Consider the following 56,863-nt stretch of genomic DNA (forward strand, 5'->3'; position numbering starts at 1 on the left):
GACGTCGACGTTGTCGACCGCTTTGAAGGCGCCGAATTCGACAGTCACGCTGCTGAGTTGGACATCTTCGCTCATCGCGCATCCTAACGGATCGGGTTGCCGATCCTCCGCCGCTGAGGATGGCCGCAGCTTATGCCGGGTTCAGCCGCAGGTCCGGCAGCGGTTCAGCTCCGTCACTGCCTTCACAGGCCGTGACCGCCGGACCTCCTCAGGCGGCCTTGTACTTGTCGACGTACTCGCCGCGCAGCTTCAGGAACCAGGAGTCCTGCGCGGGCAGCCACCAGATCTTGTTCAGCGCATCGCCGGGATAGGCCGCCTTGTAGAAGGCGGCGACCTTCGGATCGAGCAGGTCCGCCGCGCCTTTGCCGGTCGGATTGGCCGAGAACGCCGTCGCGTTCAGGGCTGAGCCCTGGGCCGTCGAAACGAAGTTGGCGAACGCCGTCGCCTGCTCGACGTTGGTCGCGTTCTTCATGAGGAAGTAGCCCTGCATCCAGCCGAATGCCCCCTCCCTGGGCGCGACATAGGCGAAGGGAAGACCCTCCTTGCCGAGATTGTAGCCCGTCGAGTCCCAGCACAGGCCCAGGGTGCACCCGTTATCGCGAAAAGCGGACTGCGCATCGTTCTCGCCGGTCCAGAACTGAACGATATTAGGCTTGGCCGCGACGGCCGCGGCCAGCACCAGATCCCATGCCTGCCGCATCGTGGCCTCGTCCTTGAAACTATCCAGGAACGGCTTCGGGAGCTTACCTTGCTGCTCGAGAACGCGCCCCATCGACATCAATGCCAAATGGGCGAGGACCGTGACCTTGCCCTTGAACTTGGGGTCGAACAGCGAGGCGAGCGTCGTTTCGGGGTACTCCATGGGAGCGTCGACGGTCGAATGGATGAGGGCCTCTGTGCCCCAGACGCTCGGGAGATAGTAGCGCTTGCCGCCGATCGTGGCTGCGTCGCCGACTGCGCCGGACACGAACGCGGGATCGTAGTTGTCGAGCTTAACCTTCGTCATGTCCCAGGGCTGCACGAGGCCGTTCGACACCCAGGCCGGCAAATGATCGATGGACGGTTCGGCGAAGTCGATGCCGCCGGTCTGCAACGCGACCTTGCACCGCGCATACATCGTGTCCTGGTCGGGCTGGTCGAGCAGGTTGACCTTGATGCCGGTCTGCTTGGTGAATGCCGCGAACAGGTCATCATACTTATAACCTGACCAGCCCATGAAGTTAACCTCGCCCGACGAGGCCCGCGCCTTCGCCGATATTATTGCGGGCGCGGCGAGGCCCCCAATGGCCGCGACGGCTGACTTCATCACCGATCGACGGTTCAGCCATCCCAACTTTAAATCATCAAGCATCGACAACTCCCATCATGATTGCCTCGGGACGGCTGACTACGGTCCATCGGTTCAGCCTCGGTGCCACACGCAGCGGCGCCGGATTTATCCCCGATCGCTCCGCCGATGCGCGACACCTCACCCGACTACGCAAAAACTTCCGTCTGGTGGTAATCAACACCAATTGGTGGTAGCAAGTCAACCGCATTGCTGCGGTCATATCTCAGCTTCAAATCAGGCCGCATACACGTCTCTGCCTGAAAAATTCTCGTCCCTTCTGGCGCATTGCAGTCTTAGTAGCATCTGCTTGACAGACAGCGTCACAGCGGCGGAATATAGTCCCGCAGGATGGCAGTCGAGCTTGGCATTGCCCTGGGGTAGCTTGGGTCATTGAGATTTGGACGGCCGCACGGTCGTCGGGCTGGACCGCGAGCCTCCTACGTCGGTCCGACGAGGATTGATCACGCGGAGCCGAAAAGGCCGTCGCGGGAGTCGCAGGCGCGGGGATTTTTGATGTCGGAAGTAGACGCTTCCAGTGACGAAATGGAACCGAAGGCGCAGGACCGCACGACGGTTCGTGCCGTGGAGAGGGCGTTCGAGTTGCTGGGCTGCTTCAGTGGGGATCAAAGAACTATGACGTTGAGCGAGGCGGCGCGTGCGGTCAGCCTCCCGTTGAGCACCGTTTCTCGTCTGCTCGGCACGCTGGAGTCGAGCGACTTCGTCCGCCGGCTCTCGGACGGGCGCTACGTGCCCGGTGGTCGATTACTCAAGGTCGGCGTCCTGGCCCTCCATGGCCTCGACCTTTACGACATGTCTGCACCTTACCTCGAGCAACTCGCGGATCAGACAGGCGAAACCGCCAACCTTGGTATCCCGACTGCGGACGACCAGGTCCTCTACATCAGGCAGTCGCTCAGCAAGCATTCCATCAGACACGCCGCCTGGATCGGTCGGTCCGTGCCGATCGAGGGGACGGCCATCGGCGCCGCGATTAGCGGCCGCTTCGGGCGAAATGGGGTGAGCCTTGCACGGGTCACCCTCGAGCCGGACGTCACTGCTCTTGCTGCGCCCATCTTCGGAGCGGACGACCTCATCGTGGGGGCCTTGAGCGTCACGGGCCCGAGCTATCGGATGGATGACGCCTTGATCGATCGCGCCAAAATTGCGCTACTACAAGCAGTGCACTCGCTTTCATTGTCCCTTGGAGCTTCGGAGGCCAAGCCGAGCGACGGCCGACGGCGCGTCCAGTCGAAAATCGAACTGCCAACTATCGAGGGCCTGACATGAGGCGCAATTTGACGCGAGTCGACGTGAAGCCCGCGATGATCGGCGGGCTGCTCCTGTCGGCGGGTGGGAGCGGGGTCGAGCGGTCGCTCGAGCGACACGACCTGGCCGCCGACGTAGCCTTGGGGCTCGGCCCAGTCGCTTTCGTGTCACTCGACGAGCTGCCCCAGGACGGCATCATTCTCGCTTCCACTTCAGTCGGGGCACCCGGCCATGCTCAGCCGGAACTCGTCCTGCGGGACCATGTCGACGCCGCACAGGCTGTGATCGCGAGAATGGGCGCAAAGCCGTGCGGGATCATCTGCGGGCACGTACCCGGCTTCAATGCTTGGCTTGTCGCCGCCGCCCTCGGCATCCCGTTGGTGGATGCCGCAGCAAACGGCCGAGGACATCCGACCGTCAAGATGGGTGGGATGGGCCTCGCCTCCCGACCAGAGGTCTCCATCGTGCAGGCCGCTAAGTGCGGCTACGCCGAATCTGGCACTCGGCTTGCGATCGTAGCGGAGGGCAACCTCATCCGCACCTCCCAGGTGATGCGTCACGCCGCGATCGTGGGCGGCGGTCTGGTTGCCTCGGCGCGTGGCCCGTACTCGGTCGGGTTCGTGGCAAAGAACGGTGCTGTGGGGGCGATCTCATATCAGATGGACCTCGGCCGGGCGATGCTGGCGAAGGAGCCGGGTTACGCCCGCGTCGCCGCTGCTGCCAAGTTCATGGGTGGCGAAACCCTCATCACCGGGACAGTCACCGAGAACTCGGTTGGGTACCGTGACGGCTTCGACGTCGGTCGACTCGTCGTCTCAGACGAGACGTCGCAGCTGACGATCGGCGTCTTCAACGAGTTCATGACGGCGGATCAGGACGACAAGCGGGTCGCGACGTTCCCGGACATGATCGGATCCCTCGACCCCACCTCGGGCGATCCGATCGCGATCGCCCAACTCCACCCTGGCTCGGTGGTGTCGATCGTGGCCGCTCACCACACCGGGTTCCCACTCGGGAAAGGAGCGCTCGACCCCGCGCTCTTTGTCGAGGTGGAGGAAGCTCTAGGCCTCGACATCCGTTCCTACCTGCCGGCCGCAACAGCGTTGAAGCCATGATCAGACTTCATGACAGTAAACTCTCCGGCAACTCCTGGAAGATCCGGTTGTGCCTACGGCACCTCGGCATCCCGTTTGAGAGGGTCACCCTCAATCTCGCCGAAGGCGCGCACAAAGCCGACTCATTCACTGGCCGGAACCGCTTCAAGCGCGTGCCAGTCCTCGAGTTGGAGGATGGCCGAAATCTCGCGGAGTCGAATGCCATCCTGCTGTATCTCACGGAAGGGACATCGCTCTTGCCGGCGGATGCGGTCGAACGCGCGAAGGTGGTGGCCTGGCTGTTCTACGAGCAAGCCGACCTGATGCGCTTCCTCGCTTTCCCACGCTTTTACGCGAACACGGGGCAGAGCGAGGCCTTCGCCGATGTGATTGCGCACTACCGGTCCCTGGGCGAAGCAGGGCTCGATGTCATCGAGCACGCATTGGAAGGGGCACCTTGGCTAAACGGCGATCTCCCGAGCGTTGCCGATTTCTCGGTGTATCCATACATTCGGCTCAGCCCAGAGGGCGGCTACGCGCTTGCGGGCAGGCCTGCCATCAACAATTGGATGGCTCACTTCGAGGCACTGCCCGGCTTCGAGCCGATCGTACCGGCTCCCCGACATTGACCGATCAGCCGGAAGACACGTCGAGACGATCCAACAGCGGCCGCGGAAACAGGCACGTCAATGCGGATCGTCTATGGCGAGACGTGATGGGGCTCGGGGCAATCACGGATCCCGGCCGGCCCTACACGCGGCGATGTTTCACTGATCGGTTTCTCGACGGGCGCCGCTGGCTCGCTGGGCGGTTCGCGGAAGCGGGCCTGGAGGTCCACCTCGATGCCGCCGCCAACATGATCGGACGGTTGGAGGGCAACGAGCACGGGCTGCCGGTCCTGGCCATAGGCTCGCACTCGGATACCGTGCCCAGCGGAGGTCGCTTCGACGGTTGCCTGGGCATACTCGCCGGCCTCGAGGCCGTTCGCACGCTGCGCGACCGCGGCATTCGCCTTCGGCATGGAATCGAGATCATCGACTTTCTAAGCGAGGAGCCGAGCGACTACGGCCTCTCGTGCATCGGTAGCCGCGCCATGTCCGGGTGCCTCGAGTCAGGGATGATGGCCTTCGCGAACCGGGGTGGCGAGTCCCTGCAAGCGGCGATGCGGCGCATGGGCGCCGACGGCTCGCCGCACGAGGCGCCCCCGCGCGAGGACATTGCGGCTTTCTTGGAGTTGCACATCGAGCAGGGACGCATCCTGGAGACCTCATCAACAGACATCGGCGTGGTGACCGGGATTGTCGGCATTTTGCGCCTCGAGATCGTCTTCCTTGGCACGGCCGACCATGCTGGGACAACTCCGTTCGACCTTCGCGGCGATGCTCTGGTCGCAGCCGCACGGACCGTCATGGAGGTGCGGCGAATCGGACAGCGCTTCGCGTCCGCCGAAGACGGCTACTTTATCGCGACGACGGGATGCTTCGATGTCGAACCGAACGCCGCTAACGTCGTGCCCGGACGGGTTCGGCTCATCGTCGAGGCGCGAGCGGAGGCGAGGCAGCATATGGACGCCTTCCGCGACGAGCTCGACGCCGCCACTCTTGAAGCGGCGGCCGCCGCCAACGTTGGGCGCGAGGTCTACGGTCAAATATCGCGATCGGAGCCGGTGCGCCTGTCGCCGCCCCTGCAAAGGCATCTTTCTAAGGCTGCCAACGTGCTTGGGCTCTCGTCGGTGGCGATGGCGAGCGGCGCAGGTCACGACGCGGCGTTCGTCGCCCGCATCGCCCCCAGCGCCATGATCTTCGTGCCGAGCCGGATGGGTCGCAGTCATTCCCCGGACGAATGGACGGAAAAGGACCAGTGCGCCGATGGCGCGGCCGTGCTGCTCCAAGCGCTACTGCAGATCGATTGCGATAACGCCTTCGGCGACCATGCGTCGCGATCCGCTTCGGCTAACCCCGAGAGGCCCGCCGCGATGCGCGGCAAAGGAGTGGACCTGTGATGGATCGTCAGATAGTTGCGGCCCGTGGAAGCGATCTTCGCTGCAAGGGATGGCGTCAGGAAACGATCCTGCGCCTGCTCGAAAATAATTTAGAAAATGCGGAGAACCCGGCCGACCTCGTCGTCTACATGTCCTGGGCCAAGGCCGCGCGTGACTGGAACGGTTATGATCAAGCCGTCAGAGCCCTGCAATCGCTCGAGGAGCACCAGACCCTCGTTATGCAATCCGGCAGGCCCGTCGGCCTGTTCCCCTCGCAGGGGAGCACGCCGCTTGTATTAATGGCCAACGGCAACGTCGTGGGCGGATGGGCCGGAGACGACGATTTCCGCGCCCTGGAACGCAAGGGCCTGACCATCATGCCCGGCATGACAGCGGCGGCTTGGCAATACATCGGCAGCCAAGGCATTCTGCAGGGCACCTACGAAACGTTCATGACCGCGGGACGGATGCATTTTGGCGGTTCGCTCGCCGGCCGACTGATCGTGACGGCGGGCTGCGGCGGCATGAGTGGCGCCCAGCCACTTGCCGGTCAGTTGGCCGGCGCGGCTACGCTCGTGGTCGAAGTCGACGAGCGGCGCATCAAGCGTCGCGTCGACACAGGCTACTGCCAGCGCCTGACGCATGATCTGGACGAGGCCCTGCGCTGGTGCGACGAGGCGCGCGCCGACAAGGTGGGTGTGTCGGTCGGGCTGGTGGCCAACATCGCGACTGTTCTTGCCGCGCTCATCGAACGCGGCATCACCCCGGACATCGTGACGGATCAGACCATCGCCGATCCGGTGAACGGCTACGTGCCACAGGGCCTGAGCGTCTCGCAAGCCGCGGACCTGCGTCGCGGCGACCTCGAGACCCTTAAGGCCCGCGCCCTCGAGACGCTGGCGCAGCATGTCTCCTCCATGCTGACGCTGCAGCATCGTGGCGCACTGGTCTTTGAATACGGGAACAACCTGCGGAAATATGCACGTGACGGAGGCCTGAAGGAGGCGTTCGGGTTCCGGTCGTTCATCGAGCTCTTCATCCGCCCGCTGTTCTGCGAAGGCATCGGGCCCTTTCGTTGGATCGCGCCTTCTGGCGATGCCAACGACATTCACGCAATAGACGACCTGATCCTGTCGACATTCCCGCCCGATCACCGCATCGCGAGCTGGATCCGCACGGCGCGAGACCATGTTCGGTTCACCGGCCTCCCGGCCCGAATCGGGTGGCTCGGCTATGGTGAGCGGCGACAACTCGCTCTCGCCGTCAACAAGATGGTGGCGCGCGGCGAACTGAAGGGACCGATCGCCTTCACCCGCGACCACCTCGACTCCGGATCGGCGAGTCTGCCGCACCGAGAGACGGAGAACATGGCGGATGGGTCCGACGCCATCTCCGATTGGCCCATCCTCAACGCACTTCTCAATTGCGCGTCGGGCGCGGATCTGGTCGCCGTCCACGCCCTGGGCAATTGGGGGCAGTCGGCGGGCGTGACCACGATCGCCACGGGGACGGCGGATGCTGCGGATCGACTGTCCCGTGTGATGGACAACGACACGGGGATCGGGATTCTCCGGCACGCCAGCGCCGGATACGAGACCGCGCGCAAGAAGGCGCGGTGCTCCGGCCTCGGTATACCCGAGCAACTGGTCTCGGGGCGTTGACGAAACCAATCGGCTGCAGCCCCCGGATCCACGTGTTTCGCACTCGCACCGCAAAGCGACGGACAGGACAATGACTATAATGCTTTATCCGGGAGCCGTTCCGCTATCGGTTATCGAAACGATCTACTGGACCGGCGAGCCGGCGAGGCTGGACGGGTCCTTCGATGCGGGCATGGCGCGGTCCGCCGCACGGGTTGCCGAGATCGCGGCCGGCGCGGTGCCGGTTTATGGCGTGAATACCGGCTTCGGGAAGCTGGCGTCGATCAAGATCGATAGCGGCGACGTTGAGGCATTGCAGCGCAACCTGATCGTCTCCCACTGCTGCGGCATCGGCACCGCGTTCTCCGAGCCGATCGTTCGCCTGATCATGGCGCTGAAGCTGATCTCTCTCGGTCGCGGGGCCTCAGGCGTGCGGCTCGAGGTCGTCAGGCTGATCGAGGCGATGCTGGAGCGTGGCGTCATTCCAACGATCCCGGAAAAGGGCTCTGTCGGCGCGTCTGGAGACCTGGCGCCACTCGCCCACATGGCAGCGGTGATGATGGGAGAAGGCGAGGCCTCGGTCGCGGGAGAGCAGATGGATGGCCGAACCGCCCTGAAACGGGTCGGCCTTGCGCCGATCGTGTTCGCCGCGAAGGAAGGTCTAGCGCTCATAAATGGAACCCAGGTTTCGACCGCCCTGGCTCTCGTCGGGCTTTTCCACGCTCACCGGGCAGCGCAAGCGTCCCTGATCACCGGCGCGATGTCGACCGACGCGGTGATGGGCTCGACCGCTCCGTTCGATCCCGGTATTCACGCATTGCGCGGCCACAAGGGCCAGGCCAGTGCTGGCGCGGCGCTGCTCGCGCTGCTCGAAGGCTCCGCTATCCGGCAGAGCCATTTAAAGAATGATCCGCGTGTGCAGGACCCGTACTGCATCCGTTGCCAGCCGCAGGTTGCCGGTGCTTGCCTCGACCTCCTCGCATCGGCTGCCCGGACGCTGGAGATCGAGGCGAACGCCGTCACCGACAACCCGCTCATCCTGCCCGACAACTCCGTCGTTTCCGGCGGCAACTTCCATGGTGAACCGGTGGCCTTCGCGGCGGATCAGATCGCCCTTGCGGTGTGCGAGATCGGATCGATCGCGCAACGGCGGATCGCGCTCATGGTCGATCCCACGATGTCATACGGACTGCCGGCCTTCCTCGCCAAGGCGCCGGGACTGAACTCGGGCCTCATCGTCGCGGAAGTCTGCTCCGCGGCCTTGATGTCCGAGAACAAGCAGATGTCGCATCCAGCCTCGGTCGACTCGACCCCGACCTGCGCCAACCAGGAAGACCATGTTTCGATGGCCTGCCATGGCGCAAGACGCCTGCTGCCGATGACGGAGAACCTCTTCGCCATCATCGGGATCGAAGCCGTGGCGGCGGCGCAAGGGATCGACTTCCGCGCGCCTTTGGCCACGAGCCCGGACCTGTCGAGAGCGGTATCGTTGATCCGCACCAAGGTCGCATTTCTGGATCGCGACCGCGCGATGTCGCGCGAGCTCCAAGCCGCAGGACGGCTTGTATCAAGCGGGCAGCTCACGGCCGCGGTCTCACTGGGCATCATCCCTACCCTTTTGTGATCCACGGCTCACGAGGATAACCGACCAGCGCCCGCCGAACCGGCTCGCGCGATCCTCTTGGTCCTCGGTCGCGTGAGTTCTTCAATCATCGGAGTGAACCATGTCCGACTTCGATCTCGTGCTGAGCGGTACGCTCATTCTCCCGGATCGAATCGTCCCGGGCGGCTTCGTTGCCGTGCGGGACGGCGTCGTGGCCGGTCTGGGCCAGGGCGTTGCGCCAGCAGCGCGGTCCCGGCACGCTCTCGGCGAAGCCCTAATTCTACCCGGCGCGATCGACGCGCAGGTCCACTCCCTAAGCCAGAAGAACCAGGAGGACTTCATCTGGTCGACCCGCGCCGCAGCGGCGGGCGGCATCACGACGATCGTCGACATGCCCTATGACGAGGGAAGCCTCGTTTGCTCGGCCGAGGCCGTCCGCCGCAAGGCCGCGCACGCCTCCGGCCAGGCGCGGGTGGACTTCGCGCTCTATGGCACGATCGATCCGCTGGAGGGCGCGGCGCGGATTGCAGAGCAGGCCGAGGCCGGCGTCGCCGCTTTCAAGTTCTCGACCTTCGGCACGGATCCCAAGCGCTTCCCCCGGATACCGGCCCCGCTGCTAGCCGAGTGCTTCACGGCGGTCGCGCGGACCGGCTTGGCGGCAGGGGTGCACAACGAGGACGACGAATATGTCCGAATCGCCATGGAAAAGGTCCGGGCGAGCGGCATTGCGGACTACCGCGCCCATGGCCTATCACGCCCGCCCTTGACCGAGCTTCTCGCGATGCTCCAGATCTATGAGATAGGGGTAGCGACCGGTTGCCCGGCGCATGTCGTCCACTGTTCGCTCGCGCGCGGCTATGAGATCGCTGCGAGCTACCGTGCGCAGGGGCACGCCGCCACCGTCGAATGCCTCATCCACTACCTGATGCTGGACGAGGAAAACGACGCCCGCCGCCTCGGCGGACGATCGAAGTGCAACCCGCCCTTGCGTCCTCGGGCCGAGGTGGAGTCGCTGTGGCGGCAGCTCGCGGCGGGCAACGTCACGCTCCTGTCGACCGACCATGTAAGTTGGTCCCTCGACCGCAAGAGCGACCCGGACATGCTCGCCAACGCGTCCGGCCTGCCGGGGCTTGAAACGATGGTGCCGCTGTTCGTCAAGGGTGCGCTGGAGCGTGGCATTCCGTTGACCTGGGCAGCACGCCTCATGGCCGAGAATCCGGCGCGGCATTTCCACCTCGATCATGTCAAGGGCGCGCTCGCGATGGGGAAGGACGCCGACATCACCGTTCTCACCCCCGAACCAACCATCGTCGAGGCGGCGAAAACAGGACACAGCGTTGCCGGTTGGTCGCCATTCGACGGCACGCTCCTGCCCTATCGCGTCGCCGGAACTTACGCGAGAGGCTGTCACGCCTTCGACGGAACTCGCGTCCTGGCGGAGCCCGGCTCGGGATCCTTCGTGCGTCCGTTGCCCACGATCTCTTTTTCGTAATCCTTCAGATGCTGCTAGCGCTCGGGGAGCCTGGAATGTTGATACTGAGATTGCTTGTCTTTGCTGTCTATTTGACTTGGGCACCTCTCCCCTGCTCGCCCCTGCCCCAAAGGACGATTGTTTGAATGTTGCCCGATCGTTCGCCTTCGTGAACGCAGTTTCCGCCGCCCGAACCCCGGGCGACATCGGGATTCAGCTCGTCCGGCTCGCCGCGGCGTTCGGCTTCTCGTCTGTGTTCGGCGGCCTCGTACCACGTGCCCGGACGCCGAAGAACCAGATCACGCCGCTCGTGCTGGTCCAGCACATGCCGGCAGACTGGGCGGTCCGCTACAACGAACGCGGCTACCTGTTCAAGGACCCGGTGTTCCACCGACTGCAAGCCGATCCCCAACCCTTCAGCTGGGCCGACAGTTACGCGTCATGCCCAATCCAAGCCGATCGCAGACTGGTCGGCGGGGAGGCCGCAGAGTTCGGCCTGACTGGTGGCTATGTGGTGCCGGTGATCACGCTCGACGAGCGAATCGCGGCCGTGTCCTTCGGCGGCGACCGGACGACGCTCGATCCGGACGACGCGGGGAAATTGTCGTTTGCTGCCACCTGCGCCGTCGGACGGTTTCTGCAGCTGCATGCCTCGGCTGACAGCCCGCCCACGCCGCTCACACCGCGCGAGCGTGAGTGTCTGATCTGGACCGGCGAGGGAAAGACCGAGGCCGACATCGCGGACATCCTGGGTGTCTCGACATCCACGATCAGCAAGCATATCGCTTCGGCGCGCGACAAACTCCATGCGATCAATAAGGCGCACGCCGTCGCCGTGGCCATGAAGCTCAACATGTTTTGAAGGCCGCAGAGACCTGGCCGGTGGACCACCGTGGGCATCCGCCGGCACAAGATTTCCAGGGCGCCGGCGACTACCGCCGCTACGATCTTAGCAGACCAACATTTCGGCCCCGTGCATCGATTGATAGGCAGGGGTTCGGCGGCGGCGTGGGTGTCAAGGTGCGGGGTACGGTCGCAAGGCGGTTTCATTGCCAGTTCACGGCCACAATTAAATACCTGAAAGCCTACCTTTGGTTGCATAAAGATAAGATTAGGCGTCGCCGATAGATGATCTAAACGCCGCGACATGCTTTTTTTTAATGATAACGGCATATCTGTATGTTCTTTTTCATACATTCACCCGGCCGGCATCGGGCGGGTTTTGCCAGTGGGGACTTGGACTGAGAAAAAGGAACTGGTTCCAAACACATCGATTGGGCCTTTCAGTCTTTTCAGCTTGGTGTGGGCATTGCTCCTTATCGGCCTTGCCAACTGGAATCCCGGGAGATGCAATATTCACCCGACAACGTGGTGGTCACAGGAAACAGCGCTCACTTTCGCCACTATCTGGATTTCGTGGAAGGTTTTCCTCGCTCCATCCGGCACGGTTTTCAAGAGCTATAATAGGCTCCCCGATGGCAGTCTGACCGACAACGTTCGCGTGAAGCTCTTGATTTCGTAACGGCCTACTCCGTAGTTCTATTCGACACATTCATCTGGAAGCTCACTCTCGTAGCATTTTTGACGTTCATCGCATGGCTGTTGGGCTGGCATGAAAACTCGCCTATTCCAATGGGATTGTTTCTGGCGTGGGCGCTGTCGGAGATCGGCCGCTTCGGAATGGTGACTGCAGGAGTAGCAGGCACGTTCTTCTCGAAAGGTAGACTGTGGGCCGCGTTCCTCCTGTCGATGTTATCGGTGTGTGCTTGGTCAGAGAGGGCTTTGGCGGGCTGCGGAGTGAGCGCAGGCAACCTCCCACTGGTAGGAACGTTCTTCAAGGGACATGGCCATCTGTGCCGGCGACGCCTGGATCGACAAAGGAGCCAACCTGATCCTCATCGGCGGACCGGGCGGCGGTAGAACACTTGCCGGAGGCCTCGGCGCGACCGCGATCGAGCGTCATCAGGGGTGTTCCGCCGATGAACAGGTCGAGGCGGTCGTCGTAGAGCAGGACCCGCAGCCGGTGTCCGATCAGCCGTGAGGGGACAGTATAGAAGACCTTTTTGAGCGTGAAGCCGCTCGTTGAGGTGACGGTGACGATGGTTTCCTCGTAATCGCAACTGCGCCCGCCCGGCAGGGGCTTGAGCGCCAGCCGTTCGGCTTCGATCCGCTTTGTGATGCGCGCGTTCTTGCGGCTGACGATCTCGTCGATGAAGCGCCGATAGGCGAGGAGATCGGCGAAGTCGCTGGTGCCCCGCATCAGCAGCGCGTCCACCACCGCCTTCTTGAGGTGGCCGTGCGGACTTTCGATCGCGCCGATCTCGTGAGCGATCCCGCGATTGTTGCGGGTCGGCTCCATGCCGTAATGGGCACACAGCGCATCATAACGTTGGGTGAGGTCCCCGCGGGCGTCCGTGTCGAGGTTGCGGAACGAGGCTGACAGGCTGTCGCTGCAATGCTCGCGTGGCGCACCGCCGAGCGTCCATAAGGCGTTCTGCAATCCTTCGGCCAAAGCCACATAGCTCTCGCCGCCGAGGACGACATGGACTGTCGAATCGCTTCCAAGCACGACCCCTTTTCGCTCCGAATGCTGGGTCTGACTCACTTCTGATGATGTCTGCTGATGGGCTGCGGCTGGGTCCTCAGCGAGGTCAGCGCCATGCAGCGGAAGTTTTAACTGTCGTCCGTGATCCCATCGGGTCTGGCCATTGAGGGCGTCACGCTGGATGCCGGGCTCATCCTGATCACGGCGAAGGCCATCTCGGCCACGGGCGCGTGTCCGCTCTGCGAGAGCCCCTCGCGACGCGTTCATAGCCGATACGTTCGGCGCCTCTCCGATCTGCCGTGTGCAGGCCGCGGCATCCGTCTCCACCTGGCGGCACGCCGGTTCCGCTGTGACGAGCCACTATGCCGCCAGCGGATCTTCGCGGAGCGCTTCGACCACGGCGTTGCAACATCCCGGTCTCGCCGCACGGCTCGGCTCTATTGCATCGTCCACCACCTCGGGCTCGCCCTCGGCGGCCGTCCAGGGGCGAGCTTCGCCAAGCGACTGATGCTGCCGGTGAGCAACGATACCTTGCTCCGGATCGTACGGCGCCGGTCACAGCGGCCCGCTGAGCCACTCAGGGTAGTTGGCATCGATGATTGGGCGTTCCGCCGCAACCACCGCTATGGCAGCATCGTCTGCGACCTCGAACGCCGCCGGATCGTGACGCTGTTGCCCGATCGTGAGAGAGCGACCGTCGAGGCTTGGCTCACGGCGCATCCTGGGATCGAAGTCGTGTCGCGCGACCGCGGTGGCGGGTATGGCGAGGCCGCCGCCAAGGCGCTCCCCCACGCTGTCCAGGTCGCCGACCGATGGCACCTGATGGAGAACGCCAGCGCGGCTTTCCTCGATGCGGTTCGCAAATCGATGCGGCCGATCCGTGCCGCGATCGGCGCGACAGTGATCGACCCCACGCTGCTCACCAATGCAGAACGCTTGCAATATGAAGGCTATCTGCGGCGCGAAGACACCAACGCTGCGATCCTGGCGCTCGCCAAAGACGGCGTGCCGATCAAACAGATCGTGAAACGGACAGGGCACAGCCGAGCGCTTGTCCGGCAAGTGATCCGGGGCCAGCGTACCGATGTGTTCCGCACCCGTCAGTCGTCCCTGGAGGCTCATCTGCCGCTGCTCGATGCACAGTGGGCAGCTGGGTGCCACAACGGCACGGAGCTATGGCGTCGCCTGAAGACGCATGGCTTCCAAGGATCCCTTCGTGTGGTAAGTGAGTGGAGGACCCGGCGCCGGCGAGCCGAGACGGTGACGGACCAGCAACTCCAACGGGTTCCCTCCGCCAGGATCATCGCGCGACTGATGACCATCGGACGAGACCATCTCAGCAAGGCCGACACAGTGACGATGGCGGCCATCGAAGGCGGCGTGCCGACCCTGGTAGAGGCCCGAAGCCTTTTGGACCGGTTCCATGCCATGATCCGACGCAAAAGCCCCGGCCTGGACGGCTGGCTCACCGATGCCACGACCAGCCTGATGGCCTCCTTCGCCGCCGGAATCCGCAAGGACAGGGCTGCTGTCGTGGCCGCTATCGCGAACCCATGGTCTAACGGCCAGACCAAGGGACAGATCACCAAACTCAAGCTGGTGAAGCGGCAAATGTACAGGCGGGCCAAGATCGACCTGCTCGAGGCTCGGCTTCTCAACAACCCATGAACGTCATCACAATTGCGTCAGACCCACTATTGCGGGTGATTTTACATCCATTATCGCCTGGGACACGCGCTACGCCAAGAGCCAGGACTACAGCCGGATGGCGCGCCCGCATGGGCGAGCGATCGACGGGCGCTCTGGACGAAGGTCGAGGAGCGGGAGGACGAGTCGAACCGCAGTTACCGGTGCCAGCACTGCGGATCGAGGCGGATCCGCGTGTCGCCGGACTGGAGCGACCATGTGGCTCAGGGAAACGGGCGGACGCGCCCGCCTGGTAACAACGAAAACTGAAACGCAACGTTGCTCTGGCGAAGCTGGTTTTCCCGCCAGATCGCTTTCGCGTCGCTTACGACATGCATTGTGGCCTGGCCGACTCAGCTTCCCCAGCCTCAGCCTCGATCTCCCGGACGACGCGCTGCTGCTCGGCACGAAGCTTGGCGAGAGCATCCGTCTGGCCGAGGTCCGCTGGCAGCGGCCGCTCGGGATGCGCTGCAAGGGCCCGAACAGCCTCCGATGCTGCCACAGCCTCGCGGCTCTCGCGCGCGGCCGCCTGTTCAGAGGTCGACACCATCGCCCGCTCGGCCCGGAGTTCGCGGACCGCATCCGGGTCGGCTCCTGCCCTGGCCTCTTGTCGGCGCTCGGCCTCGACGGTCCGGTCGGCAAGCCGCTCCGCTGTCGCCGCCTCGCGGGTCTCCCGACCCAGGATCTGCTGCGCATGGGCGATGAGCCGGTCGGCGTTCGGGCCGGCGATCGCCTCAATCTCCGCGCGCGTCATCGTTTCCACACCGCTCTCATGCACCCGCTGCAGGTCGATCCGATTGGCCAAGGTCTCAAGATATCGGGCGGACGCCTCCTGGAATTGCTGCTTCGTCTGCCCCTCCAGCAGGTCGCTGGTCCGGGACACCGCCTCGTTCATCAGGTTGAGGTCCTTCACCATCTTCTCCGACGTGATGGCCATGTCGTCGTGCTCCTTCGTGAGGTGATCCACCCTCGTTTCGATCGTGTGCAAGATGGTGCCGAACGTCTGCGCCATGGTCAGACGGGCCAGCATGCCCTGGGCGAGGTCGTTGGTCGGTTGTTCTCGTGCCACCGTGCGCCACGCCGCGGCGCTGTCGTCGACCGCCTGCCGCGCCGGCTCCGAGGTGGGCAGCCGGATCGGATTGCTCCGGGCGGTGCCGATGCGATGCCGGGCGTTCTCGATCAGGCGCTGGTTGTCGGGGTGCGAGGCATAACCTCGGTCGCGGGCCTCCCGGGCTGGGCGCGGCCGCTCCGCGACATCGACGATCGCCTTATCGCGTGGCCCGTAGCTTTGCGAGGAGGCCCGCTCCCGTGCAGAGGTTGCGACGATCTTGAGCCCCTGCGCCTGGGCGTGTTCGGCATAGGCCTCTCGCCAATCCTGGAAGGTGTCCCGGCCGGGGTGGATCTTCTGACCCGCTTCGTTCTTCACGGTGATGACCGCATGGGCGTGGACGTGCCCGTCGGCTTCCTTGTCGGTGTGGACACCGAACATGAATTTATGGTCGGCAAAGCGGTCGTGAAGGAACGCCCGCGCGGCCTCGATCAGGGCACCGACATCTGTTCCCGCCTTTGCCGAAAGGATGAGGTGCATGGTGTCACGCGAGGACTGCGACCGCAGCGACCGCCCCCATTCCCGCGCGGCGGATCGCGTGTCGGCGACATTCGCCACCGACTTCCCGCGATCGTCGATCGCCGGCCCTGCCTCGATCAGCTTGTTCAGCCGATAGGTCACGCCATCGCGGCCGTGGCTCGTCCCGGCCGGCATGAGGACGACGGCATCAGCCCCCTGCCCCGTCGCCGCCTCGATCCGAGCCTTGATGATCGCTTCCGACGCCGTGTCGAACCGACGGCGCGTGATGCTCGTTTCGCCTTCCCCACCCCGTTCTTCACGAACCCGCAACCGTTCCTTGGCGCAGCCCGCCAAGGCGACGACAGCTCGCGCTTCGAGGTCGCCTGACGGCGTGCCATCGATGCGCGCCGCATAGCGATGCCCACTGAATCCCGCCGAGAAAGCCGTGCCCATCTTCTCGCGACCTTCCGGCGTGTCGCGAACCCCCGCGAGTCTGAGCCGCAACGCGACGACGTCCTGGCTCTCGGCACGTTTGGCGAAGCCGGTCGACCAGCCCTTCATCTCCACGGCCACAGCCTCCCGGTCCTCGAGAATCCGTCCGTCATGGGTCTCCAGCGCGACCTCCTCGCGCTGGATGTACTGGCCCGTCGCGGTCACCCGTGCGACGCCGCGGGCATAGGACACGACCTTGATCACCGCGGGCTGATAACCCGCCGCGAGCTTGCGGGCTCGGCCCAGCGCTCCGCCCTGCCCTGCTCCGCCGGAAGACCCACCTTCTACGGGCAGATCGCGACGCGTCGGACTGAAGCGCCCTGCCCCGACCGCTCCGCCGCCGCCTCTCGACATCGGCAGCGCACGACGTCGCTCTTCATCGACCCCGCCCGTGATGGTCGAGCCGCGCCGAATGCGTTGCGAAGAGACCGGGGACGGCGCGGCCTCGACCCGCCCTGCCCTTGATCGAGGCACCTCTTCCAACCCAATCGGGCGCCGACGCATGGCGCGCGCCGCCTCGACGGTCCGCAAGGTCGACTGGGTCTGCGCCAGCCACCATTCAATCCGATCCGAACGGCTCATGAGGCGAGGCTCTCTTCGTCCCGCTCGGTCGGTATGGAAAGGCTCGCGGCACGGCGCAGCTTGGACCCGTAGGCGACCGTCATTTCGGTCAGATCGGCGTCGATCGCCGCTACCATCTGGTGGAGCCCGAGCCACACCGGTTCCGTATCCTCGATGCGCACGGCCTGCCCACGGTGGATCGCTTTCAGCACCTGCAAGAGGTTGCGGCCGACCATCCGAACTTGGCCGGCGAGCAGGATGACGGCCTGCGTATTCTGCGCCGAGAGCGCGGGTCCGGCTTGCACCGACGCGCGGATGAGACGCCGGACCACCTCGGCCTTCGGTAGACCGAACAGGGCCGCGGCTTGCTGCAGACGCTGCTCATCCGCGTCGGAAAGCTCGGTGCGAAGCCGTGCCTTGCGTCGAGGGTTGCCGGCCGTGCGTGCCACCTCGCCCTCCCCCTTCTCGGCCACCAATCCGACCGGGGTCGGACCTCTCGGCGCGAAGGCGCCCCGGCTGCGTCCAGCAGCCACCCCGGTTGTGGCCCACAAACCGGTATCTTGTCAACTAATATACACTATAATAAACCTACATGAAGCCTGGGTCGCAGAGGCCCTGAGCCCGCGGCACCGGACCAATCAAAAGCCACGGCCGCATCGCGTGAGCGCTTCACCGCACCGCAATCGAACACTCCGGCAACGCCGGAATACCGCATTCCGGCACTTGCTCATTCCTTGCTTCGCGACCTCCGGCATTCTCAAATCCACTCATTCGCACGGTCCACACATCACGCATGATCGAACCACTTCATCAGCGAAACCCCGCATCGTTGGATTGCGCCACTCCGCTACTGTCGACCCTGGGCACTGCCGTTCTCCCGCACACCTGCGCTGCGGCAAAACATGATCGTGGGAAAGCCGCAAAGCCAGCCTGCCGAATTGCATTACATCTAATATAATGTATGTACGAGATCTACGGCTCGCCGAGCCCGGCATTCACATGAGGACCCTCCATGCCGAGTATCTTCGCCGTCGCCAATCCGAAGGGCGGGAGCGGCAAGACCACCGTGGCCATCATCCTCTCCGGAGAGTTTGCCAAGCACGGCTACTCCGTCGCCATCGTCGATGCCGACCCGCAGGGTTCCTCCTACCAGTGGCACGCCTCCTCGGTCGCCCGCGGCCTCAGTCCTAACGGCATCGACCTCATCCGGGCTCCCGACGAGAAAGCGCTGGACAAAGCCATAGAGCAGCTCGATGCCTACGACGTCGTCGTCATCGACACCCCCGGCTATTACGGCGAGGCCCTGATCCAATCGGCCCTTCGGGCCGACCTCCTGGTCCTGCCCTGCAAAGTTCACACCTTCGACGCATCGCAGGTGGTCCGCACCATCCGGAACCTCGAGCGGCATGCCGATGATGCGAAGCTACCCATGATCCAGCACCGCGTCCTCTTCAACGAGTATGACAGCCTCGACCGCAACACGCGTCCATTGCGAGAGGTCGTCGCCTACCTCGACGGCGAACGCGTGCCGGTCTGTGCCAACGCGCTCTACCGCCGCGTGACCTACCGCACCATGACGAGCGGACACGGGACGCTCTACCAAATGAGCGACAAGGACGAGTCGGTGCGCAAGGCGCGCTACAACGCCGACCAGGTCGTTCGCGAACTCCTCGCGGCCAGCCAGAGCACGACCACGGCCGAGGCCACACCATGAGCGACGCGGCAGAAGTTCCGAAGGCAGAGCGCCCTGCCCTGCCCCGCGACACCTTTCGGCATCAGCGAACCGCATCGACGTCGCCAATGCCGGTCGTGGTCACGCCGGATTACAGCGAGCTCAAGGGTAGCACGCCTGTCGTGGGGCCGGATCGGCTCGGGTCGGAACGCGAGCAAGCCGTCGCCCCGAGACTGCGGCCCAAGGCGAAGTCCGTGTCTCCCAGAAACCCATTCGCAGGCTATGGCGAGCGGACATCGTCGCGCCCCTATGCCCTCCGCCTGCCCGATGCCATCGACCTGGTGCTGCGCCAGATGGCGGCCGAGGAGCGGACGCAACCGCTCCGCGTCATCGATCGCATCCTCTATGAACACCTGAAACGATCCGGGCGCCTGCCACCTCTAGACCGCACCTGACCACAGCCCCTCCGCCGTCCCTACAGCGCTATTGGGGGAGCGCGGGACGGCTCCGGCGCTGCTCCGCTTCGCTGCGGTCGCTCCCGCGACTGGACAGCTGCCGGAAGGCTTAACGGGGAGATCAGACATTCAATATACAAGACGTCGGCGCCGGCGTACGATCGCGCGCCACGCCGAGGCCCGCGCCCCAGATGCCGCCCGTTCGCAAGCCCAAGGTCATCGACAATTCCATTCTCAACGAAATGCTCGCCATTAGGCTGCAGCAGCTCGAGATCGAGAATGGTGGGATGGAGGCGTTCCTGCCGAAAACCGGACTGGCGCGAGGCACTTACTATCAGGTGCTCCGCGGCATCGGGAACCCGACCCTCAAGACGCTTGATCGCATTGCGTCCAGCCTGAATTTGAGTGTCCTCGAGCTGCTGGGGTTCGATATCGACGATGCCCGGCGCGCCCTCAAGAAGAGCGGTGTCAGCTACGACGATCTCGCCTCGGCGCTCGTGAAGAGGAATGAGGCCGACCGGCGCGTCGCGCGTCAGACGCGTTCGAGGAAGCTGCCCGGCTAACTTTGAATCGCCCATACCGCTTCGTGGCTCCGACGTGACCGTTAACGTACTTTGTCTCGGTCGAAGCTTCGAAGCTGCCTTTCGTTTCGGCCAGGATGCGCCAGCAGCAGGATGGCTGAGTGGTTGCGCCCCGCTCTGTTCGGAGCGGGGCCTGGTGTCGAGGTGTCAGCTGGCGGGGTTCCAGATGATGACCTTCTTGGTGGGGTCGTCGCCGGGCGCCGGGGCGACATTGCCGTAGATGGTGCCGAACTCGGGAGCCGAGAGCGACACCGAGATGTACTCCTCGCCGGTGTTCTTCGAGATCCGGTTCCAGCCCGCGCCCACCTCGAAGCCGTTCTTGCGGGACACGATCCGGTAGTCCGGCTCGTTCTCCTTCGCCTTGCGGCTGTTGGGCACCAGCGCAATCGGCGCCGTGACGTTGAGGGTGGTCAGCGTGCCTTCGAGGTTGCCGTCCTGCTTCTGGGTGAGGGTTGCGATCGTGGCCATTGGGTTGTCCTTGAGGTTTGGTCGGGGTCCATTCCCCGATGACGACCAAAGGAAGGGGCCGGGCGCCGACGTCACCAAGCGAAAGCGCCGGGGAACCCCCTGCCCGGGGCCTCGTGGCGCTCGCGCCATGGGGTGGGTTGCGGGGTTGACGGAACAAGGCGACCGAGACCCGGACAAAGGCGTCACAAGGGAGGGGATGGGCCGCGACACGACCCATCAAGGACACCGAGACAACAAGGCCAAGCCGCCGGAAGCCAGATGCAGGCAGGACATGAACGCCCCTACCCTCGCGTGAAGCGGCGTGATGCATCCAAACTCCGGCCGAACGATGGGAAGCCTGGACCTGAAATGTCCACGCGGGTTGTCGGGGTGATATGATGATCGGCATCGTCGGACACCCGAACCAGCATCACGGTCGATCGCCCGCGAAGTTCAAACGATGTGAACCCTCATCTGAGGCGGCACGTCGACAGGGCGCTCCGTTCTGGCGAACAGCGTTCACGATGGCATCTGGACCGAACTGCCCTACCCTTCCGAAAGGAGCACCGCTCTCCACATCAGGCCCGCTTCCTTTCGCGCTGCCGGGACCCAATGAGCGCCATGAGCATGGGCCCGACCGAGAACGCCCCCTCCTCCGCTCGCCGGGTCAGATCACGTATGTAGCCCCCGGCGCTGCTGATCGTGGCGCCGCGCTGCAGGATCGCTGCGACCACGATCGCGGCCTGGGTTTCGCCCATCACGGCTTGAGCTGTATCCCACGCGCTCGGACTGATTCCCAGCATGGGCCGCACGACACCGACCGTCGCCAGGAAGTCCCGCCAGTTTGAGATGCCCCCCTTCGCGTAGTCTGAGAGGTCAGGGCATGCGTCGAGGACCATCCCGAGAGGATACACCCCAAGCGGCAGCCTCGCTTTTGCCGAAAGTGGCTCGACGCTCGCCCCCATGTCTTTTCGAGAGACAGGTTCAAGTTCAATAAGGGTGTCTGGATTTGAATTCTGTTTGTGCCGCTCAGTTTGAGACTCATTGGCGCTTATATTCTGGGTTTCTGTGTGGGATTCCAGGATGTTGAGCACCTCGTCGGCGAGCATTGACAACTCGTCGGCCAGCGGGGCGAGTTCTGCCTGGCTCGCGGTTCGCGGAACCCGCCCGACGATGCCTCGGAAAAGGGCATGGATATCGGCCCAGGTCGCCGGCCCCTCCCCAGACCCTCGGGTCGGCACTCCTTCTTCGATACCGGTCGCGATCATCTTGGCGATGTCGCGCCGGCACAGGGTGATACGTTCGCGGACGATCTTGAGCGCACGCTCCTCGGCGAGCACCTCCTCCGCCCAGGCACCAAAGCTTTCGGCTCTCACCACGATGGGGGAAAGGTCGAAGCCGAAGGCGAGTTCGACATCCCCTCCCCTGCCCTTCCGGGCATAGCGCTTGCCGTTGGGACTATCGCGTCGAACAATCAGACCCGCATCGACGAGTGCCGCAATGTGACGCCGAAGCGTCGCGGGCGCCATGCCGTGCGCCCGCAGGGCCAGCTGCTGATTCGACGGCCAGACGATGAGGTCCTCGCCGGTCAGGACCGTCTCCGGATGAAACGTCAGGAGCGCGTCGAGGACCGCCAGCGCGCGCTCGGATACGCCGATGCGCGCTTTCGCGGTGCAGATCGTCCTGAACACGCTCCACTTGTGGACGGCCTTTTCCGGGGGCCGCGTCTTCGCGAGCGCCTGGTTCGTCACGTGGGCGAGTGTAAGGGTCCGCCGCCCAAAGGGCGTCGTCGATTGGTACAGTTCCATGTCCTTGCCTCTCATGGGGCAAAGGAAATCCGCTCGCCGAAACGGCGCTACTTTAGCGTCAAAACTCTTGACGGTGAGTCCAGGAAGTGCGATTCTCTAAGTCGCCAAACCACGAGAAGGGCCTTCGGAACTCCGTTTCGGGGGCCTTTTTCTTTTGCCGGTTACAAGTCTCCAGGGTTGCGCTTCATCCCGACCAGCTTTCAGATGCCGATCAAGCTCGTCAGGCGGAAGAATTCTCCGCCTTGAATTCGTCGTACAGGGCCTGCAGCCGGCCTTTGACGTAGTCGCCGAATTTCGGCGCTGTCCGATCGTCGAACACCATCGTGAGACGCTTGCTGCCGCGAGAGATCCGAGCCGCTTGCGTACCGTCGGCGGTACTCCAGTTCTCGGATTGAACACGAGCGGGCCTTGTCTTAATATCGCTCATAAGCGCTTCAAAGCGCTTATCGGAATCCAGCGAGGCAAAGTCAGGCTGAGACACTATTCGCTCGGCACGCGATCGGTTTTCTTGCTTTTCTAAAAGCTCAGTCAGTTCCTGCCAGCGCACCCGTCCGTAAGCCGGGGCAGGTCCTATCGACTCGATGATCTCAGCTGGGACTCGTCGGGCAACGGCTATGAGCCGTGAGAGGGCCGCCTTATCGACAGCGAGCGCAGCCATGATGGTCTCGCGTGTGAACTTGCGGTCTTCGAGACGAGCAGCGAACCGGGCTCTCTCGATAAAAGTCAGGTCGGTGCGACCGCTATTCTCCTGGCCCTGCGCGATGACTAGTTGTTCATCGCTAAGTTGCCTCACGACAGCGCGAACCTTTATGCCCAGTTCGCGCGCCGCACGCAGTCTTCGGTGGCCGAACGCCACCTCGTAGCGACTCTCATTCCCAGCCTTCGGCCTGACAAGGATGGGAACGTTCTGCCCGTGCTCTCGAATGAGCTCTCGGAACGCAGTGCTTTGCTCCTCGGATGCATCCATTCTATCTGCAACGAAAGAGTTGTCGATCTGCGACGGTTCAAGCTCAATTATAACCTGACCTTCGATCAGCTTTTGCTCGATCTCGTCGGCGCGCTTCACCTTATCTGTCATGCCGCCAAGGGACTGCGAAATTGCGCCCAGCGCACTCGACTGCTTGATGCTGCGCTCCATACCCAACAACGGTCGCGACTTCGCCGACGCGGGAAGAGACGAGGCTTGGTCCGCTTCACGTTCGTGCGAAGGTGCGGGATCGAAGTTGATTTTTCGAGCCATCGTCAGCCTCTAGCCCAGGCTTGTCGCATCAGCCCCTCGATCTCGCCATTGACCAAGTCAAGTGCTTCTACAGCCCTGTCATACGTCCCGCGTGTGAACTGCTGTCGCTCAACCTCGTAGAGGGTCTGCTTGGTCAGGCCAGCATCTGCAACCGCGGTACTCTTAACCATCGGATGCGTGAGAACACGGGAGCCGAAAATTGATCGCATCAGACCTACCATCGTAGTTTGCGGACCGTCGCTGGGCTCGTAGCGAGTCACGAGATAGCGCATCCAGTCGTAATGAGTGGTGCCCCCGGCGTTCGCGACAACATCAAGAAGGCTGCCGGTCATATTCAAAAACTGCGACATTGACATCACGTCGAGCATCTGCGGATGGACCGTGATCAGAACGGCCGTAGCGGCGCACAAGGCTGAAAGCGTCAAAAATCCAAGCTGCGGCGGACAATCGATGACTACCACGTCATAAGCATCGCTGACCTGTCCGATTGCCTCCCCTAATCTCGCGAAGAACAGCGACTCGCGACCCTGCTTACTCAACAAGGCTTTTGGCGTCTCATGCTCGAACTCCATGAGTTCGAGCTGTCCTGGCACGATGTGCAGGTTGGGAATGTACGTCCCCCGCACGATCTCCGCCATTTCACGACGTTGGTTGTCGTAACGGATCGCGCCGTAGATCGTCTCGTTCTCACCGACGTCGAGCTCTGGCTGATGACCAAACAAAGTCGAGAGGCTGGCTTGTGGGTCAAGGTCAATCGCGAGCACGCGATAGCCCCGGAACGCAAGGTACTCTGCGAGGTGAGCGGCCGTGGTGGTTTTGCCGCTTCCACCTTTGAAGTTCATTACTGAGATAACCTGCAGGGACTCACCGTCGCGCCTATATGGGAGGTAGCGTTTAGTTCCCTTCCCAGAGCGATCCAGGTCGGCCCGCAAAGCTTCGATGTCTTCGATTGAATAGGTGCGCCGATTGTTTGCTTGAGCCGGAGGGCCCTTCCCTTCCGCCACAAGCTGCCTGAGGTAGCCTTCTGCTATACCTATAAAACGCGCTGCCTCTCCAGGAGAAAAGCGACGCAAGTTCTTCTGAGCCTGCGGTGGGAAATCGCGAAGCTGCTGAGCTTGAAGCCGCGCAGAAAGCTCCGCAGCGTCTGCGTTGATCAAGCTCCGCAAATCTCCTACGGGCTGTACTTTGACGTTGGACGCCGCGGCCATTGTCTTCTCTGCATCTGCGTATATCCGTGCTGTCTGCTCGGAAAAGCGCTGATTTGCACATTGCTTCCGATTCGGCCTCTGGTGCAAGCTATTTTCAGTTAACAAAACCTTTCTAGATGGACCGGATCACGGATGCGCAGCTAGTATGTTTGGGTTGTCAGCGTACAACGCTCGGCTCCCGTTCTGGGTTTTGCTATGATGCTCATCAAACGGTTGTACGCGGACAACCGCTCTCCAAGACGATCTTGAGCGATCGACGAGATCGGTCTCCAGATCCCTGATTGTCGGTCAAAGTGGGTTGACACAGCCGCGGACGTGCCGCCTGCCTGACTGCGACTAAGAAAGCGAAATAGGCTAAGATTATAGCCGGAGCGGCAGTGTTTGCCTGAAGGTCAGGCCCCGCTCTGTGGCGAGCGGGGCCTAGTTGTCGGGGTTTCAGCTGGCGGGGTTCCAGATGATGACCTTCTTGGTGGGGTCGTCGCCGGGCGCCGGGGCGACATTGCCGTAGATGGTGCCGAACTCGGGAGCCGAGAGCGACACCGAGATGTACTCCTCGCCGGTGTTCTTCGAGATCCGGTTCCAGCCCGCGCCCACCTCGAAGCCGTTCTTGCGGGACACGATCCGGTAGTCCGGCTCGTTCTCCTTCGCCTTGCGGCTGTTGGGCACCAGCGCAATCGGCGCCGTGACGTTGAGGGTGGTCAGCGTGCCTTCGAGGTTGCCGTCCTGCTTCTGGGTGAGGGTTGCGATCGTGGCCATTGGGTTGTCCTTGAGGTTTGGTCGGGGTCCATTCCCCGATGACGACCAAAGGAAGGGGCCGGGCGCCGACGTCACCAAGCGAAAGCGCCGGGGAACCCCCTGCCCGGGGCCTCGTGGCGCTCGCGCCATGGGGTGGGTTGCGGGGTTGACGGAACAAGGCGACCGAGACCCGGACAAAGGCGTCACAAGGGAGGGGATGGGCCGCGACACGACCCATCAAGGACACCGAGACAACAAGGCCAAGCCGCCGGAAGCCAGATGCAGGCAGGACATGAACGCCCCTACCCTCGCGTGAAGCGGCGTGATCGGATCTGGTGACCTCTGCGACCCGAAGGTCGATCGGCTATTCGGATGAGGCATCGCCGCGGCCGTGTGGTTCAAGCTTCTGGCCGAAGCATCGAAGAGTTAAAGTCGGAACTCTCGCGGGCCGCCGTTACCCTCCAGAAGGCCAACTCGAGTCGCCGTCGCGCGACGGTCGCGTAATAACCCCATCCTGGAGATCCCCCTCGACGCCCGGCTACGGCCCGATCTGGCGCAGGGCAGCCTTGCCGCCCTTCACGGCCGCGAACGACAACCGGCGATCCAGAGTCGCTAACTGACCGCTGTGCGCCCTCGCCAAGGCGAGCAGGTAAGTGTCCGTCACCTGAGCCGAGGTCAAAATGCGAGACGCCTCGACGCGGTCCGACCCGACCAGACTGAGATCGTCCGGCCAGAAGCTATGCCCGGGCAGCAGGCGCAGTTTGGCGACGATCGGCGCAACGGCAGCCGGCGATCCCGGCGTGTTCGGGTAGTTGGGATGCCCGACGATCCGAATGACCCCGTTCTCGGTCAGGGGGCAGGTGGCCCAATCCATGGAGCCTGTCCGCTCGAACCAATGATGGGCCATTTCATGAGCGACGTGGGAAGCATCGATGAGCGCGATGAGCACATTCACGTCGAGCAGGAACGTCAAGGGAGATCATCACGAAGAGCGTTGACGATCTCGAGCGTCACGGGTGCGGCGTCGGGTCGGGTACTCAAGAGTTGGATGCCGTTCCGCTCCGAATGCGGCGCAGGCCGCCGAAGTGCCTTACGCGCCAGATCGGAAATGATTGCTCCCAGGCTTCTATTCTCTTGCTCAGCCATCGCCTTGGCGGCCACAAGAACGTCATCGTCGATCGAGAGAGTCGTTCTCACCTAACCGATCTTCCTATGCCGCATCAAACATCACGCATCATTCTAGCGTTCTATGTCGGTGAGAGCAAGCAGTTGGAGAAGGGGCTTAAGCCCCGCCCCCGAACCGCCAGACCGGGATGCCAAGCACCTTCGCCTTGTCGGCCAGATTGTCGGTGATCCCCGATCCGGGAAAGATCACGACCCCGATGGGGAGCTGCTTGAGGAGCTCGTCGTTGCGCTTGAAGGGCGCCGCCTTCGCATGCCGGATCCAGTCGGGCTTGAAGGAGACCTGCGGCACCTTTCGGGCGTCGGCCCACTTCGAGGCGATCAGCTCCGCACCCTTCGGTGATCCTCCGTGCAGGAGCACCATCGCGGTGTGCTTGGCGCGCACCTTGTCGAGGACGTCCCAGATCGCCTGGTAGTCGTTGCAGTCGAGCCCTCCGGCGAAGGCGACCTTCGCACCGGCCGGCATCAGAGGCTCGATATCGGCCTGGCGCTTGGCCGCGAGGAAATCCCGGCTGTCGATCATCGCCGCGGTCAGGTTGCGGTGATTGACCTTGGATCCCGTGCGGGGCAGCCAGACCGATCCGGTATGACCCTCGAAGAGCTCGCCGGCGTGGTCGCGGAAGAACTCCATCGTGTTGCGGCGCTCGACCATGGTCGTGCCCTCGGCGATCAGGCGCTCGAGTTCCACCGAGCGGACCTCCGATCCATCCTGCTCGCCCTGGCTCTTGCGCTGCGCGTCCTCGTTGCGATCGAGATCCCGCTCGACCCGGGCCGCGGCCCGGTGGAAGAGGTTCACGGTCGACCAGAGCAGGTCTTCAAGATCGGGCTCCAGGCGCGTGTCACCGAGTGTGGTGACGAGAGCGTCGAAGATATCCGCAAGAGCGCCGCGCACGCGTCCCTCGTCGGGCAGGGGCCTTGGGTCGGGCTCGTCCTGATGGGGTCTGTGGCCATAGAGCTGAAACTCCTGGAGCATGTGACCGGTCGGAGAGAAGGCGGCGGGATCGTCGTCGAAGGGCAGGTCGATGGCCATTGTGTCTGTCCCTGCGGTGGTGGCCGCGCTCATCGCGGCCTTCGCGGCGATCAGGCGGCGGTGGGGACAGGGCTGCACCGTCCCGCGCAGCGGAGCGGCCGGAGCATCGCGGAGGAGGGCAGGACGGCGGCTGTTTTGCTTCGCGATGCAAAGGACGCCCCGAGGGACCCGCGCCCCTTCGCGCGGGTCGGAGGCGTCCGGCGGAAAACAGTCGCCGACCACTCTTGCCGGCCTGGAACAGCTGACGCCCACTCGCCCCCTAGAAGGCCATGGATGCGGCCTCTTTCACTCCATGGGACAGGCGTGGCCATTCGTCAGACTATTTGTACGATCCTTTGCCAGGACCGTTCGCTCATGCTCTCCACGGCAGGAACCTGGCCACATCCTGCGGCCCGAGCTGGCTCCTGACGTGGTCGATGAGGTCGGCCGGGCCGAGCCGCCGCAGGTCTTCGTTGAAGTCTCCCAGACGCGGCACCAACGCCAGAACCTCGATGCCAGCCTGTCTCGCCCGCTCGCCCAATCGCGCCAACCCGCTCCGCCCGGCTCGATCGCCGTCGACCGCGACGTACAGCCGGCCCAGCGTCGGGGGCAGGTGGAAGGCCGCGAGGTGGTTCGCCGAGAGTGCGGCAACCGCCGGTACGGCGGGCATGATGGTGTGCAGGGACAGGATGGTCTCGATGCCCTCACCTGCGACCATGACCGGGGCAGGGGAGGGATGGTTGCCGCCGAACCGGACGCCTGAGCCAAGCAACTCACCCATCGCCCGGCGCGGTGACGGCACCGGTGCCTTCTTGCGCGGATCGTCGGGGTCGAGCCAGGTCCGATGAACGCCGGTGATGTGCCTTTCGCCGCCGGTGACGGCCGCGATCAGCGCTGGGAACGTTCGCGTCCGTGATGCAAGCTCGTCCCGGTAGTAGCAGGATGGTTGAAAGCGCAAGGACGTTGCGTCGACATCGGAGACATCGATCCCGCGGTGGCGAAGGTAGACGTCCGCTGCCGTGCCTGCGATCGGCCGAGAGAGCGCGAATAGCCGACGAGCCGCTTCCGCCGTCCTCCGCGACGTCGGCTTGAACTCCTTCGGGGCAGGGGAAGGCAGGTCCGGCTTTGGCAGGCTCAGGAAGGCCCGTGCCTCGTCCATGGCCTCGCGGGTCGATCTCAACCCGCGGTTGAGGGCGATGAGATCGAGGAGATCCCCATGTTCTCCGCTGGCGGCATCGGTCCAATGACCCGCGGCGCCCTTGCCACGATCGGGACCGCTGAGGCGAACGTAGAGGGAGCGCCCCGGCGAGCCGAGGGCATCGCCGACCAGCCAGTAGCGGCCTTCCTTGCGGCCGCAACGAAGGTAGGTGCGGCATACGTCCTCGGCATGTTGCGCGAGCCTTGCCGCGAGGTCCGAGGCGGAGAGACGGTCGGGCATCATCGCCTCCCCTCATGCCGCGCTGCGATCGATCGTGCCGACGAGCGGATGCCGCTCGACGAGCCGCGTGAAGACCGTCGGGCCGGCATCGCCGACGGGGATGAAGTACCGCAGCGTCCAGGCGATGATCTCCGAAAAGAGGCCGTCCGCCCGAAGTCTCTCCCGCATGCCTTGGGAAAACCCGACCAGCTCGATGCGATGCTCGCCCATGACGCGGACCCGGCGGACCTGCAGGCCGTCGGCCAACTGCACGGTGGCTCGCCCTTCGCTCACGATCGCCCAGGCCGCCGCAGGCTCGAGAGACGGGCCGCCCGACAATCCGAGATTCCGGTGCAGGGCCGACAGGGCCGCGTCCGAGATCAGCCGGCCGATGATCCGCTCGCCGTCATCGGTCTGCAGCCGATAGACCTTGCAGGTCTCGTCCGGGATGCGCTTCCAGATGGGCAGGAGCAGGCCGGTCACGACGTGGAACGTCGAGGTCGTGAAGGCGGGCACCTCCGACACCTCCGAAACCCAAGCGGTCGCGAAGCCCTCGCGATCCGTCTCCTTCCACTGGGTCTGCGCTAGCGCGTCCAATCCGATGGCGGTGCGTTCGATCGGGCGGAGCAATCGCACGCGGCGCTCGATCCGGCCATGGTCCAGCATGATGCTCGAGGCCGGCACCTGCACGGCGGCGCGTCCCGACCTGGCGTTGAGCAGCAGCTTCGCCCCGTGCTCGGTCGCGCGCTCCAGCGCCTCGTCCAGCGACAGCGGATGCGTGCGGTCCCGTCGCGCGATGGTGAACACGCGCGTCTCGGCTCCGGATGCCGCGTGCACATGCACGGTGCGGCGGTCCAGGATGGTCAGGCTGTCGGCCCGGAGCGTCTCGACGCCGGCATCGTAGTGGCCGGAGGCGACCGCGCCCTCGATGCGGCTGACCAGGATCGCCTCGAACGCCGCAAAGAGCCGGTTCTGCATCGCGATCGTCAGCGCGAGCAGGCGATTGAGGAAGGTGGTGATCGCCGGCAGGTCCTCGCGGATCGAGCCATCGCCATCCGTGAGCGACAGTCCGGTCGCTTGCTCGAAGTCTTGGAGCGAGCAGCCCTCGATCCGCCCGGCATAGAGCTGGACGAAGAACTGCCGGAGCGCCGCCTTGGCGTAGACGGATTCGAGATTGTCGTCGGCGCGGAACAGCCCCTGGCCGCCCGTCTGGCGCTGGCCCTTGGTGATGGCGCCGAGCGTATCGAGGCGGCGCGCGATGGTCGACAGGAACCGCTTCTCGGCCTTGACGTCGGTCGCGACCGGCCGAAACAGCGGCGGCTGGGCCTGGTTGGTGCGGTTGGTGCGCCCAAGGCCCTGGATGGCGGCGTCGGCCTTCCAACCGGCTTCCAGCAGGTAATGGACACGGAGCCGCTGGTTTCGGGCGGACAGATCGGCGTGATAGCTGCGCCCCGTGCCGCCCGCATCCGAGAAGACCAGGATTCGTTTCGTGTCGTCCATGAAGGCCTGGGTCTCGGCGAGATTGGCCGAGCCGGGGCGGTTCTCGACGACGAGGCGATCGAAACCATCCCGGCCGGATCTGCGGACAATGCGGCGGGATCGTCCCGTCACTTCGGCCACGATGTCGGTGCCGAAGCGGTGGACAATCTGATCGAGCGCGCTCTGGACGGGATCGAGCCCGGCCAGATGCTCGATCATGCGATCACGTCGCGCGATGGCCTCACGGCAGAGCACCGGTTGCCCCTCGTCGAACACGGGTCGCGAGGACAGGTTGCCGCTGTCATCGGTGAACGGCTCAAACAGCTGGACCGGGAACGAGTGCTGCAGGTAGTCGAGGACATATTCCCTGGGCGTGACGTCGACCCGGATATCCGTCCACTCCTCGGTCGGGATGTCGGCAAGCCGGCGTTCGAGCAGGGCCTCGCCGGTCGAGACGATTTGGATGACGGCCGCGTGGCCGGCGGCGAGATCCCGGTCGATGGCGGCGATCAGCGTCGGCGTCTTCATGGCCGTGATGAGATGGCCGAAGAAGCGCTGCTTCGAGCTCTCGAAAGCCGAGAGAGCCGCGGACATGGCCTGGCCATTCAGCGTGCCTTTGGCCGAGCGGATGTTGGACGCCTCCAACGCGGCGCGCAGGTTGTTGTGGATGACCTGGAACGCGCCGGCGTAGGCATCGTAGATGCGTGTCTGATCCTCTGTGAGCTTGTGTTCGATGAGTTCGTACTCGACGCCTTCGTAGGATAGCGAACGCGCCGCGTAGAGTCCGAGGGCCTTTAGGTCCCGGGCCAGCACCTCCATGGCGGCGACGCCACCCTCCTCGATGGCCGCGACGAACTCGGCGCGGGTCGCGAAGGGGAAGTCCGCGCCGCCCCAAAGGCTGAGACGCTGCGCATAGGCGAGGTTCTCGACCGTGGTCGCGCCGGTTGCAGACACATAGAGGATTCGGGCATCGGGCAGGGCATGCTGAAGCCGAAGCCCGGCTTTGCCCTGCTGCGAGGCGGCCTGATCACCACGCTCTCCCTTGCCACCGCCGGCATTGGCCATGGCGTGCGCTTCGTCGAAGACGATGACGCCATCGAAGTCCCGGCCGAGCCAGTCGACGAGCTGCTGGACGCGCGAGACTTTCCCCTCGCGTTCCTGCGAGCGGATCGTGGCGTAGGTCGTGAACAGGATGCCCACGTCCAGCCTGATCGGCGTGCCCTGCCGGAACCGCGATTGCGGGGTGACGAGCAGGCGCTCCTGGCCGAGCGCCGACCAGTCGCGCTGCGCGTCTTCGAGCAGCTTGTCCGACTTCGACACCCAGACGGCGCGACGTCGACCATGCAGCCAGTTGTCGAGGAGAACACCGGCCACCTGCCGACCCTTGCCGGCGCCCGTGCCGTCTCCGAGAAACCAACCCCGCCGAAACCGCACGGAACCTTCGGCTTCGTCGGGCGCGGCCGAGACGACGTCGTAGGTTGCATCGACGAGCCATGAACCGTCGAGCTGCCCGGCATGGGCGTCGCCGGCGTAGATGACGCTCTCGATCTGGGCGTCGGAGAGGAGACCGTCGGCGATGACGGAGGCCGGGAGTTTCGGACGATACTGCGGCTTGGGCGGGGCGACGGACGCCATGGCGGCGGACTGCACCAGCAAGGTGGGATGCGGATTTGCCGTCGGGATGCGGACGGATTGGAGCGTGTAGCCCTCGTAGATCGCCTCGGACAGGCTGCCGCGATCACCGGCCATCCAGTCGACCGTCTCGTAGACGAGCTCGACCGCCGGCTGCTCCAGGATGGGAGTGGGGGAGGGGAGGGGGCTCGTCCGCCGGACCGACCGAAGTCCTGGCCGGCTCGCGACTTTGCCCGGCAGACCAAGCACGGCGGCGACCGGACGTCGAGGCGGCAGCCGATCGAACAGCCAGGCGAGAAACGTCTTTGCATCCGGCGCCAGGCCGGGGCAGGGCGGGAAGATCGTCGCATTGTCGGCAGGCACCTTGTCGATGACGGTGAGCCGCGTCTCGATGGTCGTGCCGTGACGCGAATAGACCTGCCCGGCGATCGGAGCCGAAAAGACGATGTGCCCATGCTCCTGAAGCCGGGTGAAGGGCTCACGCCACGCGGCGGCATGCGGGTCCAGACCGCTCCCGGTGACGGCGACGAGCCGGCCGCCATCGGCGAGCCGGGCAAACGCCGAGCGGATGTGCTGAAAGGCGGCATCCCGCACCCGACCCTCGACCCCTGCGGCAACCGAGAAGGGTGGGTTCATCAGCAAGACGGTGGGACGGACGGCGGCCGGGAGCCGATCGTCGATCTGCGCCGCATCGTGGCGGGTCACGGTCTGCGACGGGAAAAGCCGATCCAGCAGGTCGGCGCGGTCGGGCGCGAGTTCATTCAACGCCAGCGTTGCGTAGCCGGCGACGTGGATCGCGAGCAGCCCGGTGCCGGCCGACGGCTCCAAGACGACGTCGCCGTCGACGACGCTGGCCGCGAAGGCTGCGACATATCCCAGGCCGAGCGGCGTCGAGAATTGCTGAAACCGCTGGCTCTCCTCGGAACGCTTCGTCTGCGTCGGCAGCAGGGTCGCCACACGATCGAGCATCGCGAGCATCGCCGCCGGGCTCGTCGCTTGACGTCGCATCGCGGCACCGTAGCGGCGCAAGAAGAGAACCTGAGCGACCTCGCAGGCCTCATAGGCGTCGCGCCAAAGCCAGGCGCCCTCCGCGTCGGAGCCGCCGAATGCTGTTTCCATGCTGCTGCGGAGGGTCTCGGCCGTGACAGGCCGCCCGCGAGCGAGGTGCGGCTGGATCAAAGCCGCGGCGGCGACGATCTGGGCCGCCTTCGATCGACCTGAAGCCGCGTGAAGGGCATCGGCCGCAGTGAGCGCCGACGAGGAGTGGAGAGGTTGATGCATGACGGAACATCCAGGAGAGCAGGGGAGAGGACCCGCCGTTCGCTCTCTCTGGTCCCGGCTGGGCCGCCCCCACCCGGCCCTCCTCTCGCTCTCGGTGTTTCACACGACCATCAAAGCCTCGAGCTGCGGCCACGAAAAAACCCGGCACTGAGGCCGGGTTCGGAAGTGTCTTGGCTCGAAGAGCGGAATACCTATCGACCGTGGCCCCGCCTATTCAGCTGCGAGGAGGTGGGAAGCGTCTCGCTCCTCGTCCTCGGATCGCTCTCCGTCGCCGGCCAGGAACTCCGGCAATGCCTCGGGCTCATCCTCGTTATGGTCGAATTCGTCTGTCACAAGTGGCTCGGAGGTCCGCAGCGGCTCGGGAAGCCAGCCACTCCCGGCAAGGAGACGTTCCGCTTCCGCTGCCATGTCGGCCTTCTTCAGGTGGTCGATCAGCTGCGCCGCGCCGTCGCCCTTTGCCTCGCGCACGGCTTCGAGAATGCGGGCCTTCGGAACCCGGCCGAGATAGGTGTCGACCGTCGGCGCCCATCCTGCCGCGGCCATATCGAGCGAGACCGCCTTGGCCAGATGATTGGCGTGCGCCTGCCGTTCCTTGTTCCGGTTCCACGGTTCGTGCACGGCGTTGATCGAGAGCGACGCACAATGCGCGAACAGGGCCTGCCGGTCGTCATCGCCCATGTCGGCCAGGGCGGACCACAGGTCGACCGAACTCGACGGAAGTCGCTCCTGCCATGCCGCATGACGCTCGGAGATCCGCTTCGCGCATGCCGTGTCCTTGAGGCCGGGCGCCTGTGCCGAGAACGCCGTGGTCTTGGCGCTGATCTCGAGGCAGGTGTCGTGCGCGAGCCGCCCGAAGGCATTGAGCGCGAGCGCGTGCAGGACGGCGAGGAAGGCCGTTTCGAAAACGCACCCGACAGCGTCTCGGAGCGCGACGGTGCGATGCGCGGTCAGCTCGATGACCAGACGTTCGGACAGCGGGCGGATCGTCTCCTCTTCGTCCTCCGCTGACGACGGTCCCTGGTGATCAGGCTCGCCGCCGATCATGATGACGGCGCGTTGCACCACGCCATAAACGCGTCCCCCGACGTCGGACGGCGCGGATCCCTCGACCGCGCTCGCTGAGGGGTGATCCACCGCGGGTTCGTCTTCGGGCCGGACGAAGCCGCGCTCGATCTCCAGCGACCCGTTGGCGTCGAGGCTGACGAACACTCCGGCACGCCCGATCTCGGCTGCGTCGAACCGCAAGGGTCGATTGTCGAAGGCCGCGATGGCGGTCTCCAACTCGCCGAGACGCTCGTCGACCTCCTCCGGCAGTTCGTCGGCGCTGTCATACTGCTCGTTCAGCGCGTCGAATTCCGCCTTCAGCACCTGATACGCCGCCTCTTCATCTGCGCTTCGATCGAGCGGCTCACCCCGCAGGCGCCGGAACCCATTGGTATGGCCGTACTTGAAGTCGAGCGCAGCCGAGACCCAGAGCCAGCCTTCACCGGCGATCGCCTGGGCCTCGATCTTCAGCTTTTCGTCGACCAGTCGCTCGAGCAGCGCCGGATCCTGCAGCCAGCCACCCCGGTCGTCGGTGAAGAGGTCGCGCATCACGATGCCGCCGGCCGCCTCATAGGCGGCGATTCCCACGAACTGGGCGCGACGGTCGTCGACCCGCACAGCGCTCTCGGTAAGCAGGCGACGGATATAGTAGGCTTCCTTGTTGTAGGAGCGGGACAGGCCCTCCCAGACCTGCTCCTGTCGGGCATGATCGCCCGAGACGCTGAAGGCTGTTAGCTGGTCGAGCGTCATGCCTTCATCCGCATAGACCGCCAGGAGCTTCTCCGACACCGTCGTCAGCCGGAGCCGCTGCTTGACGACATTGACCGACACGAAGAAGCGGGCCGCGATCTCCTCCTCTGACAGGCCCTGATCCACCAGCGTCTTGAAGCTGCGGTACTGGTCGAGAGGATGCAGCGCCTGGCGCTGCACGTTCTCGGCGAGCGAGTCCTCCTCGGCCGACACGCCGTCCCCGCCGTTTCGCACAACACACGGGACCATCGCGGTCTTGGCGAGCCGCTTCTGCTTCACCAGCAGCTCGAGCGCCCGGAACCGTCGTCCGCCGGCCGGCACCTCGAACACGCCGGTCTCGACGCCATCGGCGCCGACGATGGGCCGGACGCTGAGGCTCTGCAGCAGGGTCCGCCTCGCGATATCCTCGGCAAGTTCCTCGATCGTCACGCCGGTCTTGATGCGCCGGACGTTCGACTGGCTGAGGACGAGCTTATTGAAGGGAATGTCCCGCGCGCCGCTGAGGACAAGCTTGGGCTGGGTGGTTGGCATGTGAGCATCTCCGTGACGGATCGGCCGAGAGCCTCTCTCCCGACCTCCTTCCGTCACGCAGTGACCGGCCCCTCTCTCCCTCTCATTCCGGCGCCGATCTCCCGCGCCGAAGCTCTGGCGAGACGCCTCGCGACGCGATATCACTGCTGCGGGGCGGTACGCGCTGCCCTGGGGCGTGGAAACCTCGAGCTTACCGGTTTGGTGCCGGCCGTTACGGCACCTTTCTCCTAGACCTTCTGGTCGGGGAGCCTGCGACGTATGTCCAGGCGCCCCGGTGCTAAAGGTCGTAGGAGCCGGGTAAGCTCGGTTTTCCAACTCCCCGACTACGGGTGGTCTAGGCTTGTTTGCGGGGGCGCACCGCAGACACAAGCCTCAAGGGAAACGGGTCGATGGCCGACCCCGCCGACAAAGCGGACGCTCTCGAAGTTCGAACGATCGCGGCGCACCTTGCCTATATCGATGCGCTGACCGCATGGGAGCGCTTAGTCGAGGCGAGCGAGGCGGAGACCGGCGTCGAGCACGAGCGAGCGTGCGCCGACGCAGAAGCGCGGAAAGAAGAGCGCCGGGTCGCGTTTCGGGATCTGCTCGACGAGCTCGGATACCTGCCGAGCTTGAACGGGTCCTCGATCCCCTGAAGGGCCGCAGATGCCGAGCCAACACTACGGCAGACCCGGAATGTCCGGAGCGGCGCCGCCTTCTCAGACGGTTTAGTCCGCATATAACCCGAAACCGGGAAGGCCTTATAGCCAACCTCACTAGGGTTCGAATTGCCAAAGCTACGATCGGCGCTGCGGGCGCGGCAGCTTGAACGGAGCGTCTTAGACATATACACTCGGCATATACACAGGAGCTACAACAATGCCGGATGCAGCGCCTCGACCCCGCCAGGTCCGACTCTTTCGCAACAATCGGAGCCAGGCCATACGCATCCCTGTCGAGTTCGAGCTGCCGGGCACCGAAGCCGTCATCAGTCGCGATGGCGACCGGCTCATCATCGCGCCCGTGCACCAGAGCAAGCTCTTGGACCTTCTCGCCGGCTGGCAGCCGCTCGATGACGAATTTCCCGATGTCGATGCAGGCTTACCGCCGCTTCGCGACGTGACGCTGTGACCCTCTACATGCTGGACACCAACATCGTGTCCGACATGATGCGCAACCCTCGGGGCAAGGTCGCGGACCACATTGCCAGGGTGGGCGAAGAGAACCTCTGCATCAGCATCATCACGGCGGCGGAGCTGCGGTATGGGGCGGCGAAAAGCGGATCGAGCCGCATTCTGGAGAGGGTCGAAGCCATCCTGGCGCGGGTTCCGGTCCTGCCTCTGGCACCGCCGGCGGATGCGCATTACGGCGGCATTCGTGCCGAGCTCGAAGCCGCGGGCCGTCCGATCGGACCCAACGACCTTTTGATCGCGGCTCATGCCACCGCGCTGGGCGCCATCATGATCACGGCGAACGTCGCCGAGTTTCGGCGCGTGCGAGGCCTCGAAGTCCGGGACTGGACGGCCGATTAGCCATTGGGCTCAGCGGCCGAGGGCATCGCCAGGGTGGTCGCTCGGGATCGATACGCCCTCGCTCGATGCTTTCGATCAGATCGAGCAGATAGCTGGGATCCGCAGGGTAGGGGCAGGTGGCCCAGACCTCACGGATCCTGGTCTGTAACAAGCGGGGGAGGTCGGCGAGCCGCTTCCTCGCTCGGCGCCACGTCTGCGCCCGCGCCGATCGGGCCTGCAGCTGGGTGCGAAACCATTTGCTCGGCCCGGCGCGCCATCTCGGTGTCGGCGCTCGGCTGGGCATTGCCGATGATCGCCGCCAGCAGCGGATGCCGGTCTCGTTGATGTCGCTGGCTTCGCCGCAGGGCAGCACGCTTGCGAGGCGTATCCTCGAAGGCCGATACGCGCGGCCAGCGTCGGAAGCGCATCACTCCACCTCCCGCGTCTCGTCGACCGCTTCCTCCTCCAAGGTTTCGGTGTCCGGCAGGAACGCTAGGAGGAAGTCGGCGGCCTTGGAGGCGGCGCTGGCAGCCCGCACGATCGCGCGGTTGTCTTCGCGGACGATGTCGAGCCACGCGCCGAGGTAGTCGGCATGGCGCACGGTCGGAACGATGCCGAGCGACGCGCAGACGAACGCGGCCGAAAGCTCGGCGACGCATTCCTCCACGAAGTACGGCTTCGAGCCGAACGATCCGCTCTGGTCCCGGGCAAGGCGAGTGCTCGCGCCACTCCAGTGCGAGAGTTCGTGCGCCATCGTTCTTGCGAAATTGATGGGCACGAGGAACGCGTCCGGTCGCGGCACCTGAACATAGTCGTGCGTCACACTGTAGAATGCCTTGCCGCCGCCGATCTTCACCACGGCGCCGCTGGCCTTCACGAGAACGTCGATTGCCGGGGGACCAGATTGTCCGGCACCGGGGGGAGCGATGCGACCAGCGAATCCGGCACCCCGTCGCACTGGTCCGCATTGAAGACGGTGAAGCGTTTCAGGAAAGGAATGGCACCGCGCGGCTCGCCTTGGCTCACGGCTCCAGGCTGATGGTCGCCTGGGGTGAACCGGCTGGCGTAGACCACCGTGGTGCCGCGCTCTCCCTTCCGCACGCTGCCGCCCAAGGCCTGGGCCTGACGAAACGTGAGCCAGTTCTGCGTTCTGAACCCATGCTGGATCACGGTATCCCAGAGGATCAGGATGTTGATACCGGAATACCGCCGTCCAGTGAGGGCGTTCTTCGGCATGGCCAGGGGCGCGTTCGCTGCAGCCCAGGGCTGGACCCAAGGAACGCGGCCGGCCTCCAACTCCGCTATGATGCGGTCCGTGATCTCCTGGTACAGCGACGCCCGGCTCGGGGCAGAGCGGGTGCGTGTGGCGGCTCGGTTCATGGCGGAACTCCGCGACCGGCCGGCCGCGAGCCTCTCTCGCGATCCTCGACCCGTCACGGCCAGCCAGGCCGCCCTCTCACTCTCCTAAAGGCAGCATGCGCCCTCCGTTTCGGCGAGGAGGATCGCGCGACCGATCGTGACCGAAGGCGGAGACCTGGAGGGGCTTCGGGCAGCAGGCTGTCCTGCGGAGTAGAGCGGGGTCCGGGTACCGGACGCGCCATGAAACTCACCGCGATGGGACACCACGTTGAGAATTGGGATCAAGCCCCGGCACCCAGCGACCTCCCACAGCAGGGAACTTGCACGAACGGTTCTGTCCCGTATATTGACTGTAATCGAGGCGGGGATCAGGACATGGCGGCGATCAAGCTCAAACCCGTAAAGGGGTCGGCCATTCGATCGGATACGTTGGGCCCACCGCAAGAGCAACGTGAAGCCCACTTCGTCACGAGCTTCATGGACAAGGGGATCGTCGACGTTGATCGCGTCGCGGAGGCGTTCCGGATGTCCAAGGGCCAGCTCGCTGAAACCGCCGGGCTTGGCATCGCGTCGGTCTCGAAGGCGAACCGGCGCGTGGCGCCCAAGGCGCAGACCCGTGTCACTGAAATGCTCGAGATCATCAGCCGGGTGCGCGACTGGTCGGGTGGCGAAGCACAGGCGATGGCCTGGTACCGCTCGCAGCCCATTCCCGCGCTCGACGGCCGCACGCCCGAGGCACTGGTGAAAGCCGGCCGCGCCAGTGCCGTAAGGGAATACCTCGACCATTTCGCCCTTGGCGGATTTGCTTGAGATTTGTCGGCCGCTGCTATCGTGCCCATGATCCGGCCTGGTCGTTCTCGCCGCTTTCAGGTGCGGGTGCAGCAGCGACAGGCGGCCGGTTCAACCGCAAGGGGGAGGCCACGCTCTATCTGTCGCTGGACGTGATGACGTCGTTCGGCGAATGCACCCAGGGCTTCACCAATCGCCTCCAGCCATTGAGCATGTGCGAGTACGACGTCGACTGTGAGGGTATCGCCGATCTTCGCGACGATGCGGCGCGGGCCGCGCACGGTGTCACGCGCGATGAACTGTCCTGCTCCTGGCTCACCTTCCAGCTCGCGGGAAAGGCTGCGCCCTCCTGGCTGGCCATCGATCGTCTCAGGCCTGCGGGTCACACCGGTATTCTGGTCCCGAGCTTCGTGCCGGGAGCCACGGAGGCGAACATCAACCTCGTCCTCTGGCGCTGGGGGCCAGATCTCCCGCATAAAGTCGACGTCTTCGATCCGACCGGCCGACTGCCCAAAAACCAGATCTCCTGGCCCGCGGCAATCCGCCGATGACGCTCCGTCGCTGGGGCGACGCCGCAAAGTGGAACTGCCGGGGCTGCTACGCCGAGGGAGCAGGGGAGGGCATACGCAGAGGCGTCGACCTGCAGGGTGTCGATGATGCTCGTCGTTCGCTGAAGGCGGATGACCGCCGGTTCCATACCAGCCCCTATGCGAATCCAGGCTGGATCAGATCCATCGCAACGCGCTGAAGGCCCGGGTCTGACCCACTCCACGAGCGCCTGGTCGCCCGGCCCGACGAGCATCATCTCGGCCTGGTCACGACAGTTGCGGTGCCATGCAGATAAATTGTTCCTGCCAGCGTCATTATCGTGCATCTTCTTCTGCGTCTGCAATCAGGGTGACAGCCGTCAGGTAGCCGCAGCCTCGCCGGAAGCGGTCGGCGGCGGGACCGTCGTCCACCGGCAACGCCTGAGGAGCTGCCTCGCCACCACTGTTTGACTCTCGGTGGCGCATGATTGCGCCCGCGATCCCCATCGTCCGGATCTGGCGGACGACGGTTGACAACCACCGCAACCTTGTCGCCCGTGCGCAGGGACCCGGAGGGTGGCGAAAGCCGGTCGGCGCGTAGAGATGGTCGGCCTCGCGCACCCATTCGAGATCACCGAAACGCGTACAATCCGCTCCGAGCGGAAGTTCGAGGCCAACCACGTCTCCAGCGCGGCTAGATCGGCTGTCATCGGCACCTTTCGTCACGGAGGCCAGGTCGATCAGGATCGTCTGGCCAGTTCTGACCCGAACATTCTCACCGTCCTCAAAACCGTTCGGCAGCCTTCTTCAACACCCTGCTAGTCTTACTGCGTCATAAAACGAGCTGACGGTTTGTTTTGAGTTGATTGCAGCACGGACATCGGGAGAGACGTTGGACGAGGGCGTGGGTGAGCCGCCGCCGCATGGTCGTAATGGAGGTGGGCACGTGACGCTCGGGCCGAACCGGCGGAGCCGCGGGGTCGGCGATGACTGGGAAGGTAAGGCGTCGGGCCGCCCCTGGGGCGAGCTGAAGCTGAGGGGGGAATCGTCCCTTGAAGGGTGATGAGGAATCCATAGGCTGCGATGCAGAGGCTTGCGTGATGGTGGAAGCCGCGCCATCCGCGCCCCTCGTAATGGCCTAAGCCAAGTTCTTGCTTGAGATCCTGATAGTCGCGTTCGATCCGCCAACGCAACTTAGCTGTTTTGACCAAGTCTTCGATCGAGGTCTCTGGTGGCATGGTCGAGAGCCAATACTTGATTGGCTCGGCCGCATCCTCCGGCCATTCGATCATCAACCACTCCATAGCGCGCGGCTCGGAACGATTATAGTCCCTGGAGGCGGGTCGGAGGCGGACAGCAGCGAAGCGGGACGCGAGATCGACGTTGGTCCCTTCGCGCCACGTCATGCTCTGCCAAGCTTCGGTTGGGAGCTGTTCGGCCAACGCCCTGGCTGAGACAGGCTTGTTGTCAGGGCTGCGGCGCAGCAAGGACGGCGGTCGGCCCTTTCCGCTCCAGGGTTTGGGAGGCAGCGGCTCTTCGCCGGGGCGCCACACACTGAGCGTCGGTTGCACCCCGACCACATAGGCGAGCCCCAGGGCGGACAGGCCGGCGCGGAAGCCGCCGTCCGCGCCGTAGCCGGCATCCGCCAGGATCACGCCGGGAGCCACACGCTGGGCCTGCGCCGCCGCGATCTGGTCGAGCGCGATCTGCGGCTTGGTCTGGAACACGACATCCGGCGGAACCTTGGCCTTGCGGCGCTGCTCGGGATCGTCAGCCCAGGCTTGCGGAAGATAGAGTCGGTAGGCGATCGGCAGGCTCGCGGCCTCGTTCGCCACCGACAGGCTCACCGCCACTTGGCAGTTGTCCTGTTTGCCGAGCTGACCGCAATACTGCCGCGCCACCCCGACCGAGTGGCGCCCCTTCTTGGGGAACCCCGTATCGTCGACGATCCAGGCCTTGATCGGCCCCTGTCGCTCGATGACCGGCAGCACGTGATCGCGGACCTGGGCCATCACCGCCATGTCCGACCAAGGTGCCTCCCCGACAAGGTGCTGATGGTGCCCTGAATTGATGGACACGGGGGTTATGCCGCCAGCCTCTCGGCTTGTTCTGGCGTTTTGTAGCCGAGCGCAGAGTGGATCCGTCGTCGGTTATAATAGCCTTCGATGTAGGCGAACAGGTCGCGTCGGGCCTCGTCGCGTGTCGCCCAGTGACATTGGTGGACGAGTTCGACCTTCAGCGTGTGGAAGAAGCTCTCCATCGGGGCGTTGTCGTAACAGCAGCCCGTGCGGCTCATCGACGGCGTCGCCGCCATGACGGCCAGCTGCTTTCGGTAGACCTCGGCGGCGTATTGGCTGCCACGATCCGAATGTTGGATGAGCCCGGCCCCTGGGCGTTGACGCTGGGCGGCCATCATGAGCGCGGCGAGCGGCAGCTCGGTGCGCATATGATCGCGCATCGCCCAGCCGACGATCTTGCGCGTGGCGAGGTCGAGGACCGCAGCGAGATAGAGCCATCCCTCTCCGGTGGCGATATAGGTGATGTCCGCCAGCCAGACGGTGTTCGGAGTTGTTGCCGCGAACACCTGCTTGAGCCGGTTTGGCGCGATCGGAAGATCATGGCGGCTGTCCGTTGTGCAAGGCTTGAACCGACGCCCTGCCAGGCCGCGAATCCCGTGGTGGCGCATCAAACGGGCGACGCGTCCCCGGCTCACCGTCCGGCCTTCAGCACGAAGCGCGGCGTGCATCCTCGGTGAGCCATAGCGGCCACGATGCTCGGCCTCGAGACGCCGGACATCGCCAAGCAGATGACGGTTGGCGACGAGCCGAGCACTGTCGGGGCGATCCCGCCATGCATAGTAGCCGCTGGCAGAGACCTGCAGCACGCGGCACATGAGCCGGATCGGCCACGTGCCGACGTGATCGCGGATGAACGTGAACCTCATCTGGGCACCTCCGCGAAGATGCCGATGGCTTTTTTTAGGACGTCGCGCTCCATGCGCGTGCGATCGAGATCCCGCTTCAGCCGCGCAATCTCGGCAGCCTGGTCGGCCGGGGACGGGAGCTGCGGCACCCCGGCCGCGACCGCTCGCGAACGGGCAGCGCCGGTGTGGATGGCCGCTCGCCAGTTCCGCAGCATCGACGGCGAGATGCCGACCTCCGTGGCAACCTGCATCAACGGCCGACTGCTACTTTCAAGCAGCGCAACAGCCTCTCGTTTAAACTCGGGAGCGAACTCCCGCCTCGTTTTGGGCATCCAAACACCTTTCCCGCTCATCCGAGCGTATCAAAGGTGTCCACCAATGCGAGGGACCATCAAAGGCGGCATCGACAAAGTCGCGGACGGGGAGCTGCGTCGCGAGGCCGATCAGTCCCGCGCCGGCGAAGGCGACGGCTTGGGTGAGGCTCTCCCTGCACTTGGCCGAAAGCGGCATCGTTTCATCCGTCGGGCGAGAACAGGTGATGGGTGACGTGGTCAAGGCTTCGCGGCACCTTACTGCTTTGGTTTCCGTCTGAACAGGAGGCGGCACTTGGTGGGGACCGCGGCGACCGTGACGCGCGCAGAGGTCGCGGCTGCCGAGGGGTTGCCTACGCGGTCATCGACCGCCGCCGAGCCTTCGCAGGATCCGAGCGTTCCCGGAAGCCGGGAACGCCGGGCGAGACTACAGAAAGCTGAGGAACCTATAGTTGTCGGCGAAGAAAGACATGTCCCGTCCTGGGCGGACCGCGCGCGGCTCGATGGATGATGCTCGCGCGAAGTGGCGCAAAAGCATCAGAGGCATCAGGCGGCGCACGGGATCCTGGCGCTCCGCCGCGGTTGTGCTCAATACTGCGCGAGGAACGTTGCTTCGAAGCTTTAGCGACTTGTCTGAACAACCTGACACGACGCGAAGGCGAATGTTCGGAGTTTAGGGAGATTCTAGCTGGGCGATCAATCGTTGCGTAAACGGCCGTTCTCGCATCGATATAGCAAGTCTTTCGTAATTCTCGGCCGCCTCTCTCAGCGGATTGATGCTGAACCGTGTTGCGTAATCAGTGTGTCTCTGCGATCGTCTGACATGGGTTCCGCAACGAAACGGCCTTCGAAAAAGGATGCTGCTGCTTCAGCCTCTCTGCTGATCGGCTACGCGCGCGTGTCCACGGAAGATCAGAAGCTGGATCTGCAGAAAGATGCGCTGGTGAGCGCAGGGTGCGATCGGATTTTTGAGGACCGGGCATCGGGAGCGCGACCAGAGAGGCCCGGCCTCCGCGAGGCTCTTTCGCATCTACGACGCGGCGACACTTTGGTTGTCTGGAAGCTCGACCGACTCGGGCGGACGACCCACCAGCTCGTGGGCCTGCTCGAACAATTTGAGCAGGATGGTGTCAAACTTCGATCGCTGCAGGACGGGATCGATCCATCGACCACCATGGGAAAAGCCATGCTGCAGATCGGTGCTGTCTTTGCAGAGATGGAGCGCAACCTGATCCGCGAACGGACACGCGCCGGGCTGGCTGCAGCGCGGGCCCGCGGACGACTGGGAGGGCGAAAGCCAAAGATTGGCAAGGACGCCGTAGATACGGCCAGACGGCTGATGAAGGATCCTGATCTGACGATGTCTGAGATCGCTCAACGTCTCGGAGTCAATCGCGTCACACTCTATCGCACGTTGGAACGTGAGGCTGATTTTCGGCCTCGAGCGCCCGGACGCAAACCCGGGGGAAAACGGGTCTGACCCTCCGGCCCTCTATTAAAGGAATGCGGAAGACCCCTCTTTCGGCACTTCGCATCGACGCTATCTGGCCGTGAGCAGAATGGCCGCTTTCCGCCGTAATAATCTCAAATTTGCTGTTCGTCGGCTCCGTACTGCCAGCCATTGGAGCTCGATACTTGGGGTGGTTGTGGGCTACAGCGGTCGAGTCCTCTGGGGGTAAAGGGAGCAACTACCGACCAGACCAACTTGAATGTCTACCAGGTCACGGCGATCGTCGGAACGCGCATGGTGGAGGTCAGGGCCATCCCGCAAGCCGACGCGAGCACGGGGTGGGAGGCGTGTGTGACGGGCAAGGCGATGCCGGCCCTCGATGCCTTTACGGGCGAGCCACTACGGCGCCGCGTCGACGGTCGACGCCGGTCCGTGCGAATCGATGATTGCAGGACGGCTCTCGTTTGGGACGGGCGCCCAAAGGCCTGGACTGCCTATGCATGACGGGATCGGAAGCGAGCAAAGCGGCATCGCAGGAGGATACGGACATGCCGCGAACGGTCGATGCGGACGGGGGTCACGGCGGGATCTGTGCGTTTTGGGGGACGCTGGTAAGACCCGATTACATCACGTGCACGGGGTGCGGGGCCACATGGCGGCACCGCATCACCGCGTGGGGGCTACTGATGATCAGGGGCGCGTGGCCGTCCGGTCTGTTCCTCGGCCTAGTCTCTGTTAGTCCATTGACGTTTCGCGTAGCCAAAGTCTTCACGTCCTCGCAAGCGGTGTCAGCCCCCCGGGTGGCAAGCGGCCCCGTCGCACGGTCAGCACGATTTGGATCGCGACGACGGATCCGTAAACCGCGAGCAGGAGGTATAGGCTCATGCGGTCAACCTGCCAGTCGTGCCAGAGCAGCAGACCGAGGCTGGCGGTGGCGAGAAGTCCGCCGGCGAGCGGGATCGACGGCGACAACCCGATGCGCCCCGAAAGCCGCAAGGCGGAAAAGTTGACGGCGGCAAAGATGACGAGGAACGTCGCGCTCGCGAAGCCCGAGATCGCCGGCAGCGGGACCAGTAGCGCGAAGGCGAGCGACAGGACGGTGAGGGCGAGCAGCGAGACATAGGGAACTGGACGGATGCGCTCCTGGAGGGCAAAAACCTGGGGAAGCGCATGTTCCTCGGCCATCACCATGGCAAGCCGTGCGGCGCCGAACAACGTCGCGTTGATGGCGGACGCGGTTGAGAGCAGCGCGGCGATGCCGATCAGCACGAATCCGGCCTCGCCCAAGGTCGGCCGCGCGGCCACCGCGAGCACGTATTCCTGGTCCTGCTGGATCTGCGCCGGAGTAAGGTTGCCGAGTGCCGCGACGGCGACGACGATGTAGATGATCGTGGTAAGGACGATCGCGATGACGATGGCGCGGCGCAGGTTGTGTTCCGGATCCGCCATCTCGTCGATCGCGTTGGGAATGAGTTCAAACCCCTCATAGGCCACGAATATCAAGGCAACCGCGACCAGGGGCGAAGCGATGCCGCGATCGAAAAGCGGTACGAAATGGGCGGTTTTGATGCCGATGAAGCCGGCGGCGGCGAACACGGCGAGGATAAGCAGCTTGATGGCAACGACGCCGAGCTCGACGCTGCCCGACGTGCGCGCGCCACGGAGGTTGATGCCGAGAAACCCAACCAGCACCAGCCCCGCCAACACTGCCGTGGCCGGCCGTGCGCCGCCCAGACCGAACAGCGTCGCACCATAATCGCCGAACGCCGTCGCGTAGAGCGCGAGCGTTCCGACGTAGCCGACGACCAAGAGCCAGCCGGCGCAGCCCGCGACCAAGGGAGAGGCGAAGGCCTTATCGATGTAGGTGAAGCTGCCGCCGTCGCCGCGAAAGTGAAGGCCGAGATGGGCGTAGGAGAGGCCTGTCAGCAGGGCGATCACACCACCGCCCGCAAGCGTCAGGACAACGGCGTGTCCCGCGGTGGCGATGGCTAGGCCAAGCACCGCGAAGATACCCCCGCCGATCATGCCGCCGATGCCGATCGCGCTGACCTCGGCGAGATTCAGCTTGTCCTTGTCGACCCTTGCCATGCTTCGGTTTCCTGGCTGCGGCCGGCGACGGCGCGATCACGTCGATCGGGGAGCGACATCGATGCGCCCAGGCGGGTTTCTTGTCGACGAGGACGATCGGCGTCACGCGACCCGACGCCGCGTAATGCGAGTGAGTTCCGGCGGGCGCCCCAACCGTAGCGCGAAACCGGGCCACAGGGCGCTGCCGTTGTTGACGTAGAGCGTCATTCCGTCGACGTCGTAGCGCCCCGACACGAACCCGTCGTTCATGCGCGCGACGAGGCGGTCCAGGCCCCGGATCATGCCGCCGTGCGTATGCCCGGACAGTTGCAGCGAGACGCCACGCGCGGCGGCCTCCTTGGCCTTTCTCGGCTGATGGTCGAGCAGCACGATCGGGACGCCCTCGGGGGCTCCGGCGAGCGCGGCGGTCAGGTCGGGCTCGGGGTTGCCCGTCCCCGCCGCGGATCGGTCCGTCACCCCGGCGAGAATAAATCGCCCCTCACGCCGCTTCAGGACCACATGGTCGTTGAGGAGCATGGTCATTCCCATCCCGGCGAGGTGCCCCATCCACTCGCGGTAGCCGAAGTAATATTCGTGGTTGCCCTGGATCGCGTAGACGCCGTCCGGCGCGTGGAGACCGCGCAGCGGCTCGACGTCCGCCCGTCGCTTGGCGAGGGTGCCGTCGATGAAATCCCCGGTCACGACGATCAAGTCAACGCCCAGCGCGTTGGACCGCTCGACCAGCGTGCGGGTCCAGGACGCCGGGAACAGGCGGCTGATGTGCAGGTCGGTCAATTGGAGGATGCGATAGTCGTCGAACGCCGATGGCAGCCCGTGGATTTCGACCGTCACGTCCTTCAGGGGCGGTACCCGGACCGCCGCATGCACGCCGACCGCGGCGAGCAGCGAGGCGACGCTCGCCAGGGCGTATCTGACGCCATCCGGGACCGTCCCGTGCTCGCCCCGCACCAGCGTCATCGGCACCTTGACCGCACCGAGCGCTACGAGCAGTACGGCGAGGAACGCGATCGCGCCGAACGCCCACGTGAACAGGATCACGATGGGACGCGGGAACTCCGGCGACAGGACGGATCCCGACGAGAGACGGCTGACCAGATGATATTGCGACCCGACGAGCAGGAGCACCGCCAAGATGCCCTTGACCCATAGGGGTACCGCGAGCGGCATCACGATCCCGAACAGGACCAGCAGGAACGGCAAACCGAGGACGAGATGGAAGATGGTCCGCTCTCCGACGACGCCGTCCCAGAACCGGCGACGGAAAGCTCCAGGTACGTGGAACGAGCCGGTCCCGCAAATTCAGGGTACCCCGTAGCCGAGGCTTCCGGCTCGTCCACGGGCCCGCGCCTCACGGCCTCGTCGACCTGCTGACCTGACCACAGGACGGCTTCGCCTCGTCGCCTTGCCGCAACGGCGCCGTCCGACCTTCTTCCCCTGCGTTCCGCATTCCTCGCGAGGCAAGAACACCGGCCGACCCCGTCCTCCACTGCGTTGCGGTCCACAAGCGGATGCGGCGTCGATCGCCTCCGGTCCCTGGATTGCCATCGAGGACGCGACGGCGCGGGCCCGAACGGGAAGCAGGAGAGCAACATGGCTACCATCGGAACCTTCAAGGCCAACGGCACCGAGTTCACCGGCGATCGCTCCGGTTTCGCACTGGAGTTTCGCACAAGCTAAGCGGCTGATCCAATTAGGCCCCGCCGGGTCATGCGAAATGTATGGTTTCTGCAGAATGCGGAATGGCCGCTTTGGAGACCGGCTAGAAACGCATGGAACGTTCGGGATGGGCGCAAAGTCGAACATCCGAAATGTTCCGGTCGGCATCGACGTTCTCCGACGCATCTGTACCGGCCGGACCCCGGCGGACAAACTTCAGAGACGCGGGCGCTGTCGCGCCAGCGTCTTTGGATGGCTCACACTCCGAATGGATCGTACTCGTGAATGATCGATCCGGCATCGCCGTCGAACTCATCCGAGGGCAGCACACCGAAACCATTCTCGCCCCGGAAGAGAACGACGCAGACCATGAGCGTTTTGGCGAGGTTCCAGGCGTGGTTCTGCGCGAGGGTGAGGTTCTTCGACATCGGTTCAGCTCCCGTCTTGCGGCGGGGGCCATCCCCGCTCGACAGGCGCCCGAAGCGTCTGGGGCGTGGCCATGATCACGTCGAGGCGCAGCCGAAGAGGCCGCATGCTGGCATAGCGGACCCCTTGCGGGTTGATCGTCAGTCCGCGGCCCAGACCAAGGAGATGCGCCAACCAGAGCGAGATGGATCACGACGTTGCGAGTGTCCGAAGGACGAAGCCTTTCATCCCTCCGACCACGCAAAACCTTCGAGCTTCTCGCAATGCATCAGCACTGTGAATCCGAGCTGCCTGATTGATTCAGTCTTTGCGTTGGACGTCGACGCTGCGCGGGTGGACCATCATCGAATGCCCGCAGCACCACCGGCGTCGACCGCGTCCGTCCAGCTCCTCGTCCTCGACCGCATCGACGATGCCAGCAACATGGCGCGCTGCTACGTGCTGTCGGTCGAGCAGACGATGTTCGGCGACACCGCGCTCGTCCGCGAGTGGGGCCGCATCGGGGTGAGCTGCCGTCGCAGCCTCGACCTTTACGAGCATGATGCCACCGCGAAGGTTGCGCTCAGCGCCTGGCTCAAGCGCAAGGCCCGGCGGGGCTACGTCGTACGTCCGGACTAGCAGGCCACCCAGCCGGTTCGTTGTATTCTCCCCCAACGCGGCCCGTCAGACCGACCATCGATTGTCACAACTGGGAGTGGGCATTTCTACCCATACCGTGGCCCGCCCCTCTGTGGCTTTTTCCTCCTCAGGCAACACGTCGAGGAGGTTTCGATGCTCAAAGTCATACACGGGTCCGAGGTCAGCGCACATCAGGAGCTGATGGATCGGGTCTTCCGGTTCCGGCACGGTGTCTTCGTGGACGAGAAGGGCTGGGAGGATCTCCGCCAACCTGATGCGCGGGAGCGCGACCAGTTCGACGATGCGCATGCGATCCATCAGGTCTGCCTGCGCGACGAAGAGATCGTCGGCTATCAGCGGCTCCTACCGACGACGCGGCGACACCTCTTGACCGACGTGCTGGGAGACCTCTGCCGGACCAAGCCACCCCGAGGGCCGCGGGTCTTCGAATGGACCCGCTTCTGCGTGGCGCCAAGCCACCGCGAGGTCCGGCCACGGGCGAACGGCGCGTTCCTGGAACTGGCGCAGGGCGTCGTCGAAGGGGGAATGGCCAACCGCGTCGACACCGTCACGGTAGCCATCGATTGGCGATTGATGGTTATCGCGATGCAGCTCCGCTTCTTCGTTCGACCTCTCGGTTTCCCGAAGAAGATCGGCCGCGACGAAGTCGTCGCCCTTCGCATGTCGTTCACGGGCGAGACCCTCACGACCATCCGCCAGGCACGCGGCTGCGACGGACCGGTGTTGGAGCGCCCTGAGCGGCAGAGCTCGGCCGCCTGAGCACCCTGACAACCGGAGTTGGACCTTTGATCCGTATGAAAGACGCGAAGCTTGTCGCGCAGGAAGTGCACGCGCGCTACGAGCCGATCCGCGCCGTGGTGTTGATCAGCCGTTCGTTGCAAAAGGCTCTGTTCGCCGGCCGGTCGGACGATGTCGTCTTCTGGGCCCTCGTCTACGCATATTATCGAGGCGGCGAGCTCTGCGAGGCGACGCAGGAGCAGCTGGCCGCCTTCCGCCTGCTTATCCTGCCGGACACGGGTAACGGCGCATAGCGCCAGATGCCATTTGCACCGTGTGCCCTCGGCAGAGGATGGGGTTCGACACGATGGGCTTTCCTCGAACCCGTCGGGTCGGGGCGGCCGAGACCGCCCGACCCAACTCGCTTCAAGCGGCGAAGCGGTGGGACGATACGGTTGCCGATCGGTGTGGATCGGCGCGTATCTGCCATGTGGTTGCGGGACTGTCGTGCACAAACGCACCATGCCATATCCATGGTGCATCGCACGCGAAGCATGCCCTTCTTGGGCGTTTCCTCCCTTAGACTTGGACCGCCCGCGAAAAGTGAGGCGGCCTTTTCTTTTGCGGCGGAGAGAGGCTCGCCTCCGGTCCCTAGTCAGACCTCGGACGACGACACGATGATCGAAGCCGACGCCGCACTCGGCGGATTGGCCGCGACACCGGTCGTGGTGGGATAGTCTCCCGGTCCCGCCGGGCCGCACGTCCCCTGGCCGTTCTGGCAGTTGGGATCGGCCAGGCTTCGGGCATTCTTGGCCATGCCGCAGATCGTCGTGCCGTTGATGTCGGAGAAGCCCGAGCATTTGCCGGAAGCCACCATCTTCTGGCAGTTGCCGGTGCCGAGCTGAATGCAGGCCGCGATGAGGCTCGCGTCGACGGGCTGCCCGTCGAACGTCGACATCGAGGCGAGCTGGCGCACCGCGGACGAATTGTACCCGTCGTTGGTGAGATTCGCCCAGGCGTCGGTCTGCTGCTGCAGCGACTCGCAACCGTAGCCCGCCCGGTCCGTCCCGGCATATTTCTGGATGTTGGCGTTGTTCAGCTGAAAAATGCCGGTGCAGCAGCTGCCGTTGTAGACGCCCTTGTTGCCGCCCGACTCGAAGCGGCCAAGGCCGCCGAGGGAACACGACGTTGCTTTGAGATCGTCGCGTAGCGAGGAGTTCTGGACTGCATCGGTGATCTCTTGGGCCGAATAATTGGTCCGCTCGCAATATTGCGCACCCGCCGCGGTCACCGGGACGGTGCCGATCGGCAGAAAAGCGGACGACAGCAGGATGAGGGCGGCCGCGACGAAGCCACGGCGCCCGGCAGCGGGCCGGAGAGCGGTCACTTGATCGACACCGTCCGGTTGCAGGACGGGACGATCTTCCCGCCCACCGTTGTTCTAAGCTGCACGGTGCCGGATGCCGGATCGAAGCGCGCAAAGGTGTCGTCGCTGCGGTTCTTCGCCGGGAGGTCGGGATCGGCATGGTCGGCGTAACAGCCGGTTACGGTTTTGATCGACAGGAGCTTGGCACCGTCGAAAGTCGCGATCCGCACCGGGCAGGTGGAGGGCTCGATCCCGGCGTTCTTGTCGTTGGCGCCGCTGTCGCATTGGCGCGACAAGGCGATGCTGACCATCACGGTGCGGCCGCCGTCGTTGTAGGTGGCCGAGAGCGCCGTCACGAGGGCGTTCTTGCCGTCCAAAGGTCGCTTGAGCTCCGTCGTGACATAGGCGTTCGCCTCCCGGATCACGTCCGGCCAGACCAGCGTCTGCAGCGGATCGGTCGTCGAGGGCGTCCGGAAATCGTGGAAGGCCATCGGTTGCCAAGCGCCCGGAGAGGACTGTGCAGCGGAAATCCCGACGACGGCGAGTGGGGCGAGGGCAAAGGTCAGGAAACGAAGTCGCATGCGAGGTCCTGGTGGTGTCGTGCGGTCTGGAGGCTGCGTCGCCGATCATGACGGGGGCAGGGGGATGGCCTGGGAGCAGCCCTCGACAGGGCGGTGGTCGACGACGAAGCCGGTGCGGATGGTCCGCGTCGTGGGCTCGTACGACGCGTAGGCTGCGGCGATGTCGGCGTCCGGCGTCTCGCCCAGCGCCGCGGCCGATCGTTCGAGATAGCAGCCCCGGCCGCCATCGAGGGTATGGACGACGACACCTTCGTAGACGGCCAGCCGCATGGGGCACATCCTGATCGTTGCGTGGACGGATGCCCGCACCTCTTTCAGGGTGCACGCGGTCGCCGTGTCGAGGACACTGAGGACGATGGACTTCCGGGGGCTCCAGATCACGAAATGCGCTTCCGTCACCGGCGCATTGCCGTCAGCGAAACGCCGGTCACCGCGATCCACATAGGCGCGATTGTTTTGGTCGATCGCATCCTTCCAGATGTCGGCATAGGTGCCCGTGGCGGCTGTCGGCCATTGCAGATCGGCGTAGGACATCGGCCGCCATGCGGTCGGATCCGGCGTGGGTGTCTGCGCAATACCGCTGCCGCACGTCGCGGCGAAGAGGGCGGTTCCGACCGCGAGTCGGACGCCGCAACGCTCAACCGTGGCCGCGACGGAACTCCTCGCGTTCCGACTAACATCCATTCTGATGTACGCGCAAAACCGGCTTCGCCGAATTCGCCGGGCGCTATTCATAACGGTCCCGCCCCGGCACCCAGCTCCAGGGATCCTTGGGCGAGCCCTCCCGGCCACGCCACGGCACGGCGGTCCGCGGCGGATCGACGGGCTGCATCTGCCAGATCGCGCCGTCGTAGGCGAAGTTGATCGTCTGGCGATCGAGACGCCGGCCGGCCGGATCAAGGAGGTCCGTCGCGCAATGGACGACCGGACCACGGAACCGGACGATGCGGGCCGTCCGTTGATTCAGCGCCCCCGGCTTGCATCCGAAGAGCCATACGGATGAGGGCCCGGCGCGCACCGCAACGGTGTCGACGAGGCGCCGCCGGAAGGCGTCATTCGCCTGATCCTGCGTGGGGTAGGAGACGCGCTCCGTCAAGATCGGCGCGAAGGTCGACCCGTCCGGCGTGTATTCCAGTCGCCCCGGAATAACCCGCTGCGGGGCGTAGAGCGGCTCCTGGCTTGGAAGCGTGATGACCGCGACGGGTGTCGGGGGCGGAGGCGCACAGCCGCTTGCGGCCAGCAGAGCCGGAAGGAGCAGGACCGCGCGCTTCAATGGTCCGCCTCCGGGAGTTTGATGGCTGCAGCGTCATGAGCAATCCGCACGCGGTAGTCCCATGGCATTTCGAAACTGCTGGCCCAGAGGCCGCGATAAGCCTTGCGGGCTTCGCGCTCGGCCGAGGTGTAGGCGCGGATGGAAGGATCCTGCTCCGTCGGCGGCAGTGTGACGGCGATGCCGTCTCGGAGCATTGCGGCGATGAGGTCGGCATGGTCGGCGGAGGCGCACCGCGCCAGATGCTCGCCGGCCTCGTCGCGAAGCGTCGCGCAGGACAGCCATTTGCCGAGAGTCGCGGTGACCAGCCAGGCCGTCGCCATGGTGCCGCAAGGCCAGGGCTGACGGCCGAGGTGGGCGTCCTGGCCCGGCATGCAGGTTGCGATCCCGTAGAGACGATAGACGGCGCCGGTCTCGATCTCGCGGAGCCGCGTTCCGTCGAGGACCTCGACCCGGAGCGGCGTCGCTTGTGGGACGCTCCCTGGTTCGTAAAGGCCGCCGCGAACCGGCACGGTAGACGCTGCGGTCGCGGCCGTCCCGAGGCCAGCGATGCCGATCGAGGTCGCCAGCATCGTGATCGCCGAGCGCTCAGGCTTCCGCATCGTCCCGCGCGCCGAGATCGAGCTTGTGGAATGCGTTGGCGATGATGTCGGTCGTATAGACCGTCTCACCGTCCTTCTTGTAGGAGCCGTCGGCGACACGGCATTCGGCGTAGATGCCATCGCCCTTGCGGACGTTCGCGAGCGCCCAGGCGGCGACCTTCTCGTTCAGCAAGGTCACCGTGACCCAGTCGGTCTCCTCCTGCCGCTTGCCCTCAGTGTCGGTCCGGAAGCGATCCGTCGCGACATTGACCTTGGCCGCCTTGCCGAAAGCCTTGGGCGCCTGGCCGACCCGGCCACGGAGGATGAACAGATTCGTGGTTCGCATGGATCTTCGGCTCGCGTTTCGATGAGAGGTCAGGGTGTCGGGGTGGATGGCGTCGCCGGCGATGGGACGCCGGACCCGGCTGCGCGCTGCTTGCCAAGCGCCCGCAGGATGATCGCATTGGGGTCCGGCAGGTCGGCGAAGGCCCAGAGACCGGCATGGGTCCGCTGGGCGACGAGCTCGGCGACCAGGTAGGGCGGGTGGATCGGCTGACCGTCGGGGCCGAGGGCCGCGAAGGCAAAGCCGGTCGCGATCAGGGCGGTGCCAAGATCGATGCGAGATCCCGCTCCGGCGCCGGCGGTCGGCTGGGCGATGCAGAAGACAAGGACCGTGCTCGAGCGCGGTGTCTTGCCGGCGTCGATGCATTGCGGATGCAGGTCGCGGATCAGGGCGACCAGCATGGCGAGGGAGGTCTCGCCACAATCTCGGACCTGCCCATGCGCGTTCGTGAAGGTCGTGCCGCGCAGGCAGGATTGAACGCCGTAGAGCCGATAGGTGAGGCCATGATCCGTCCAGCTGTCGCCGGTCTGATAGGCGGCAGAAGCGGCGACGGGCGCCCAAGCCGGCGCGGCGGACTGCCCAGCGGCGGGCCACGCGACCAGGAGAGAACCAATCAAGAGACCGGCCGCGAGCCGCCAGGTCTCAGGCCACCTCCGCGGCATCTCGGTCTGTTGCGCTTCGGTCACGGTCTCGACTTGTCCTCGTCCAATTGCCCGGATGCTGGCTGAAACAGCATCGCAGGTCTGTTGCGAGATTAACAATGTCTGTTATAATGTCCATAACGGATTTGATCGGGAGGACATATGAGGGTCTGTTTGGCGGTCGGGATTGCTTTGGCGGCAACACAGGTGGTCTGTGGCGGGGATAGCGCGGCGCGTGCGGCATCGACCATCCTTGCCTCGGTCGATGCCGCCGGACATATCGTCCCCGCCCGGGCCGCGGCGACTGAAGCCGACACGCCTGCCAAGGCGCCGGGCAGACTATGCCGTGATGCCGTGTCGCTGCCCCCTGACACAGCCAAGACGCTCGTCGCCCGGATCGCCATAGAGGAAGGGTTCTTCCCCGACTTTGTGATCTCAGTCGCCAAGATCGAGAGCCACTTCAAGTCGACCGACCTGTCCGAAAAGGGCGCCTACGGTCTCATGCAACTGATGCCCGAGACGGCGCAGCGGTTCGGGGTCGACCTCTGCGATCCCGCCGGTAACATCCGGGGCGGCATCCGGCTCTTGCGCATGCTGCACGACCGCTACCGGAATCCCTTCTTTATCCTGGCCGCCTACAACGCCGGCGAAGAGGCGCTTCTCAAGAACCGAGGCGTCCCGCCGTTTCCCGAGACCGTCCGCTTCGTCGCCGACGTCATCAACGATTTTTACGCCTGGCCGGCGACCGCGCCCTCAGCGCGAGCCCGTGACGTGACGGCGGCGGCCGCCGCTCCGGGCATCGTCGAGGTCGCGCCCGAAACCGGCGCCTCCACTTCATCCGCAAAGCCAAATGCCGCTCCGCCCTGGAGCGATGGCTTCGTCATGCATGTCGATTGAAAGGTCGGATTTGATGCCATTCTTGTTTCCCCGTCTGCTGGTCCCAGTCTGCGCCCTGCTGCTCGGCATCGACGCCGCCAGTGCCCAATCGAGCGGGTCGTTGCAGCCGGTCCAATCGACCCTCACGACCCTGGTGTCGACCCTCACCGGATCCATCGCGACCGCGCTTGCCACCCTGGCCGTGATCGCCTGCGGGTTCTTCGCTTGGTCGGGCCGCCTGACCTGGGGCATCGCCGGCAGCGTCATCTTCGGCATCGTGCTGGTGTTCGGCTCTGCCCAGATCGTCCAGTTCTTCCAGTCGGCGGTCGGCCAGTGACGGAGCGCGATCTCGAAGAGCCGCTGATCACTCCGCTGGTGAAAGCGCTCACGCGGGCGCCGACCCTGATGGGCGTCCCGTACGTGTATTTCATGTTCAACGGCGTGGCGTCGTCGGTCTGCTTCCTGCTGTCTCACAACCTGTTTCTGCTGCTGGTCGCGATCCCACTGCACCTGTTCGGCTATGTGATGACGCTGCGCGACGACCGCATCTTCGAAATCCTATTCGTCAGGACCACCCGCTGCCCGCCCCGCACGCGCGGCGTCTGGGCCGCCGACAGTTACTGCGCCTGAGGTTTCGGCATGGTAGCCCGCGCCCTTCTCGATGAGCTGACCTTTGGCGCCGTGTCGCGCCGCGAACGGCCGGTCAGCACGCACATCCCCTACACAAGGCATGTCGACGACCACGTCATCCGGACGCGGGACGGGCTGGTCATGACCGTGCTGAAGCTCGAAGGCTATTCCTTCGAGACTGCCGACATGAGCGAGGTCAACGCCCGCCTGCTCGCCCGCAACGACGTCGTGCGGACCCTCGCGAACTCCCGCTTCGCCATCGCGAGCCACATCGTCCGTCGCGAGGTGCAGCCCGTCATCGCCTCGACCTTCGACAATGCGCTCTGCCGCGAGATCGACGAGCGCTACGACGCGGCGCTCTCCAAGCGGAAGATGTTCGTCAACGACCTCTACGTGACGATCGTCCGGCGGCGCCTGCAGGGACAGGCCGGCACCTTCGACACGGCACTCACCAAGCTGCTTGGCCGCAAGGATGAGGCCGGGGATTCCGTGG

The 56,863-nt window shown here is 64.7% G+C and carries 52 protein-coding genes and 3 pseudogenes (2 of these 55 only partly in view); 26 read left to right on the forward strand and 29 right to left on the reverse strand.

Annotated features, from left to right (window positions below; genetic code table 11):
• A protein-coding gene (locus EY713_RS21880) for an ABC transporter ATP-binding protein (protein WP_131120158.1) crosses the window boundary here: on the reverse strand, nt 1–75 show its beginning. 999 nt of this gene lie to the left of the window's left edge; the window shows 75 of its 1,074 coding nt (coding positions 1–75); its start codon is at nt 73–75; its stop codon lies beyond the left edge, outside the window.
• Between the two features lie 133 nt (nt 76–208).
• Nucleotides 209–1,306, reverse strand: a complete 1,098-nt coding sequence (locus tag EY713_RS21885) for an extracellular solute-binding protein (RefSeq protein ID WP_165491248.1) — start codon at nt 1,304–1,306, stop codon at nt 209–211.
• A gap of 657 nt (nt 1,307–1,963) precedes the next feature.
• Here EY713_RS21885 and EY713_RS21890 point away from each other — a divergent pair.
• The 8 genes from EY713_RS21890 to EY713_RS21925 all read left to right on the forward strand — a co-directional run bounded on the left by EY713_RS21890 (nt 1,964) and on the right by EY713_RS21925 (nt 11,247).
• Complete coding sequence (locus EY713_RS21890; protein WP_245573063.1) at nt 1,964–2,617, forward strand: IclR family transcriptional regulator; 654 nt, start codon at nt 1,964–1,966, stop codon at nt 2,615–2,617.
• Nucleotides 2,614–3,711 (forward strand): S-methyl thiohydantoin desulfurase, encoded by a 1,098-nt coding sequence (locus EY713_RS21895; RefSeq protein WP_131120164.1) that lies wholly within the window; start codon nt 2,614–2,616, stop codon nt 3,709–3,711. The genes EY713_RS21890 and EY713_RS21895 overlap by 4 nt, the downstream gene beginning before the upstream one ends.
• Complete coding sequence (locus tag EY713_RS21900; protein ID WP_131120166.1) at nt 3,708–4,319, forward strand: glutathione S-transferase family protein; 612 nt, start codon at nt 3,708–3,710, stop codon at nt 4,317–4,319. Before EY713_RS21895 ends, EY713_RS21900 begins: the two co-directional genes overlap by 4 nt.
• An 86-nt stretch (nt 4,320–4,405) precedes the next feature.
• Nucleotides 4,406–5,692, forward strand: a complete 1,287-nt coding sequence (locus EY713_RS21905; RefSeq protein ID WP_131120168.1) for a Zn-dependent hydrolase — start codon at nt 4,406–4,408, stop codon at nt 5,690–5,692.
• On the forward strand, nt 5,692–7,332 hold the full coding sequence (locus EY713_RS21910; protein ID WP_131120170.1) for an S-methyl thiourocanate hydratase: 1,641 nt from the start codon (nt 5,692–5,694) through the stop codon (nt 7,330–7,332). The genes EY713_RS21905 and EY713_RS21910 overlap by 1 nt, the downstream gene beginning before the upstream one ends.
• Nucleotides 7,333–7,402: 70 nt before the next feature.
• Nucleotides 7,403–8,935: a histidine ammonia-lyase gene (gene hutH, locus EY713_RS21915; RefSeq protein ID WP_131120172.1), complete on the forward strand. Its 1,533-nt coding sequence runs from the start codon at nt 7,403–7,405 to the stop codon at nt 8,933–8,935.
• A gap of 100 nt (nt 8,936–9,035) precedes the next feature.
• Complete coding sequence (locus EY713_RS21920) at nt 9,036–10,406, forward strand: dihydroorotase (RefSeq protein WP_131120174.1); 1,371 nt, start codon at nt 9,036–9,038, stop codon at nt 10,404–10,406.
• A 148-nt stretch (nt 10,407–10,554) separates the two neighbouring features.
• Nucleotides 10,555–11,247, forward strand: a complete 693-nt coding sequence (locus EY713_RS21925; protein WP_165491249.1) for a helix-turn-helix transcriptional regulator — start codon at nt 10,555–10,557, stop codon at nt 11,245–11,247.
• Between the two features lie 1,062 nt (nt 11,248–12,309).
• Here EY713_RS21925 and EY713_RS22915 read toward each other — a convergent pair.
• A pseudogene (locus tag EY713_RS22915) lies at nt 12,310–12,930 on the reverse strand (IS21 family transposase); the annotation flags it as partial.
• 132 nt (nt 12,931–13,062) lie between these two features.
• Between EY713_RS22915 and EY713_RS21935 the strand changes: the two are divergent.
• Nucleotides 13,063–14,598 carry an ISL3 family transposase gene (locus EY713_RS21935; protein ID WP_245504449.1) on the forward strand — a complete coding sequence of 512 codons (1,536 nt, stop codon included), beginning with the start codon at nt 13,063–13,065 and terminating at the stop codon, nt 14,596–14,598.
• Between the two features lie 343 nt (nt 14,599–14,941).
• On the opposite strand, the gene EY713_RS21940 is transcribed toward EY713_RS21935, so the two are convergent.
• Together EY713_RS21940 and EY713_RS21945 are read right to left on the reverse strand one after the other, a co-directional pair.
• Nucleotides 14,942–17,257, reverse strand: a complete 2,316-nt coding sequence (locus EY713_RS21940) for a relaxase/mobilization nuclease domain-containing protein (protein WP_131120180.1) — start codon at nt 17,255–17,257, stop codon at nt 14,942–14,944.
• Entirely contained in the window at nt 17,254–17,787 is a 534-nt protein-coding gene (locus tag EY713_RS21945) for a hypothetical protein (RefSeq protein WP_245504445.1), read from the reverse strand. The genes EY713_RS21940 and EY713_RS21945 overlap by 4 nt, the downstream gene beginning before the upstream one ends.
• Before the next feature lie 461 nt (nt 17,788–18,248).
• Here EY713_RS21945 and EY713_RS21950 point away from each other — a divergent pair, with 461 nt between their 5' ends.
• The 3 genes from EY713_RS21950 (at nt 18,249) to EY713_RS21960 (ending at nt 19,926) form a co-directional block, all read left to right on the forward strand.
• The gene (locus EY713_RS21950; RefSeq protein WP_131120182.1) at nt 18,249–18,950 is read left to right on the forward strand and encodes a ParA family protein; all 702 of its coding nucleotides are present in this window, start codon (nt 18,249–18,251) and stop codon (nt 18,948–18,950) included.
• Nucleotides 18,947–19,363: a hypothetical protein gene (locus EY713_RS21955; RefSeq protein WP_131120184.1), complete on the forward strand. Its 417-nt coding sequence runs from the start codon at nt 18,947–18,949 to the stop codon at nt 19,361–19,363. Before EY713_RS21950 ends, EY713_RS21955 begins: the two co-directional genes overlap by 4 nt.
• A 191-nt stretch (nt 19,364–19,554) precedes the next feature.
• A complete protein-coding gene (locus tag EY713_RS21960) occupies nt 19,555–19,926 on the forward strand; it encodes a helix-turn-helix domain-containing protein (protein ID WP_131120186.1) in 372 nt (123 codons plus the stop codon).
• Nucleotides 19,927–20,091: 165 nt separating this feature from the next.
• Here EY713_RS21960 and EY713_RS21965 read toward each other — a convergent pair whose 3' ends face one another.
• The 11 genes from EY713_RS21965 to EY713_RS22015 form a co-directional block, all read right to left on the reverse strand.
• Nucleotides 20,092–20,412 carry a DUF736 domain-containing protein gene (locus tag EY713_RS21965; protein WP_131120188.1) on the reverse strand — a complete coding sequence of 107 codons (321 nt, stop codon included), beginning with the start codon at nt 20,410–20,412 and terminating at the stop codon, nt 20,092–20,094.
• Nucleotides 20,413–20,969: 557 nt separating this feature from the next.
• Nucleotides 20,970–22,199 carry a plasmid replication protein RepC gene (repC, locus tag EY713_RS21970; RefSeq protein WP_131120190.1) on the reverse strand — a complete coding sequence of 410 codons (1,230 nt, stop codon included), beginning with the start codon at nt 22,197–22,199 and terminating at the stop codon, nt 20,970–20,972.
• Between the two features lie 220 nt (nt 22,200–22,419).
• A complete protein-coding gene (gene repB, locus EY713_RS21975; protein ID WP_131120192.1) occupies nt 22,420–23,439 on the reverse strand; it encodes a plasmid partitioning protein RepB in 1,020 nt (339 codons plus the stop codon).
• A 2-nt stretch (nt 23,440–23,441) separates the two neighbouring features.
• Nucleotides 23,442–24,647 (reverse strand): plasmid partitioning protein RepA, encoded by a 1,206-nt coding sequence (gene repA / locus EY713_RS21980; RefSeq protein WP_131120194.1) that lies wholly within the window; start codon nt 24,645–24,647, stop codon nt 23,442–23,444.
• 435 nt (nt 24,648–25,082) lie between these two features.
• Nucleotides 25,083–25,403 (reverse strand): DUF736 domain-containing protein, encoded by a 321-nt coding sequence (locus EY713_RS21985; RefSeq protein WP_131120188.1) that lies wholly within the window; start codon nt 25,401–25,403, stop codon nt 25,083–25,085.
• 517 nt (nt 25,404–25,920) lie between these two features.
• Complete coding sequence (locus EY713_RS21990) at nt 25,921–26,355, reverse strand: TA system VapC family ribonuclease toxin (protein WP_131120196.1); 435 nt, start codon at nt 26,353–26,355, stop codon at nt 25,921–25,923.
• Nucleotides 26,352–26,579 carry a ribbon-helix-helix domain-containing protein gene (locus tag EY713_RS21995; RefSeq protein ID WP_131120198.1) on the reverse strand — a complete coding sequence of 76 codons (228 nt, stop codon included), beginning with the start codon at nt 26,577–26,579 and terminating at the stop codon, nt 26,352–26,354. Before EY713_RS21995 ends, EY713_RS21990 begins: the two co-directional genes overlap by 4 nt.
• Nucleotides 26,580–26,664: 85 nt before the next feature.
• A complete protein-coding gene (locus tag EY713_RS22000) occupies nt 26,665–27,594 on the reverse strand; it encodes a DUF2493 domain-containing protein (protein WP_170314124.1) in 930 nt (309 codons plus the stop codon).
• Between the two features lie 352 nt (nt 27,595–27,946).
• Nucleotides 27,947–29,014, reverse strand: a complete 1,068-nt coding sequence (locus EY713_RS22005; RefSeq protein WP_342635997.1) for a DUF7146 domain-containing protein — start codon at nt 29,012–29,014, stop codon at nt 27,947–27,949.
• 9 nt (nt 29,015–29,023) lie between these two features.
• Nucleotides 29,024–33,382 carry a strawberry notch family protein gene (locus EY713_RS22010; protein ID WP_131120202.1) on the reverse strand — a complete coding sequence of 1,453 codons (4,359 nt, stop codon included), beginning with the start codon at nt 33,380–33,382 and terminating at the stop codon, nt 29,024–29,026.
• Nucleotides 33,383–33,592: 210 nt separating this feature from the next.
• Nucleotides 33,593–35,707 carry a ParB/RepB/Spo0J family partition protein gene (locus tag EY713_RS22015; protein WP_131120204.1) on the reverse strand — a complete coding sequence of 705 codons (2,115 nt, stop codon included), beginning with the start codon at nt 35,705–35,707 and terminating at the stop codon, nt 33,593–33,595.
• A 389-nt stretch (nt 35,708–36,096) separates the two neighbouring features.
• Between EY713_RS22015 and EY713_RS22020 the strand changes: the two genes are divergently transcribed.
• The 3 genes from EY713_RS22020 (at nt 36,097) to EY713_RS22030 (ending at nt 37,218) form a co-directional block, all read left to right on the forward strand.
• Nucleotides 36,097–36,342: a hypothetical protein gene (locus EY713_RS22020; protein ID WP_245504421.1), complete on the forward strand. Its 246-nt coding sequence runs from the start codon at nt 36,097–36,099 to the stop codon at nt 36,340–36,342.
• Between the two features lie 223 nt (nt 36,343–36,565).
• The gene (locus tag EY713_RS22025) at nt 36,566–36,817 is read left to right on the forward strand and encodes an antitoxin (protein ID WP_131120206.1); all 252 of its coding nucleotides are present in this window, start codon (nt 36,566–36,568) and stop codon (nt 36,815–36,817) included.
• 8 nt (nt 36,818–36,825) lie between these two features.
• Entirely contained in the window at nt 36,826–37,218 is a 393-nt protein-coding gene (locus EY713_RS22030) for a type II toxin-antitoxin system VapC family toxin (protein ID WP_131120208.1), read from the forward strand.
• 406 nt (nt 37,219–37,624) lie between these two features.
• Here EY713_RS22030 and EY713_RS22035 read toward each other — a convergent pair.
• Nucleotides 37,625–38,577, reverse strand: a pseudogene (locus EY713_RS22035) (ArdC family protein).
• Nucleotides 38,578–39,033: 456 nt separating this feature from the next.
• On the opposite strand from EY713_RS22035, the gene EY713_RS22040 reads away from it, so the two are divergent.
• Nucleotides 39,034–39,366 carry an MbcA/ParS/Xre antitoxin family protein gene (locus EY713_RS22040; RefSeq protein ID WP_131120319.1) on the forward strand — a complete coding sequence of 111 codons (333 nt, stop codon included), beginning with the start codon at nt 39,034–39,036 and terminating at the stop codon, nt 39,364–39,366.
• Entirely contained in the window at nt 39,363–39,896 is a 534-nt protein-coding gene (locus EY713_RS22045) for an RES family NAD+ phosphorylase (RefSeq protein ID WP_131120210.1), read from the forward strand. Before EY713_RS22040 ends, EY713_RS22045 begins: the two co-directional genes overlap by 4 nt.
• Before the next feature lie 941 nt (nt 39,897–40,837).
• Here EY713_RS22045 and EY713_RS22050 read toward each other — a convergent pair.
• Together EY713_RS22050 and EY713_RS22055 are read right to left on the reverse strand one after the other, a co-directional pair.
• Nucleotides 40,838–41,968: pseudogene (locus tag EY713_RS22050) on the reverse strand (IS701 family transposase); the annotation flags it as partial.
• Nucleotides 41,956–43,127 (reverse strand): IS3 family transposase gene (locus tag EY713_RS22055; RefSeq protein WP_425374332.1). Its coding sequence is split into 2 segments (ribosomal slippage): nt 41,956–42,842 and nt 42,842–43,127, totalling 1,173 coding nucleotides; the frame shifts between segments, so codons are not numbered across the junction. The gene EY713_RS22055 and the pseudogene EY713_RS22050, both read right to left, overlap by 13 nt.
• A gap of 802 nt (nt 43,128–43,929) precedes the next feature.
• Here EY713_RS22055 and EY713_RS22060 point away from each other — a divergent pair.
• Together EY713_RS22060 and EY713_RS22065 are read left to right on the forward strand one after the other, a co-directional pair.
• A complete protein-coding gene (locus EY713_RS22060; RefSeq protein ID WP_170314125.1) occupies nt 43,930–44,586 on the forward strand; it encodes a recombinase family protein in 657 nt (218 codons plus the stop codon).
• Nucleotides 44,587–44,811: 225 nt separating this feature from the next.
• Nucleotides 44,812–45,060, forward strand: coding sequence for a hypothetical protein (locus EY713_RS22065; RefSeq protein WP_131120214.1), 249 nt, complete (start codon nt 44,812–44,814; stop codon nt 45,058–45,060).
• Between the two features lie 264 nt (nt 45,061–45,324).
• Here the strand turns inward: EY713_RS22065 and EY713_RS22070 are convergent, their stop codons facing one another.
• The 3 genes from EY713_RS22070 to EY713_RS22920 all read right to left on the reverse strand — a co-directional run bounded on the left by EY713_RS22070 (nt 45,325) and on the right by EY713_RS22920 (nt 48,728).
• The gene (locus tag EY713_RS22070) at nt 45,325–46,644 is read right to left on the reverse strand and encodes an APC family permease (protein ID WP_131120216.1); all 1,320 of its coding nucleotides are present in this window, start codon (nt 46,642–46,644) and stop codon (nt 45,325–45,327) included.
• A 102-nt stretch (nt 46,645–46,746) separates the two neighbouring features.
• A complete protein-coding gene (locus EY713_RS22075; RefSeq protein ID WP_131120217.1) occupies nt 46,747–47,865 on the reverse strand; it encodes a metallophosphoesterase in 1,119 nt (372 codons plus the stop codon).
• Nucleotides 47,866–48,557: 692 nt separating this feature from the next.
• Nucleotides 48,558–48,728 (reverse strand): hypothetical protein, encoded by a 171-nt coding sequence (locus tag EY713_RS22920; protein ID WP_165491251.1) that lies wholly within the window; start codon nt 48,726–48,728, stop codon nt 48,558–48,560.
• Between the two features lie 346 nt (nt 48,729–49,074).
• Here EY713_RS22920 and EY713_RS22080 point away from each other — a divergent pair, with 346 nt between their 5' ends.
• From EY713_RS22080 to EY713_RS22090, 3 genes are all read left to right on the forward strand, one after another.
• Entirely contained in the window at nt 49,075–49,344 is a 270-nt protein-coding gene (locus EY713_RS22080) for a WGR domain-containing protein (RefSeq protein WP_131120219.1), read from the forward strand.
• A 153-nt stretch (nt 49,345–49,497) separates the two neighbouring features.
• Nucleotides 49,498–50,124: an acyl-homoserine-lactone synthase gene (locus tag EY713_RS22085; protein WP_131120221.1), complete on the forward strand. Its 627-nt coding sequence runs from the start codon at nt 49,498–49,500 to the stop codon at nt 50,122–50,124.
• Nucleotides 50,125–50,159: 35 nt separating this feature from the next.
• On the forward strand, nt 50,160–50,396 hold the full coding sequence (locus EY713_RS22090; RefSeq protein ID WP_245573047.1) for a hypothetical protein: 237 nt from the start codon (nt 50,160–50,162) through the stop codon (nt 50,394–50,396).
• A gap of 341 nt (nt 50,397–50,737) precedes the next feature.
• On the opposite strand, the gene EY713_RS22095 is transcribed toward EY713_RS22090, so the two are convergent.
• From EY713_RS22095 to EY713_RS22125, 7 genes are all read right to left on the reverse strand, one after another.
• The gene (locus tag EY713_RS22095) at nt 50,738–51,469 is read right to left on the reverse strand and encodes a hypothetical protein (RefSeq protein ID WP_245573048.1); all 732 of its coding nucleotides are present in this window, start codon (nt 51,467–51,469) and stop codon (nt 50,738–50,740) included.
• The gene (locus EY713_RS22100; RefSeq protein WP_131120224.1) at nt 51,466–52,029 is read right to left on the reverse strand and encodes a hypothetical protein; all 564 of its coding nucleotides are present in this window, start codon (nt 52,027–52,029) and stop codon (nt 51,466–51,468) included. Before EY713_RS22100 ends, EY713_RS22095 begins: the two co-directional genes overlap by 4 nt.
• A 45-nt stretch (nt 52,030–52,074) precedes the next feature.
• Complete coding sequence (locus EY713_RS22105; RefSeq protein WP_131120226.1) at nt 52,075–52,563, reverse strand: hypothetical protein; 489 nt, start codon at nt 52,561–52,563, stop codon at nt 52,075–52,077.
• Between the two features lie 193 nt (nt 52,564–52,756).
• On the reverse strand, nt 52,757–53,302 hold the full coding sequence (locus EY713_RS22110) for a hypothetical protein (protein WP_131120228.1): 546 nt from the start codon (nt 53,300–53,302) through the stop codon (nt 52,757–52,759).
• Nucleotides 53,299–53,901: a thermonuclease family protein gene (locus EY713_RS22115; RefSeq protein ID WP_245573049.1), complete on the reverse strand. Its 603-nt coding sequence runs from the start codon at nt 53,899–53,901 to the stop codon at nt 53,299–53,301. Before EY713_RS22115 ends, EY713_RS22110 begins: the two co-directional genes overlap by 4 nt.
• Nucleotides 53,888–54,226, reverse strand: a complete 339-nt coding sequence (locus EY713_RS22120) for a single-stranded DNA-binding protein (protein ID WP_131120230.1) — start codon at nt 54,224–54,226, stop codon at nt 53,888–53,890. The genes EY713_RS22115 and EY713_RS22120 overlap by 14 nt, the downstream gene beginning before the upstream one ends.
• A gap of 29 nt (nt 54,227–54,255) precedes the next feature.
• Nucleotides 54,256–54,885, reverse strand: coding sequence for a thermonuclease family protein (locus tag EY713_RS22125; RefSeq protein ID WP_425374379.1), 630 nt, complete (start codon nt 54,883–54,885; stop codon nt 54,256–54,258).
• A 141-nt stretch (nt 54,886–55,026) separates the two neighbouring features.
• On the opposite strand from EY713_RS22125, the gene EY713_RS22130 reads away from it, so the two are divergent.
• The 4 genes in view from EY713_RS22130 to EY713_RS22145 are tightly spaced (at most 13 nt apart) and all read left to right on the forward strand, a layout consistent with a single transcriptional unit that may run on beyond the window.
• Nucleotides 55,027–55,761 carry a lytic transglycosylase domain-containing protein gene (locus tag EY713_RS22130; RefSeq protein ID WP_131120232.1) on the forward strand — a complete coding sequence of 245 codons (735 nt, stop codon included), beginning with the start codon at nt 55,027–55,029 and terminating at the stop codon, nt 55,759–55,761.
• Nucleotides 55,762–55,774: 13 nt separating this feature from the next.
• Nucleotides 55,775–56,077 (forward strand): TrbC/VirB2 family type IV secretion system protein, encoded by a 303-nt coding sequence (locus tag EY713_RS22135; RefSeq protein WP_131120234.1) that lies wholly within the window; start codon nt 55,775–55,777, stop codon nt 56,075–56,077.
• On the forward strand, nt 56,074–56,370 hold the full coding sequence (locus EY713_RS22140; RefSeq protein WP_131120236.1) for a VirB3 family type IV secretion system protein: 297 nt from the start codon (nt 56,074–56,076) through the stop codon (nt 56,368–56,370). The genes EY713_RS22135 and EY713_RS22140 overlap by 4 nt, the downstream gene beginning before the upstream one ends.
• A 9-nt stretch (nt 56,371–56,379) precedes the next feature.
• Nucleotides 56,380–56,863, forward strand: partial view of a VirB4 family type IV secretion/conjugal transfer ATPase gene (locus EY713_RS22145; protein WP_131120239.1) — the beginning only. Its footprint extends 1,928 nt past the window's final position; 484 of the gene's 2,412 nt are visible here — the first part of the coding sequence; the start codon lies at nt 56,380–56,382; its stop codon lies off the right edge, out of view.

Source organism: Lichenihabitans psoromatis (assembly GCF_004323635.1).
Classification (GTDB): domain Bacteria; phylum Pseudomonadota; class Alphaproteobacteria; order Rhizobiales; family Beijerinckiaceae; genus Lichenihabitans; species Lichenihabitans psoromatis.

What these genes read in the sequence shown, in the direction of transcription:
- EY713_RS22070 (WP_131120216.1), bottom strand. Translation starts at nt 46,644, where the DNA reads ATGGCAAGGGTCGACAAGGACAAGCTGAATCTCGCCGAGGTCAGCGCG.
- EY713_RS22130 (WP_131120232.1), top strand. Translation starts at nt 55,027, where the DNA reads ATGAGGGTCTGTTTGGCGGTCGGGATTGCTTTGGCGGCAACACAGGTG.
- repB (WP_131120192.1), bottom strand. Translation starts at nt 23,439, where the DNA reads ATGGCTCGAAAAATCAACTTCGATCCCGCACCTTCGCACGAACGTGAA.
- EY713_RS21885 (WP_165491248.1), bottom strand. Translation starts at nt 1,306, where the DNA reads ATGAAGTCAGCCGTCGCGGCCATTGGGGGCCTCGCCGCGCCCGCAATA.
- EY713_RS21965 (WP_131120188.1), bottom strand. Translation starts at nt 20,412, where the DNA reads ATGGCCACGATCGCAACCCTCACCCAGAAGCAGGACGGCAACCTCGAA.
- EY713_RS22020 (WP_245504421.1), top strand. Translation starts at nt 36,097, where the DNA reads ATGGCCGACCCCGCCGACAAAGCGGACGCTCTCGAAGTTCGAACGATC.
- EY713_RS21890 (WP_245573063.1), top strand. Translation starts at nt 1,964, where the DNA reads ATGACGTTGAGCGAGGCGGCGCGTGCGGTCAGCCTCCCGTTGAGCACC.
- EY713_RS22015 (WP_131120204.1), bottom strand. Translation starts at nt 35,707, where the DNA reads ATGCCAACCACCCAGCCCAAGCTTGTCCTCAGCGGCGCGCGGGACATT.
- EY713_RS21910 (WP_131120170.1), top strand. Translation starts at nt 5,692, where the DNA reads ATGGATCGTCAGATAGTTGCGGCCCGTGGAAGCGATCTTCGCTGCAAG.
- EY713_RS22040 (WP_131120319.1), top strand. Translation starts at nt 39,034, where the DNA reads ATGGACAAGGGGATCGTCGACGTTGATCGCGTCGCGGAGGCGTTCCGG.
- EY713_RS22025 (WP_131120206.1), top strand. Translation starts at nt 36,566, where the DNA reads ATGCCGGATGCAGCGCCTCGACCCCGCCAGGTCCGACTCTTTCGCAAC.
- EY713_RS21955 (WP_131120184.1), top strand. Translation starts at nt 18,947, where the DNA reads ATGAGCGACGCGGCAGAAGTTCCGAAGGCAGAGCGCCCTGCCCTGCCC.
- EY713_RS21920 (WP_131120174.1), top strand. Translation starts at nt 9,036, where the DNA reads ATGTCCGACTTCGATCTCGTGCTGAGCGGTACGCTCATTCTCCCGGAT.
- repA (WP_131120194.1), bottom strand. Translation starts at nt 24,647, where the DNA reads ATGGCCGCGGCGTCCAACGTCAAAGTACAGCCCGTAGGAGATTTGCGG.
- EY713_RS22125 (WP_425374379.1), bottom strand. Translation starts at nt 54,885, where the DNA reads ATGCCGCGGAGGTGGCCTGAGACCTGGCGGCTCGCGGCCGGTCTCTTG.
- EY713_RS21960 (WP_131120186.1), top strand. Translation starts at nt 19,555, where the DNA reads ATGCCGCCCGTTCGCAAGCCCAAGGTCATCGACAATTCCATTCTCAAC.
- EY713_RS21985 (WP_131120188.1), bottom strand. Translation starts at nt 25,403, where the DNA reads ATGGCCACGATCGCAACCCTCACCCAGAAGCAGGACGGCAACCTCGAA.
- EY713_RS22135 (WP_131120234.1), top strand. Translation starts at nt 55,775, where the DNA reads ATGCCATTCTTGTTTCCCCGTCTGCTGGTCCCAGTCTGCGCCCTGCTG.
- EY713_RS22005 (WP_342635997.1), bottom strand. Translation starts at nt 29,014, where the DNA reads ATGATGCCCGACCGTCTCTCCGCCTCGGACCTCGCGGCAAGGCTCGCG.
- EY713_RS21905 (WP_131120168.1), top strand. Translation starts at nt 4,406, where the DNA reads ATGGGGCTCGGGGCAATCACGGATCCCGGCCGGCCCTACACGCGGCGA.
- EY713_RS22120 (WP_131120230.1), bottom strand. Translation starts at nt 54,226, where the DNA reads ATGCGAACCACGAATCTGTTCATCCTCCGTGGCCGGGTCGGCCAGGCG.
- EY713_RS22030 (WP_131120208.1), top strand. Translation starts at nt 36,826, where the DNA reads ATGCTGGACACCAACATCGTGTCCGACATGATGCGCAACCCTCGGGGC.
- hutH (WP_131120172.1), top strand. Translation starts at nt 7,403, where the DNA reads ATGACTATAATGCTTTATCCGGGAGCCGTTCCGCTATCGGTTATCGAA.
- EY713_RS21950 (WP_131120182.1), top strand. Translation starts at nt 18,249, where the DNA reads ATGCCGAGTATCTTCGCCGTCGCCAATCCGAAGGGCGGGAGCGGCAAG.
- EY713_RS22090 (WP_245573047.1), top strand. Translation starts at nt 50,160, where the DNA reads ATGAAAGACGCGAAGCTTGTCGCGCAGGAAGTGCACGCGCGCTACGAG.
- EY713_RS22115 (WP_245573049.1), bottom strand. Translation starts at nt 53,901, where the DNA reads ATGCGGAAGCCTGAGCGCTCGGCGATCACGATGCTGGCGACCTCGATC.
- repC (WP_131120190.1), bottom strand. Translation starts at nt 22,199, where the DNA reads ATGGAACTGTACCAATCGACGACGCCCTTTGGGCGGCGGACCCTTACA.
- EY713_RS22000 (WP_170314124.1), bottom strand. Translation starts at nt 27,594, where the DNA reads ATGGCCATCGACCTGCCCTTCGACGACGATCCCGCCGCCTTCTCTCCG.
- EY713_RS22100 (WP_131120224.1), bottom strand. Translation starts at nt 52,029, where the DNA reads ATGCGACTTCGTTTCCTGACCTTTGCCCTCGCCCCACTCGCCGTCGTC.
- EY713_RS22105 (WP_131120226.1), bottom strand. Translation starts at nt 52,563, where the DNA reads ATGTCCTACGCCGATCTGCAATGGCCGACAGCCGCCACGGGCACCTAT.
- EY713_RS21895 (WP_131120164.1), top strand. Translation starts at nt 2,614, where the DNA reads ATGAGGCGCAATTTGACGCGAGTCGACGTGAAGCCCGCGATGATCGGC.
- EY713_RS22085 (WP_131120221.1), top strand. Translation starts at nt 49,498, where the DNA reads ATGCTCAAAGTCATACACGGGTCCGAGGTCAGCGCACATCAGGAGCTG.
- EY713_RS22920 (WP_165491251.1), bottom strand. Translation starts at nt 48,728, where the DNA reads ATGTCGAAGAACCTCACCCTCGCGCAGAACCACGCCTGGAACCTCGCC.
- EY713_RS21900 (WP_131120166.1), top strand. Translation starts at nt 3,708, where the DNA reads ATGATCAGACTTCATGACAGTAAACTCTCCGGCAACTCCTGGAAGATC.
- EY713_RS22080 (WP_131120219.1), top strand. Translation starts at nt 49,075, where the DNA reads ATGCCCGCAGCACCACCGGCGTCGACCGCGTCCGTCCAGCTCCTCGTC.
- EY713_RS22010 (WP_131120202.1), bottom strand. Translation starts at nt 33,382, where the DNA reads ATGCATCAACCTCTCCACTCCTCGTCGGCGCTCACTGCGGCCGATGCC.
- EY713_RS22060 (WP_170314125.1), top strand. Translation starts at nt 43,930, where the DNA reads ATGGGTTCCGCAACGAAACGGCCTTCGAAAAAGGATGCTGCTGCTTCA.
- EY713_RS21940 (WP_131120180.1), bottom strand. Translation starts at nt 17,257, where the DNA reads ATGAGCCGTTCGGATCGGATTGAATGGTGGCTGGCGCAGACCCAGTCG.